This window comes from Pseudomonas sp. DF11 (assembly GCF_058148565.1).
Genome location: NZ_JBYVYN010000004.1, coordinates 345,295 through 402,965, shown reverse-complemented (window position 1 = coordinate 402,965; position 57,671 = coordinate 345,295). Strand labels below are relative to the sequence as shown.

Below are 57,671 nucleotides of genomic sequence, written 5' to 3'. Positions count from 1 at the left end.
GGCTCGCCCTGGCCACGGGCCGACGGCAGGGTGTGGGCCGGCACTGAATAGCTGCGCCCGGTGGAGTCGACGAACACCGCAAACTGGTTGGAACGCCCAGCCGCCAGCGCCTTGAAACTGTCCCCGGCCTTATAGGAAAGCCCCGCCGCGTCAATATCATGACCTTTGGCCGAGCGCACCCAGCCTTTTTCCGACAGTACAACGGTCACTTTCTCGTTCGGCAGCAGATCGTGCTCGCTCAATGCCTTGGCTTCGGCGCGCTCAACGATTGGCGAGCGACGATCATCGCCATAAGTCTCGGCATCCTTGAGCAGTTCGGTGCGCACCAGCTTCTTCAGCTTGGCTTCGCTGCCCAACAGGGCCAGCAGCTTGGCCTGCTCCTTGAGCAGCTCATCCTGCTCGGCGCGCAGCTTCATCTCTTCCAACCGCGCCAATTGCCGCAGGCGGGTGTCAAGGATGTATTCGGCCTGGATTTCGCTCAGGGCGAAGCGCTCGATCAGGCTGGCCTTGGGGTGCTCCTCGGTGCGGATGATGTGGATCACTTCGTCCAGGTTGAGGTAGGCGATCAGCAAACCGTCCAACAGGTGCAGGCGGCGCTCGACCTTGTCCAGGCGGAATTGCAGGCGCCGGCGCACGGTCTTGACCCGAAATTCCAGCCATTCCACCAGCAATGCTCGCAGGTTCTTCAACTGCGGCTTGCCGTCCAGGCCGATGATGTTGATGTTGACCCGGTAGCTGGACTCAAGATCAGTGCTGGCGAACAGGTGCTGCATCAGCGCGTCGTGGTCGACCCGGCTGTTGACCGGAATGATCACGATGCGGCAGGGGTTTTCGTGGTCGGATTCGTCACGCAGGTCAGCCACTTGCGGCGCTTTCGACGGTTTTGCCTGCATCATCGCCGCGATTTGCTCCAAGACCTTGGCCCCGGAGACTTGGTGCGGCAATGCCGTGACGATGATGTCGCCATCTTCGATGTGATACACGGCGCGCATGCGCACCGAGCCGCGACCGGTCTCGTAGATTTTCAGCAGGTCGGCGCGCGGCGTGATGATTTCCGCTTCGGTCGGGTAATCCGGGCCCTGGATGTGTTCGCAGAGCTGCTCCACCGTGGCTTTCGGCTCATCCAGCAGACGCACGCAGGCCGTGGCCACTTCCCGCAGGTTGTGGGGCGGTACGTCCGTGGCCATGCCCACGGCAATGCCGGTGGTGCCGTTGAGGAGGATATTCGGCAAACGTGCCGGCAACACCAAGGGTTCTTCGAGGGTACCGTCAAAATTCGGGCCCCAGTCCGCCGTACCTTGGCCCAGTTCGCTGAGTAGAACCTCGGAATAGCGCGACAGCCGCGCCTCGGTGTAACGCATGGCGGCGAAGGACTTGGGATCGTCCGGCGCACCCCAGTTACCCTGCCCGTCCACCAGCGTGTAGCGATAGCTGAACGGCTGGGCCATCAGCACCATGGCTTCATAGCAGGCCGAGTCACCGTGGGGGTGGAACTTACCGAGCACGTCACCGACGGTCCGCGCCGATTTCTTGTGCTTGGAATCGGCATCCAGCCCCAGCTCACTCATGGCATAGATGATCCGCCGCTGGACCGGCTTCAAACCGTCGCCAATGTGCGGCAAGGCGCGGTCCATGATCACGTACATGGAGTAATTGAGGTAGGCACTTTCGGTGAAGTCAGCCAGCGATCGGCGTTCTACGCCGTCTAAGCTGTCTGCAAGAATGTCGCTCATGCGGGCCTCATCAGTTCGTTGTCTGGCGCAGCAGCATGGTGCCGTCGCGCTGGGTAAATTCAAGTTTGTTCAGGGCGCTCATGCCCAGCAGCACTTGCGTGCCACCCAGGCCGGGCGCCACCAGGGCACGGACATCGCGCAAGACGATGTCACCCAATTGCAGCCGGTCGATGCGGGTGCGATAGCCCTCGCTCAAACCGTTGGCGGTACTCAATGTCACGTCGAAACCTTTTTCCAGCTTGAGGCGCTCGGTCAATTCCACTGGAATCGCCACGTCGGTGGCGCCCGTGTCGAGCATGAAATCCACCGGCTGGCCATTGATCTGGCCGCTGGCGACAAAATGCCCCTGCACATTGCCGACCAACTTCACCTCGATAAACCCTTCGCCTCTTTGCGAATACACCTGGACATTGGGGTTTTGCTGGCGCTGCTCCCATTGGGCAAAAAACCGCGTTGCCAGGAACAGTGCCGCGCACCAGGCCACTATCATCAATACCCGGCCGGCGCGCTTGCCCGGCGGCTGCTGACTCATGGCGAGGCGCCCCAACCACCGTCCGGTGCGGCGAAGCGCCAGATGATCGGCCGCGTTTCGCCGTCGGCACGGGCGCCATCGTTGTTGTCCAGGCCGATCCAAGCGCCCTCGGCGTCCACTACCAGCGCTTCGGCCAGGCCATAGGCCTGTGCGTAACGACGATTATCCTGCAACGCCTCGGCGGCGAACGACCAGCAGCGCTCCACCTGGGCGGTCTGCGGGTCACGCCGGCAGATCTGAAAGGCGTTGCGCTCCAGGGTAAACAGCTTGCCATTGAACAATGACAGGTCGGCGAAATCCCGCGGAACCGCCTTGGCCTTGAGGAACTGCGCCGGCTGCATCTCCAGCCCCGCTTCGCTCAGCAGTACGCAATTGCCATCGCAGTCCCACACCGTCTGCTGGCGCTTGATCAGCAACAGGCCGCGACTTTCGCGCTCGGCCGCCAGCCACAATTGATCGCCAGCCGGGTTGACCGCCAGGCCTTCGAACAGGGCATTGAAGTGCAGCAGCATGCCACTGGCACGGGCCTGGCGGATCAGTGTCGGGGCGATTTTCAACCACGACGCAGGTCCCGACGGCGGCACCTGCAACACCGCGGCATGGGACTCACTGACCACATAGCGATTGCCAGCACTGTCGCAACTGATGCCTTCGAAATCCAGCTCGCCACCGCGCAGGAACGACGCCGCCCAGGTCCGGGATTTCAAGCCCCAGGGAAAACCGCTGTCCGGCACCTCTGGCACCTCGATATCGACCACTTGCGCCGGCCAGACCGGTGCCTCGGAGGGCGCGAGACGGTAGATCCGATCATCGTCACGATCGGACACCGTCCACATTTCGCTGCCGCACAGGGCCAGCCCGGACAGATTGCCGCCGCGCATGCCCTCGACCGCGTGCTCGGACAACAACTTCAGTTCCGGCGCCGGCCCTGCGACCACAACCCCCGCCCACAGCAATAACGCCAGGGCGAAACCGTTGCGCATCAGGCCAGCACCTCAGCCAGGTCCCCTTTGGATTCGAGCCAGGACTTGCGATCACCGGCGCGCTTCTTCGCCAGCAGCATGTCCATCATTTCCGACGTCGCGTCGAAATCATCCAAGGTCAACTGCACCAGACGGCGGGTGTTCGGATCCATGGTGGTTTCGCGCAGTTGCGGCGGGTTCATTTCGCCCAGGCCCTTGAATCGGGTGACCTGCGGCTTGCCGCGTTTCTTCTCGGCCACCAGCCGGTCAAGAATGCCGTCGCGCTCGGCTTCGTCCAGGGCGTAGTAGATTTCCTTGCCCAAGTCGATCCGGTACAGCGGTGGCATCGCGACGTAGACGTGGCCGGCGTCCACCAGCGGACGGAAATGCTGGACGAACAAGGCGCAGAGCAACGTGGCGATGTGCAGGCCGTCGGAGTCGGCGTCGGCGAGGATGCAGATCTTGCCATAGCGCAGTTGGCTCATGTCCTCGGCGCCCGGATCGACACCGATGGCCACCGCGATGTTATGCACTTCCTGGCTGGCCAACACTTCGCTGCCGTCCACTTCCCAGGTGTTGAGGATCTTGCCCCGCAGCGGCAGGATCGCCTGGAACTCCTTGTCCCGCGCCTGCTTGGCCGAGCCACCGGCGGAATCACCTTCCACCAGGAACAGCTCGGAACGCATCGGGTCCTGCCCGGCGCAATCGGCGAGCTTGCCCGGCAACGCCGGCCCTTGGGTGATGCGCTTGCGCTCGACCTTCTTGCTGGCCTTGAGGCGACGGCCGGCGTTGTTGATCGCCAGTTCCGCCAGGGCCAAACCGGTTTCCGGGTTGGCGTTGAGCCACAGGCTGAACGCGTCCTTGACCACACCGGAAACAAACGCCGCCGCCTCGCGGGACGACAGGCGCTCCTTGGTCTGGCCGGAAAACTGCGGCTCCTGCATCTTCATCGACAATACGAAGGCAATGCGTTCCCAGACGTCTTCCGGCGCCAGCTTCACGCCACGGGGCAACAGGTTGCGGAACTCGCAGAACTCGCGCATCGCATCGAGCAAACCCTGGCGCAACCCGTTGACGTGGGTGCCGCCCTGGGCCGTGGGGATCAGGTTGACGTAGCTTTCCTGGACGCTTTCGCCACCCTCGGGCAGCCACAACAGCGCCCAGTCCACCGCTTCTTTATTACCGGCCAGGCTGCCGCAGAACGGCTCGTTGGGCAGGCGTTCGAAATCGTTGACCGCGTCCACCAGATAAGAACGCAGGCCGTCTTCGTAATGCCACTCGACTTTCTCACCGGTGGCCTTGTCCTCGAAACTGACCAACAGCCCCGGACACAACACCGCCTTGGCCTTGAGCACGTGCTTGAGGCGCGTGACGGAGAATTTCGGCGAATCGAAATACTTCGGATCCGGGGCGAAATACACGCTGGTGCCGGTGTTGCGCTTGCCGACGGTGCCGATCACTTCCAGCTCAGTGGCCTTGTAGCCATCGGCGAAGGTCATCTGGTATTCGTTGCCGTCACGCTTGACCCGCACCCGCACCTGGGTCGACAAGGCGTTGACCACGGAAATACCCACCCCGTGCAGACCGCCGGAGAACTGGTAGTTCTTGTTGGAAAACTTGCCGCCGGCGTGGAGCTTGGTGAGGATCAGCTCGACGCCCGACACACCCTCTTCAGGGTGAATGTCCACCGGCATGCCGCGACCGTCATCGCTGACTTCCAGCGAGTGATCGGCGTGCAGGATGACCTGCACCGACTTCGCATGCCCGGCCAAGGCTTCGTCGACACTGTTGTCGATGACTTCCTGGGCGAGGTGGTTCGGCCGACTGGTGTCGGTGTACATGCCGGGGCGCTTGCGCACCGGGTCGAGGCCCGAGAGGACTTCGATGGCGTCTGCGTTATAGGAGCTAGCGCTGGGAGTGGCCATGGGGTCTCGTCGTCAGTGTTCAATGAAAAAGGGGCGATGGCTCACAGCGACGTGAAGTCGATCGCCTGGTACAAATCGGCGCCAATGCCGGCAAAACTCAACAGCGCCGGCAACTGCTGGGCAAACCCTTGGAAACTGTGGTCGCCGCCGGCCTGGATGCGCAAGGCACAGGCGCGGTAATACTGCTGGGCGTGGCGATAATCCAGCGTTTCGTCACCGGTTTGCAACCATACCTGATACCGCTGCGGATCCTGGGGCGCCGGCACTTCCAGTTCGGCCAGGGCCGTGACGTGGTCGTGGGTCAACTCCCAGGTTTCGTCGGTGTACAAATTCTTCTGCGTGCCCAGGTAACCGTCAAACATCCGATGGGGGCTGACGGCAGGGTTGATCAACAGGCCCTTGAGGCCGTGGCGCTCGGCCAAGTGAGTGGCATAGTAGCCGCCGAGCGAGCTGCCGACCAGCAGCGGCCGCCCCAGTTGTGTAATCGCCTGTTCCAACTGACCGATGGCCTGGCGGGGGTGGTGGTGCAAGGCGGGCACCTGCAACTGGTCGCTCAGGCCCAGGCGTGCCATCACCTCGGTCAACTGGCAGGCCTTGGTCGATGCTGGGGCGCTGTTGAAGCCATGGATATAGAGGATTGAACCCGACATTGCCGACTCCCTGGGTGTTGGGCAAAGGCCGGAGTTTACAGGGAGTTTGTGGGGGTTTGGGGGATTTGACCGTGTTGTTGCCTCCTATGACCCGTCGATCACTGCACCTGTGGGAGCAAAGCTTGCTCGCGATGGCGGTCTGACAGCCGGCCAGGATTTTGTTGACCGGGTACATATCCATTGCTGCGGTAACGGCCACTTAGGGTTCCGCTCTTACAGCGGCTCACTTTTGAGAAGCGCAAAAGTAAGCAAAACGCTACATGCCCCACCACTCGGTGCCTCGCCTAGGCTCGGCATGCCCGCACTCCGGCATTGCTCCGTGGGCCGCCGCGAAGGGCCATCCATGGCCCAGCGCGGCTAACCCGGCATCCATGCCGGGTTGCCCACTGCGCAATGCCTGCGTTCGGCCATCGTGGTTAACGGGGCGCCAAAATCTACGTCCCCCGCGAGGCGGCCTGATAGCCGACCTGGTTTAGGGTGATCGCGTTTCTCCAGTGGGAATGAGCTTGCTCGCTTCTGCGCGCGGTGTGGTCAGGGTTGTGTATTGACGTTGTCCAGCATTCGATTCGCTAATAAAGCACCCAGCTCGATCAGTTGCTGAATGCCAAGGGCAACATGGCGTCGCGAGCCTTTCAGGTCGAAGGCAAGGTCGCTGACCATCGCATCGGCTGAGGCCAGGGTTTCGCTGAGGTTGGCCAGCAGGCTTTCGGTGTCGACGCCGTCCACGACGGTGAACAGTTGACCTGAGGGCTTTTTCTTTTTGGCTTGAGGTTTGGGATCAAGATAATGGTCGATGACGCGCTTGGCGGCTTCATCGAGTTTTTGGGGATCGAAACCGGCGTGGGCTGATGAGGGATCGGTTTCGGGGGGATTGGGGGTGGCTTTGAACATGGTGCAGCTCCTTGTTACGTAGTGGAACCGCCATTTCCCGTTTCCAGGCGAGAGGGTGGCAGCTATGCGCGGGCTGGAAAACCGGAGTAAGGAGCAAAAACCGGCAGACTCGAAGTCTCCCGCGCACAGCCGCCATAACGCAGAACTGCACACGCAAAAAAGCGTCGCAGTATCTCATGTAGCGCGCTGTTGCATCCTCACTTATCGGGTTTCCAGGCCCGACCGCTGAATTTTCAGCGACGGGAAAAGGTTAGCGACAGCCCTTCCCACCCGGCAACCGCCAGAGCTCGTCGGAAAAATCTACGGCAGCCCGGAGGATTGTCCGACCATTCCCACAATCCTGGCCGGCTGTCAGGCCGCCATCGCGAGCAAGCTCGCTCCCACACAGGTTTTTGGTCGTTTATAAGATCAGTGTCCACCGCCGATCCCTGTGGGAGCCGAGCTTGCTCGCGATGGCGGTGGGTCTGCTTGCATCAATGCTGAATGTAGCGCCGCCTTCGCGAGCAGGCTCGCTCCCACAATTGGACTGGGTACACCCGCAAGAGCAGGTCGGCTATAAGGCCGCCTCGCGAGCAAGCTTTGCTCCCACAGGTCCAGCTCAAACAAGTCTGATGGGTGTACACCCCCCGCAAGAGCCAGGCCGGCTATCAGGCCGCCTCGCGGTGGACGTAGATTTTGGCGCCCCGTTAACCACGATGGCCGAACGCAGGTATTGCGTAGTGGGCATCCCGGCATGGATGCCGGGTTAGCCGCGCTGGGCCATGGATGGCCCTTCGCGGCGGGCCCACGGAGCAATGCCGGAGTGAGGGCATGCCGAGCCTAGGCGAGGCACCGAGTGGTGGGGCAGGAGCGCTTTGGTTACTTTCGCGCTTTTCGAAAGTGACCCGCTGTAAGAGCGGAACCATAAGTGGCCGTTACCGCAGCAACGGATATGTACCCGGTCAACAAAATCCAGGCCGGCTGCAAGGCCGCCTCGTCCTCAATACCCATTGGACTCGTAATCCGGGGTGAACTCAAACCCAACCACCCGCTCAACCCCCGTCTCCAAACGCCCATCCGGCCAAAGCCGCAACCACCGATACCCCGGCGCCTGCGAGCCCACCGCAAAATCCTCACTCCCAGGCTCAAACTGAATACAGGTCGAAGGCGAAGCCAACAAACGAATCCCCTCGCGTACCTGATCAACCTCCTGATGCACATGCCCCCACAGCACAGCACGCACCTGAGGAAACCGATCCAACACCGCAAACAACGCCTCAGGATTACGCAACCCAATCGGCTCCATCCACGCACACCCAATCGAAACAGGATGATGATGCAAGCACACCAAGTGATGCCGCTCCGGCGCCTCGCTCAAGGCGTTGGCCAACAGAATCAACTGCTCCTCGGCCAAAAAACCCGGCACCGACCCCGGCACGGCGGAGTCCAGCATCGTCACCCGCCAATTGCCGATGTCCACCACCGGATCGAGCAACACGCTCTTGACCGCAGCCTTGAGCATCACCTGCGGCTCATCATGGTTACCAGGAATCCACCGCGCCGGCGCATCAAGACACGCCGTCAGTTGCCGAAACGCCTCGTAGGATTCCAGCGTCCCATCCTGGGACAAATCCCCAGTGGCAAGCATCAGATCGATATTGGGTTGCTGCTCGAGCACCAGGTCAATGACCGCTCGCAAGCTGTCACGGGTGTTCATGCCCAGCAACGAGGCATCGGCCTCGGCGAACAAATGGCTGTCAGACAGTTGGACCAGCAACGCCGCATCGGCAGTGGTCAAGCTGGATACGCTCGGCAAATCGCTCTCTCCCAGGCGCAATCACGCCGTTGCATGAAGCCGCAATTATGCTGGGGGACGATCGAAAGGGGAAACCCGCGAACCGGAACCGGTTCACAACTACCGAACGACTTCGAACTCGTGACCCAACGCCAGGCAATGACTCAGCCATTCACCCAGGAACAGATTCAACTGGGCCTTTTCGTCCGGCTGGTGCATTGACGCATTGGGGTAAGGATAGATGCCGCGAAAGCGTCGCGCATGTTCGGCGCTCACGACTTCGGCCATGCGCGCATCGTGATAGACCTGCACTTCCAGTTGCGGCACCGGCAACCAGGGCAGGCTGTGCTCCTGGCGCACCTGCAAGGTGGTGGTGTAGGGGCAGGTCTGCAGCACCTCGATGGCCAGCACGCCGAGCATCTGGTCGCCGTGGGTCACGGCGATGCGCCGCGGCGCCGGGTCGTTGCGCATGTCCGGCAACAAGCGCATCAGGCGGGCGTAGTTGGCCTCGCAGGCGGCCTGCAACCCCACCAGATCGACGCGATAGCGATCGCGCAGCTTGTTCAGGACCATAGCCCCCTCACTTCCTCGCGGTTCAAGGCCAGCCATTGCAGGGCGATGATGCTCGGTGCATTACAGATTTGTCCGTCACGCACAGCTTGCAGGGCATCCTCGAAGGACCAGACCTTGACGCGGATATCCTCGGCTTCTTCCGCCAGGCCATGCAGCCCGCCCGCCCCCGTGCTGTCGCAACGCCCCAGGTACAAATGGACGAATTCATCACTGCCGCCCGGCGATGGAAAATACTTGGTCATCGGCCAGAGCGCTGCGAAGACAAGTCCAGCTTCCTCCTGCGCTTCGCGATGAGCAACTTCTTCCGGTTGCTCGTCCTTGTCGATCAGGCCGGCCACCAGCTCCACCAGCCAAGGGTTGGTCGTCTTGCCTATGGCGCCCACGCGAAACTGCTCGATCAACACCACTTCATCGCGCTGCGGGTCGTAGGGCAGCACGCACACCGCATCATGACGTACGAACAGTTCACGACTGATCTCACGGCTCATGCCACCGGCAAATAACTCATGACGCAGGACGAGACGGTCGAGTTTGTAGAACCCCTGGAAGCAGCTCTCGCGCTTGACGATGTCCACAGTGTTCGGCGTGGCGTTGGTGAAGTCGGTCATGACAATCCTCGTGTGCAGTAGATCAATACGAGGTTCCAACCTCGGCTTCGCGCCATCCTAACGCGCCCGTACCCTTTGATGCAGCCCCTTTCCACTCATCGGGATAGACGGCAGAAGGTGAAAGAACTCTAATGAGCTTAGTGGCGAACTGATTGTCCTGCTGGCAGTCGAAGCGGGTAACTTTTCGCCTTTCCCTGTTTCATGAAGGACGCCCATGTCGCTTTTCAAAACTGCCTCCGTGGCCGCCATTGCCCTGACCCTGGGTGCCTGCCAAAGCCTGTTCCAACCCAACTACCGCGCCCCGCTGGAAACCACCCGCGATGCCTCGGAACAACTGCAACCCGGTTGCGCCAGCGCCGACTGCCCACTGGTAAACATCGACACCTTGCACTTCCCCACCGAACCGGTCCTGGACGGCATTATTGAAAAACGCCTGCTGGAACTGACCCGCGCCACCCCAGGCGCCCCCGTGGCCCCAACGCTGGCCGCCTATCGCGAGCAGTTTTTGCGCAGCGCCGCACCGCGTAACAGCAGCTATTTGCAAGCCAAGGTACGTGAGCAACATGACGGCCTGGTGATCATCGAACTGTCCAGCTACCTGGACACCGGCGGTGCCCACGGCACGCCAGGGCGCGGTTTCATCAACTATTCGCGCCAGCAACATAAGGTGCTGACGCTGTCGGACATGCTGCTGCCGGGCCAGGAAGAAGCGTTCTGGAAAGCCGCCCAGGTCGCTCACAACAGTTGGCTGATCAGCACCAAGCTGGATCAGGAACCCGACTTCCTGAAACAGTGGTCATTCCAGAAAACCCCACACGTGGCGTTGACCTATGGCGGGGTGATCCTCAAGTACGAAGTGAGCACCATTGCGCCCTACGCCCTGGGCCACATCGAATTGAAGATCGCTTACCCGCGCCTCAATGGCATCCTCAAGCCCGAGCTGTTTCCTGGCCGTAGCTGAAAGCCCGGCCCAGCAACAGCTGCAGCAACCCTGCCAGGATCAACGACGGCAGGGTTGCGCCGATGTCCGGGTAAAAATTGGCCAGTAGATGATAAGTGCTCACCCCACCCAGCCAGGCCAACAGTGCCGGCCAGCGCAACGCGGCTGACAACACCTGGCTGCTGCGTTTGCGCAGGATGAAGTGGTCCACCAGCACCACGCCGAACAGCGGCGCGAACACCGAACCGATCAGCAACAGGAAGTTCTGGTACTGCGCCAACGGCGCGAAGCAGGCGATCAACGTACAAATGACGCCAATCGCCAAGGCCAGGTGCTCGACCTTCAGCCCCGACAACATGCCACTGGACACCGCTGCCGAGTGAATGTCGGCGAAGGCGTTTTCCGACTCGTCCAGCAGAATCAGCAGCAACGGAATCCCCAGCCCGGCACCGGCCAGGGCCAGCAGCAGCGCATTGACTTCGCCGCTCGGCGCAAACGCCAGGGTGTAGGCAACGCCCAGGCTCATCAACCAGAAGTTACCAATGAAGAACCCCAGCGCGGTACCGCCGAAGACATTCTTGGCGCGTTTACCGAAGCGCGAATAGTCGGCGATCAGCGGCAGCCACGACAGCGGCATCGCAATGGCGATGTCAAACCCCACCGCCAGCGGCATCGAGCCGTCACCCGCCTGGGCCCACAACGCCGCCAGGTCAGCCTTGGCGAACAGGTTCCAGGTCAGCCAGATGCACGCCGCCAGCAACAGCCAGATGCCCCATTTACGCAGGACCTTGCGCACGAACGTCAGCGGTCCGCTCACCGCGAGCAGCGTCGCCAAGGCGCCAAAGAACAATGTCCACAACAGCGGATTCGCCCCCAGGCTACCTTCGCTGAAAGCCCGGGCGCCGAGCAGGCTGGCAGCGTCGCGCATGACGATGATTTCGAACGAGCCCCAGCCGACCAACTGCAGCAGGTTCAACACCGCCGGCACGCTCGCGCCCTTGCCGCCGAGGCTGAGCTTGAGAGCGGCCATGGCCGACAGGCCTGTGTCACTGCCGATCACCCCGACCGCCGCCAGCAGCAGGACGCCCACCAGCGTGCCGAGGAAAATCGCCAGCAGCGCACCACTCAGGCCCAGGCCCGGCGCGAGCAAGGCGCCGACCTGCAAGACCATCAGGCCGATGCCGAGGGAGAACCACAGGGAAAACAGGTCGCGGGCGCCGAAGACGCGTTTGTCCAGGGGCACGGCGGTGTCGGGGGAATAGGTGCTGGGTTGGATGTTCAAGGGTTGTTATCTCAGAGGAATATTTGTTGTTCTATCGATCGCTTTCGCGAGCAGGCTCGCTCCCACAGGGGACTTGCGGCGAACACGAGATGGGTGAACGACCGAGATCCATTGTGGGAGCGAGCCTGCTCGCGAAGGCGGCGGTGAAAACACCGCCGCCTTCGGCTCACATCACACTTTCTTGTAAAGCTGACTACCTTCCTTCTTGAACCGCTCGGCCTGTTCCGCCAAGCCCTGGGCGACATCGACATCCACCGCTTCAATGCGCTGGTTGGCCGCGTACTCGCGCACTTCCTGGGTGATTTTCATCGAGCAGAACTTCGGCCCGCACATCGAGCAGAAATGCGCGACCTTGGCCGAATCCTTCGGCAGGGTTTCGTCGTGGTACGAACGGGCGGTGTCCGGATCCAGGCCGAGGTTGAACTGGTCTTCCCAGCGGAACTCGAAGCGCGCCTTGCTCAAGGCGTTGTCGCGAATCTGCGCGCCCGGGTGACCTTTGGCCAGATCGGCCGCGTGGGCGGCGATCTTGTAGGTGATGATCCCGGTCTTCACGTCATCCTTGTTCGGCAGGCCCAGGTGCTCCTTCGGCGTCACGTAGCAGAGCATCGCGCAACCGAACCAGCCGATCATCGCCGCACCGATGCCGGAGGTGATGTGGTCGTAGCCCGGGGCGATGTCGGTGGTCAGTGGGCCGAGGGTGTAGAACGGCGCCTCGTCGCAGCACTCGAGCTGCTTGTCCATGTTCTCTTTGATCAACTGCATCGGCACGTGGCCCGGGCCTTCGATCATGCACTGCACGTCGTGCTTCCAGGCGATCTTGGTCAGCTCGCCGAGGGTTTCCAGCTCACCGAACTGCGCTTCGTCGTTGGCGTCGGCAATCGAGCCCGGACGCAGGCCATCGCCCAGCGAGAAGCTGACGTCGTAGGCCTTCATGATTTCGCAGATGTCTTCGAAGTGGGTGTAGAGGAAGTTCTCTTTGTGGTGCGCCAGGCACCACTTGGCCATGATCGAACCACCACGGCTGACGATGCCGGTGACGCGCTTGGCGGTCATTGGCACGTAGCGCAGCAGCACGCCGGCGTGAATGGTGAAGTAGTCGACGCCCTGCTCGGCCTGTTCGATCAGCGTGTCGCGGAACAGCTCCCAGGTCAGGTCTTCGGCCACGCCACCGACTTTTTCCAAAGCCTGATAGATCGGCACGGTGCCAATCGGTACCGGCGAGTTGCGGATGATCCATTCGCGGGTTTCATGGATGTGCTTGCCGGTGGACAGGTCCATGACCGTGTCCGAACCCCAGCGAATGCCCCAGGTCAGTTTCGCCACTTCTTCTTCGATGGACGAACCCAGCGCGCTGTTGCCGATGTTGCCGTTGATCTTCACCAGGAAGTTACGGCCGATGATCATCGGTTCCAGTTCGGTGTGGTTGATGTTGGCCGGGATGATCGCGCGACCACGGGCGATTTCGTCACGCACGAATTCCGGCGTGATGACTTTCGGCACGCTGGCGCCGAAGCTGTGGCCGGCGTGTTGCTGCTCCAGCAGGCCGGCGGCGCGGGCCACTTCCAGCTTCATGTTTTCGCGGATGGCGACGTATTCCATCTCGGCGGTGATGATGCCTTTGCGCGCGTAGTGCATCTGGCTGACGTTGGCGCCCGGCTTGGCACGGCGCGGGTTGTTCACGTGGGCGAAGCGCAGCTTGGTCAGCTCGGGGTCGGCCAGGCGTTCCTGGCCGAAGTTGGAGCTCAGACCGGCCAGGCGTTCGGTGTCGCCACGGGCTTCGATCCACGGCGAGCGCACATCGGCCAGGCCTTTGCGCACGTCGATGATCACGTTCGGGTCGGTGTAGGGGCCCGAAGTGTCATATACCACCACCGGCGCGTTGATTTCGCCGCCGAAGTCGGTGGGGGTCACGTCGAGGCTGATTTCGCGCATGGGCACGCGGATATCCGGGCGACTGCCCTGGACATAGATTTTTTGCGAGCGGGTAAAGGGCTGGACCGATTGCTCATCGACCTTGGCCGAGTCACTGAGGTTGGTCGCGTTTTTTGCTTTTGTCGTCATCACGGGCTCTCCAGACACACATCCAGGCGGTGGATTTTTGTCGGAGCGAACCTGTAGCGAATGGACGCGTCCCTGCACGAGAGTGCGGACGCTGTGCTTGCTGCTCGAGGATGCTCGAAGATCGAAAGTCGATGCTCGAACAACATCCCGGACGAAGCACAAGAGGACTCGCCGGGTGACGAGAAATCTTGTTCCCTACGCAGGCGTTAACCTGATCAGGTTCAACGGGATCCGAAATTATTCGATCTCAGCCTCATAGCAAGGCACCCCGACAAGAACCCGGCCAGTCTAGACACAACTACCGGAGAACGCCATCGCCAGGGCAAAAGGCGTGATGAATGGCGCATATACAGGATTGTTGCCGTGCCATCGCGCAACTACACTCGCTACGCCGCGCCTCTTGTGCGCACTCATCCGTGAAATAGGGATCGCCTCATGTTGCGCAAACTCTCACTGGCCCTAGCCGTGTCTTGTGCGTCCAATGGAATGGCCTGGGCTGCCGAAGCGCCCATCACCACCAAAACCGATCTGGTGAGCGTGTATCAGGAAGCGGTGGACAACAACGCCGACCTGGCCGCCGCCCGCGCCCAGTACGGCGCCCAGAAGGAAGTGGTGCCCCAGGCCCGCGCCGGGTTGCTGCCCAACCTCTCGGCCGGTGCCGACCTGAACAACACCCGTACCGAGCTCGACCAGCCTGCGATGACCGCCACCCGTAGTTCTACGGTCTATCAGGCGACGCTGTCCCAACCGATTTTCCGCGCCGACCGCTGGTTCCAGCTCCAGGCGGCAAAGTCCGTTGACGAACAAGCGTCGCTGCAACTGTCGGCCACTGAGCAGAACATGATCCTGCAAAGCGCCGAGAGCTATTTCAACGTGCTGCGCAGCCAGGACAACCTGGCCTCGACCAAGGCCGAGGAAGCCGCGTTCAAGCGCCAGCTCGACCAGTCCAACGAACGTTTCGACGTCGGCCTGTCGGACAAGACCGACGTGTTGCAATCCCAGGCCAGCTACGACACCGCCCGGGCCAACCGGATCCTCGCCCAGCGCCAGGTCGAGGACGCGTTCGAAGCGCTGATCACCCTGACCAACCGCCAGTACAACTCGCTCCAGGGCATCGTCCACACCCTGCCGATCCTGCCGCCGACGCCGAACGATGCCAAGGCCTGGGTCGATACGGCGGCCAAGCAGAACCTGAACCTGCTGGCCAGCAACTACGCCGTCGATGCCGCCGAGGACACCCTGCGCCAACGCAAGGCTGGCCATGCGCCGACCCTCGACGCGATAGCCCAGTACAGAAAAGGCGACAACGACGGCCTCGGTTTCACCAACCCGAGCCCCACCGGCCAGCGTTATGGCGGCGATGCCGAGCAACGCACTATCGGCTTGCAACTGAGCATCCCGATCTACAGCGGCGGGCTGACCAGCTCCCAGGTTCGCGAGTCCTACTCGCAGCTCACCCAGACCGAACAGCAACGCGAAGGCCTGCGCCGGCAGGTGGTGGAAAACGCCCGTAACCTGCACCGCGCGGTCAACACCGACGTGGAGCAGGTCCAGGCCCGACGCCAGTCGATCATCTCCAACCAGAGCGCGGTGGAAGCCACGGAGATCGGCTATCAGGTCGGCACACGCAACATCGTTGATGTGCTCGATGCCCAGCGCCAGCTATATACCTCGGTGCGCAACTACAACAACGCCCGCTACGACTACATCCTCGACAACCTGCGGCTCAAACAGGCCGCCGGCACGTTGAGCCCGGCGGACCTGCAGGACCTGTCACGCTACCTCAAGCCCGACTACAACCCGGACAGAGACTTCCTGCCACCGGACCTGGCCAAGGCGGCAGCGGAGCAATTGCGCTCGCGGCCGGCGCAGTGAACCATCGCCCTCACTAACGGCAGTTCATCTTTTGTGGCGAGGGGATTTATCCCCGCTGGGGTGCGAAGCAGCCCCAAAACCTGACAGCACGTTTTTGGGGGGCTTCGCCCCCAGCGGGGATAAATCCCCTCGCCACAGATAGATCACCCGCCATAGTGAAAGGCATTCAGCCGAGCAACCGCCCCAACCCCTCCAGCAACCGCTGCAACGCGCCCTGATTGCGGCGCATCACCGCAAGCCCCGCCTCGGCCATGCGCTGGGCATCGCGGGGCAGTTCGAACAGGCGCTGTACCGCCAGGGCCAAGCTTTGGGCATCGTCCACTTCCGCCAGGGCACCGGCGGCGCGCAGTTGCGCGGCGATTTCAAGGAAGTTGAACAGGTGCGGTCCACTGAGCACCGGTTTCGCCAGCGCCGCTGGCTCGAGCAGGTTGTGTCCGCCGTTGGGAACCAGGCTGCCACCGACAAAAGCGCTGTCGGCCAAGGCGTAGAGAAACAGCAGTTCGCCCATGGTGTCGCCCAGCAACACTGACGTCTGGGCGGTGACCGGTTGAGCGCTGGAGCGCCGGGCCGTGGCGAAGCCTTGGTTTTCACAGAGCTGATGCACGGCATCAAAACGTTCGGGATGCCGCGGCACCAGGATCAGCAACGCATCGGGATAACTGTCGAGCAGCCGACGGTGGGCGGCGAGCACCACTTCGTCCTCGCCTTCATGGGTACTGGCGGCGATCCACACCGGGCGCTCCGTCGCTTGCCACTGGCGGCGCAAGGCGCTGGCGTCTTCAAGCAGTTGCGGGTCGATGGTCAGGTCGAACTTGATGGAACCGGTGACTTCGACGGTTTCCGCCCGGGCGCCCAACTGGCGAAAACGCTCGGCTTCGGCTTCGGTCTGTACGGCGAACAGGCTCATCTCGGCGAGCATCGGTCGGGTCAACTTGGGAAACCGCGCATATCCCCGTGCCGAACGCTCCGACAGCCGCGCGTTGGCCAGGGCCACGGGAATGCCGCGCTTGGCGCATTGGTGGATGTGGTTGGGCCACAGCTCGGTTTCCATGATGACCGCCAGGGACGGTCGGACCCGGTCGAGAAAACGCTTGGCGGCGCAGGGCAAATCGTACGGCAAGTAGCAATGCTGGATACGCGGCTCGTTGGCGAACATGGCCTGGATCCGCTCCGAACCGGTGGGCGTCATGCAGGTAACCGTGATCGGCAGCTGTGGATAACGTTGCAGCAAGGCACGGATCATCGGCGCGGCGGCAATACTTTCGCCTACCGACACCGCATGGACCCAAATGCCTCCCGGCACCATGGCCGGCAAGCCCCAGGAAAAACGCTCACCGATACGCCGGGCATACGCCGGCGCCTTGCGCGCCCGCAACCACAGCCGAATCGCTACCAGTGGCAGCCCCAGATAAAACAATGCGCTATAGAGAGTTCTGTTCATGGCGGCGGAGTTTATCGGTTTTTCAGCCGATCGCCTGCAACTGCACGGCAAAACGTTCCGCCAGCCAACGGGCGGCTGGGCCCAGGGGTTCGTCGCGGCGCCAGACCAGTTCCACCACCAGGGCCGGAGGGGTCCATTCGCTGCTGAGTTCGATCATGTCGCCCAAGTACGCCGGGTATTGCACCACATGCCGGGGCAGCCAGGCCCAGCCCAGGCCACTCCTCAGCCATTCGGCCAGCACATAGAAACTGTCGGCCCGCCAGACCTGTGGGCTGGCCTGCTCGCTGCCGGGATAGACGCTGGACTGGGTCGCCATCAACAACTGGCGGTGCCGGGCCATTTCCCGGCAGGTCACATAACCATGGTTCGCCAGCGGGTGGCCCCGGCCACACACCGTGACCATCTCGACGCTGCCCAACACCCGGCGCTCCAGCGCCTCGGGGATCTGGTCGTGATAGAACAGCAAACCAAGGTCGGCGCGCCGCTCCACCAGTTTGCGCGCCACATCGCCCTGGGCGGCGCTGGCCAGTTGCACTTCGAGGGTGGGGAATTGCTCGGCCAAGGCCGCCAGGCTGTCGATGACCGGTTGATAGGGCATGGCTTCGTCCTGGGCCAGGCGCAGCGACGCTTCCTGTCCGCGCATCAAGGCCAGGGCCCGACCGTTGAGGCGCTCGCACTGACGCAGCACTTCCCTGGCTTCTTCGAGCAAGGCTTCGCCGGCGTCGGTGAGCCTGGGCTGCCGGCCACTGCTGCGCTCGAACAGACTCACCCCCAAGTCGTCTTCCAGCAAGGCAATCGCACTGCTGATAGCCGACTGCGCCTTGCGTTGGTCACGGGCCACGGCGGAAAACGAACGCTTCTCGGCGACTCCGACAAACAGCCGCAATTGCTCCAGGTTCCACTGAACGTTCATGGCTCAACCTATCTTGATTACAGATAGGTAATGACTTTACCGCATCTGAGCAATCCCTAGAATGGCCCCATCGAAAGATGCAACCGTCGAAGAGGAACTGCCCATGAACGCCTACTACTACCTGGCCATCGCCATTTGCGCCGAAGTCATTGCCACCGTTTCGATGAAAGCGATCAAGGGCTTGAGCACACCCTTGCCCTTGCTGCTGGTCATCGCCGGCTACGGCACTGCGTTCTGGATGCTAACGCTGGTGGTGCGCACGGTACCGGTGGGCGTGGCCTACGCGGTCTGGGCCGGACTGGGGATCGTCATGGTCAGCGTGGCGGCGCTGTTCATCTACGGGCAGAAACTGGACGTGCCGGCGATGCTGGGGATGGCGTTGATTGTGTTGGGGGTGGTGGTGATCCAGCTGTTTTCCAAGACCGCCGGGCACTGAAACACACCAATATTCCAGGATTGGAAACACATTTGTGGCGAGGGGATTTATCCCCGCTGGACTGCGTAGCAGTCCAAAAAACCTGGCAGCAAGGTGTGTCTGGCAGTTTGAATGGGGGTGCTTCGCACCCCAGCGGGGATAAATCCCCTCGCCACAGGTGTGACAGCAAAGGTAGCCAAACCCGACTCATCGAGTCTGTATACTGCGCCCTCGTCTTGAACACTGAGGTCGCTCATGTCATCCGTTATTTCCACCGACATTCTGATTGTCGGCGCCGGAGTCGCCGGCCTCTGGCTGAACGCGCGCTTGCGCCGCCAGGGTTTTTCGACCGTGCTGGTGGAAAGCGCCAGCCTCGGCGGCGGGCAGAGTGTCAAATCCCAGGGCATCATCCATGGCGGCGCCAAGTACGCCTTGCATGGCGCCCTGACCGGTGCCTCGGAAGCCATCGCCGACATGCCGCGCCGCTGGCGCGAAGCCCTGAAGGGTGAAGGTGAACTGGACCTGTCCGGTGTGCGCATGTTGTCCGATGCCCATTACCTCTGGTCCCCCGGCACTCTGGCCGGCAACCTCACCAGTTTCTTTGCCAGCAAGGCCGTGCGCGGGCGAGTCGATCAGGTCAAGGGCGAGCAACTGCCGCCGGCCCTGCAAGACAAACGCTTCAAGGGCAAGGTCTATCGCCTGGCCGAGCTGGTGGTGGACGTCCCCAGCCTGATCGCGCGCCTGGCGGATCTGGCCGGCGACAGCTTGCTGGCCGGGCAGCGCATCGAGCCACTGCGCGAAGCGGGTGAGCTGGTCGGACTGAAGATCGACGACCGCGAGATCCGTGCCCAGCGCATTATCCTCAGCGCTGGCGCGGGCACGGCTGACCTGCTCAAAGCCCTGGGCCTGGACAAACCGGCCATGCAGACTCGGCCGTTGCACATGGTTTTGGCCAAGGGGCCGAGCCTCAAGCCCCTTTATGCCCATTGCCTGGGCGGGGGACCGAAGCCGCGCGTCACCGTGACCACCCACCCGGCCGCCAATGGCCAATGGGTCTGGTACCTCGGGGGTGACCTCGCCGAAGGCGATGCCATCGCCCGCGAGCCCGCCGAGCAGATCGCCGCCGCCCAGAAAGAACTCGGCCAATTGTTGCCATGGATTGACCTGAGCACCGCCCAATGGGCCACGCTGCGGGTTGACCGCGCCGAACCGTTGCAGTCGGGCCTGACCCGCCCGGACAACGCCTTCCTCGCCGAGCAGGATCGCCTGCTGGTGGGTTGGCCGACCAAACTGGCCCTGGCCCCGGACTTCGCCGATCGAGTGGTCAATGCGCTGCAACGCGACGGCATCCAGCCAAGTCACCCGGCCCCACTGCCGGAGCTGCCGAAGCCTCCGATGGGCGTACCCGCCTGGGAGCAACTGCTGCCATGAGCCAAGCGACCCTGCATGACCTCTATCGCCCCCTGGGCCATGACGGCCCGCGGGTCTCCCCCTTGGGCCTGGGCACCGTCAAGCTGGGCCGCGACCAGGGCGTCAAATACCCCAACGGCTTTCGGATTCCCGATGACGACGAAGCGCGCATGTTGCTCAAGCTGGCGCGCGACCTGGGCATCAACCTGATCGACACCGCGCCGGCCTATGGCCGCAGCGAAGAACGCCTCGGCCCGCTACTGCGTGGCCAACGCCAGGATTGGGTGATTGTCAGCAAGGTCGGCGAAGAATTCAGCGATGGCCAGTCACGCCACGACTTCAGTGCCGCCCATACCCGCTTTTCGGTGGAACGCAGCCTCAAGCGCCTGGAAACCGACTATATCGACCTGGTGCTGGTGCATTCCGACGGCAACGACCTGGCGATCCTCAACGACAGCGAGGTCTACCCGACCCTGGCGGCGCTCAAGCGCGAGGGCAAGATCGGCGGCTTCGGTTTTTCCGGCAAGACCGTCGACGGCGGCTTGAAAGCTCTGGAGCAAGGCGATTGTGCGATGGTCACCTACAATCTGAACGAACGAAACGAAAAGGCGGTCATTGACTACGCCAACGAGCACGGCAAAGCGATCCTGGTGAAGAAAGCCCTGGCCAGCGGTCACGTCTGCCTGAGCCCCGGGGTAGACCCGGTTCGTGCCAGCTTCGAACTGTTGTTTGAGCATCCTGGGGTCGCCAGTGCTATTGTCGGCACCATCAATCCGCTGCACCTCGCCCATAACGTCGCGACCGTAGCCAAGGTCCTGCGTAAACACTGACGCCGCCCTACGCGGCCTTAAGGAAGGAGCCGACATGCCGCGTACGCTCATCAGAAAGAATCCAAGCAACTTCAAGACCCTGCCCCTGTTCGTCGAAGCGACACCCGAAGGCCTGACTTACCAGAGCGTCGGGATGCCGCTGAATTTCGCCCAGACCTTGCAGCGCCGCCGACCTGTAGCCGTGGCCGATTCCGAGCGTTTTTCCCTGGAGTTGGCGAACCTGGGCGTCTCGGTGCGCCTGACCCTGCATTGGCAGAACCGCGACTATTGGGTATTGGTGCGCCAGCGCCGGCAGGATCGCGGCGACGTGGTGCTCAAGCTGATTTCCGGCTATGTCCCGGCCCATGAGCTGAACCTGCCGCTGCTCACTGCCATCAGCGAAATTGCCGAGGAATGCCTGCTGGAAACCCCTGAAGGCTGGCTTGGCGGGCGTTTCAACGACACCTGGCTGCCGGCCCCCTACGCCACCGCCCTGCATTACCGCGAAGCCTTGCCGTTTCGGCTGACGCCACTGTCGGGCTCGGCCCGCCCGGTGCGGTGTGCCAACCTGCAACTGATCGAGCGACCCCGGGCCTACGTGCACCTGCCGACAGCATCGCTGCAACTGATCTATGACTTACGCCTGGATGTGCCCAAGGAAGCCAAGTCCTTGAGCCTGTTTCACGTCGATGAGCGTCTGGAGGGCGATCAACTGGTTGCGCGCCTGGACCGCAAGCGGCCCGACCTGTACCTGATGCCGCTGCAGGATGGGCAGCCCTTGCCTGAGCTGTACACCTTGAAAAAGGATCAGTTGTACCCGGCCAGCACCCGGGGGCTGTACCTGGCGGAAAGTTTCGCCCGACAGGACGGCTGGCTGGTGCGCGACGAGCGGATTCGCTGGAAGGACTGGCTGCGCCAGCAAGGGCTGACACCACCGGGCAAGGAGTCGGGCCTGACCCGACTCAAGGGCAAGGCCCGGCAGTTGCTCAAGAAGATCGTGCCACGCAAGGTGGCTCGTTAGTTGGGCCCGCTGCGTGAATACTCCAGAGACAGCATTGTGGCGGGGGGATTTATCCCCTTTGGGCTGCGAAGCAGCCTCAAAACCTGACATCACACTGTTTCAGGCCCTTTGAAGGGGGGGGCGCTTCGCACCCCAGCGGGGATAAATCCCCTCGCCACAAAAGCTCCCCAGCCACCGAAGTCGGCTCGACCGTGGGACAGCTCAGTTATTGCGGATCTTTTCCACAATCGCCGTCGTCGAGCTGTTTTCCACCAGCCCCAACACCTTCACCGTACCCCCGTAGGCCGTGACGATGTCCGCGCCCACGACCTGATCGATGCCGTAGTCACCGCCCTTGACCAGCACATCCGGCTTGACCTGGCGCAACAGGTTTTCCGGCGTGCCCTCGCTGAAGCTGATCACCCAGTCCACCGCACCCAGGCCGGCCAGGACCGCCATGCGCCGGTCGACGCTGTTGATCGGGCGGCCCGGTCCTTTGAGACGGCTTACGGACGCATCGTCGTTGACCGCGACGATCAGTCGATCACCTTGGGCCCTGGCCTGCTCCAGGTAGGTCACGTGGCCGGCGTGCAGGATGTCGAAGCACCCGTTGGTGAAGACGATTCTTTCGTTGTGGGCACGGGCGTCGTCAACGGCCAGCAGCAGTTGTTCCAGGCCCAGCACGCCCCGCTCGGAGCCTTCCTCGCGCTGGATGGCGCGGCGTAGCTCGGGAGCGCTGATGGCCGCCGTGCCGAGCTTGCCGACGACAATGCCCGCCGCCAGGTTCGCCAGGGCGACCGCATGGGGCAATTCCTCGCCGGCGGCGATCGCCGCGGCCAGGGTGGAAATCACGGTATCGCCGGCCCCAGTCACGTCGAACACTTCGCGGGCACGGGCCGGCAGGTGCAACGCGGGGTGATCAGGACGCAGCAGGGTCATGCCATGCTCGCCACGGGTCACCAGCAAGGCGCCGAGGTCGAGGTCTTGCATCAACTGCGCGCCTTTGCTCACCAGGTCGTGCTCATCGACACAACCACCGACGATGGTTTCGAACTCGCTGAGGTTCGGCGTGATCAGGCTCGCGCCACGGTAAATGGAAAAATCCTTGCCCTTGGGGTCGGCCACTACCGGAATACCACGGGCACGGGCGGCCTGGATCAGCACCTGGTGGTTTTTCAACGCGCCTTTGCCGTAGTCCGACAACACCAGGACCTTGATACCTTCGAGCAGGTTGTCGACCTCGGCACCAAGGGCCAGGGGATCAGTGGCGAACGGTTCTTCGAAGTCGATACGCAGCAGTTGCTGGTGACGACTCATGACCCGCAGCTTGACGATGGTCGGCTGGTGCGCGATGCGCTGGAATATCGCCCGCACACCCGCGCCCTTGAGGCTGTTGGTCAGGCTGTCGGCAGCCTCGTCGTCGCCGGTCACCCCCACCAGGGAGGCCGGCGCGCCGAGGGCGGCGATGTTCAGGGCAACGTTGGCGGCACCACCGGGGCGATCCTCGATGTGCTCGACCTTGACCACCGGTACCGGGGCCTCAGGGGAAATCCGTGAGGTACCGCCATGCCAGTAGCGGTCGAGCATGACATCGCCGACCACCAATACAGGGGCTTGATCGAATCGCGGCATGGACAACTTCATGGAGCATCCCACATACAAAATGAACAGGGCCGCGATATTAGCACAGGGTTGGCGAAGGCTTATCCATGGCAACAAGGCGACCCCAGGATGCGTGCTCGATCAAACCTGCAGCAACGCCGATAGCCGGGCACAGGCCTGGGCCAGTTCCACCTCGCTGGTATCGATCGCGCAGTCCGGCGCGAGTGGCGCCTCGTAGGGACTGTCGAGCCCGGTGAAGTTCTTGATCCGCCCGGCACGGGCTTCGCGGTACAACCCCTTGGGGTCACGCTGGGCACAGACGTCGAAAGGCGTACTCACATAGACCTCTACGAAGGTGCCTTGGGCAAACAACTGTCGGGCCGCTTCCCGGTCGGCGCGAAACGGTGAGATGGCCGCAACGATGACGATCAGGCCGGCGTCGACCATCAGGCGTGCCACCTCGGCGATGCGGCGGATATTTTCCTTGCGGGCCTCGGCATCCATGCCCAGGCCCCGGCACAGCCCCTGGCGCAGGTTGTCGCCATCGAGCAGGGCGGTGTGCAAACCCTGCTGGTTGAGTTGCACTTCCAAGGCATTGGCCAGTGTCGACTTGCCCGCCCCCGACAGCCCGGTCAGCCAGATGCAGCGTGGGCGCTGGGCCTTGATGGCGGCCCGATCCTCGGGCGTGAGCGCCTGCGCATAAGGACGAATCTGCACCTGTTGCATCGATACCTTTGACGTTTCATTCATAACCAAGCATCTCGTAGTCACGTTGGTACACCCGCCGCACCAGCCGACGGGTCCGTACCGAGCAAATATCCCGTACCGGCACCACGACGCGCTGACGGGTGCGGTTCACATGGGGCAACGTCGCGGCCAGCCCCAGGTACTCACACACCCGCTGATAGTCCCGCTCCAGGTATTCCTGATAACCGATGAAGTCCATCGCCAGGTGGCCGAGGGAGTCGGTGAGGAAATCTGTTTGCGCAGCGAAATGCAATTGCCGGGTGATGTTCTCCGGATGCAGCCAGCGGACGACAAAATCGTCGAAGTCGCGGTATTGGCCGACCAGTTTCTGAGCCGCATGGTCGCGCGGCCCCAACGTGTTGCCCCGCAGGAAAGCATAGGCCGAATATGCACGCTCCAGCGGATCACGGACAAAGGCAAACTTGAAACTGGCGGCGTACTGCTGCGCAAACTGCTCTTCGTACCAGTACAACGGCAGGTGGCCCGGGCTGTAGCCATCGAAAAGCCCCACGCAAATACTGCTGCCGGCGCATTTTGGCACATGGATGAACAGGCAGCCGCGCTGGGTGAAAGCTTCGGGGAAACGGCAATTGGCCGACATCGATTTGTTCACGACCTGTCGGTCGACAACCGACAGGCGCCCCAACAGAAAGGAGCGCTGCGACTTGGGCAGTAGCTTCCAGAGATAGCGTTGCAGCATTCAAGCACCCGCGCGCGAGGGATGGTCCCTCGATGACTAAGTTGGTCCAGGAAAAGTCCTGTGGCCAGACCTTAGCAGTCGCGAGTCGCGGATTTATTGTGGGTTGGTCAAGGCAGGTAAGGATTTCGATACAAACTTGTGGGAGCGAGCCTGCTCGCGATGGCGTCGGAACATTAGACATCGCCGCCCCGGAGACACCGCTATCGCGAGCAAGCTCGCACATTGGTACTGGCTGCACACAACATTTGTGTCCCACAGTTGATCGAAGCCGGCCGAGAAAAACGGCCGGCTGTCACAGCCTGGAATCCGGACTCAGGCGATATTCTCGGCGGGGGTGTCCAGCCCCATGGCATGAAGACGCGAGTAGTAGCCGTTCTGCGCCAGGAGCTCGCCATGGGTTCCCCGCTCGACGATACGGCCCTGGTCCATCACCAGGATCATGTCGGCTTTTTCGATGGTCGACAGACGATGGGCGATGACCAGGGTCGTACGGCCTTTCATGACCTGGTCCAGCGCGGCCTGGATATGCCGTTCGGATTCGGTGTCCAGCGCCGAGGTGGCCTCGTCGAGGATCAGCAGCGGCGCGTTCTTCAACAACGCCCGGGCAATGGCCAGGCGCTGGCGCTGGCCGCCGGACAGCAACACACCGTTTTCGCCCACCTCCGTGTCCAGGCCATCGGGCAACTGCTCGATGAAGTCCATGGCGTAGGCATCCCGGGCCGCTTTTTCAATGTCGGCCCGGGGCGCACCGGCCAGGTCACCGTAGGCGATATTGTTGGCCACCGTGTCATTGAACAGCGTGACATGCTGGGTCACCTGGGCGACATGACGACGCAGGTTACGCAGGCGGTAGTCTTCGATTTCCACGTCGTCGAGCAGAATCTGGCCGACCTCATGGTGATAGAAGCGCGGGATAAGGCTCGCCAGGGTCGATTTACCGCTACCTGAACGGCCCACCAATGCAATCATCTGCCCGGGTGCCGCCGTGAAGCTGATGTCCTTGAGCACCTCGCGATCAGCGTCGGGGTAGGTAAAGCTCAGGTTGCGCACATCGAGACGACCACTGACCCGCTCCTGCTCGACCGTCCCCCTGTCGACCTCCGGCTCGACATCCAGTTGCTCGAAGATGCTCTCGGCACCGGCCACGCCTTTCTGGATGGTGGAACTGACTTCCGAGAGTTGGCGAATCGGCTTGGGCAGCAGGCCGGCAGCCGTGATGTAGGCCACCAGGTCGCCGGCCGTCGCGTCGCCGCGCAGGAACAGCACCAGGAACATCAAGGCCGCCATGGCGGTGTAGATCACCAACTGCAGCATCGGCGTATAGACCGCGCCGGTTCGCGTCATGCGCAATTGCTTGTCGGTGTTGCCCTGGCTGGCGTTGGTAAAGCGCTGCTCTTCATAGGCCTCACCGCCGAAGCTGCGCACCACGCGGTAGCCCTGGATCGTCTCGGAGGCAACGTGAGTCACGTCGCCCATGGCCACCTGGATCTTTTTGCTCTGCTTGCGGAATTTCTTGCTGGTGCTGCTGACCATGACCGCGATCAGCGGCAGGATCGCCAGCATCACCAGGGTCAGCTTCCAGTTCATCCACACCAGGTAGGCGAAGAGGAACACCACGGAGAGACCTTCGCGGATCACCACCTTGATGGCATCGGTGGCAGCACCGGTGACCATGGTCACGTTGAAGGTGATGCGGGAAATCAGGTGTCCGGAATTGTGGGTGTCGAAATAACGATTGGGCAGCACCAGCAACTTCTTGAACAACTCGACCCGCAGGTCGTGCACCAGCCCCAGGGAAACCTTGGCCAGATAATAGTTGCCCAGGAACGACCCCAGGCCCTGCCAGGCAGCGATCAGCACGATCAGCAGCGGCACCGCCATCAGCAGCTTCAAGTCCTTGAGGTACGGCACGTTGGGAAAGAGCACCGCATCGGGGTTGCTCAAGCCATCGACGAAATATTTGAGAATCCCGGCCAGCATGGGCTGGGTCGAAGCAAATATCACGAAACCCACGATACTCAGCAGGAAAATGCCCGCGTAGGGTTTGACGTATCCCAGCAACCGAAAATAGATCTTCAGGCTGGAATCCTGTTCCGCTTTGGGCGGTGCGTCACTCATCGTCGGGCTCACTGGTTAGGAAGAACGCGGAATTTTATCACAGCCACCGCAATTGGCCCGCGCCCAGGTCAAAACGCTGGTCAGGCCAATCGGCAACCAGGTAATGAACCATTCGGCGCGGGGGGTTCCGGTCAGGCTCGCGGCATCGAACTGCATCGCCAGGAACGAAAACACCCACATACCAAGCACGCCCCGGCCCAGCAGGCTTTCGCGGGCACGCCAGGCTTCGCGCAACACGGCGAACCAGACAATGCACCACAACAGCAATCCCGGCAGCCCGAGCTGAATGGTGACGTGGCTGAACAGATTGTGGGCATGATCGAACGTCAGGCCGTGGCTGGTAATCCTGTAGTCGGCCGCCATGCCAAGACCGCCCCATGGGCGCTCGGCAATCATGTGCAGGCTCGACATGAAAATCTCGGGACGATAGGAAGCCCCGCGCGCCATGACCAGCGGCTCGAGCAGCCAGAAAGTCAGCATCGCCAACACCAGGGCGGTGGCGGCAATAATCCGGGTACGCTGGTCCCGACAGTAGATCGGCATGGCCAGGACGCTGAGCAGCAAGGCCAGTGCGGCGCCGCGACTCTGGCTCGCGACCACGAAGACCGACAACAACCCCAAAGCCACCGCCCAAAGCACTTGCAGCCCTATATGACGCGGGATCCAGTGCAGCATCCAGATAGCCGCCAATCCGATCACGTAACCGCCGAGAATCGGATGGGACAACTCCCCCAGTCCTTCCAGGCGTGCATCCCATTGATTGTGCGCATACCCGTAGAAATGGACGATGGCCATCAAGGCCGTCAGCGCGAGCCCCAGGCCACCCCATTGCATGATACGAATCACACGCTCGGGCTGGCCGTCGGCGAAAATCGGAAAAAACAATAGAAACGCCAGGATGTACAACAGTCGCTTGGCTTCACGGGCAGGCTCTGCCGCCTCGGCCCAGAACAGGGTGACCAACGCCCAGAGCATCAGCGCCAACAGCGTCGTATAGATCAGCCGCTGGGCGCTCCACAACTCTACCAGCCGATGACGGGCTGGCCAGGCGAAGACCATTACCGGCAACCAGAAAAATGCAACCAACCCTTGCTGATAGATTTTGTTGGTCGGCGCAAGGGCTATCGCCAGCAAAAACCATAACAAGCCAAAAGCCATCCAGCCCCGCGCCCAACGTGTTGCCTGCATCTATTGCTCCTAAACGGTATACCTGCCAAACCGGCATGGTGAAAACAACAACTTTTGGGCATCATGGCCCGCCACGGTACCGGTTCTTTCAACAAGGTTTTCCTACGATGCAATCCTCACGGCTTCCCCAAGCCGCTTTGAATCAATTGATTGAAGGCGCCAGCATTCTGGAGGCCGACAGCTACGGCCCAAAAGTCTATCTGTTGCAGGATGGGAATATCCTCAAGCTGTTTCGCCGCAAGCGGCTTTTTTCTTCGGCTCTTCTGAGACCTTATTCAACACGATTCATCAATAATGCGGCCCGCCTGCAGAAGCTCGGCGTACCGACCCTCGAAGTGCTGGCCTTCTACAAACTGCAAAAGCCCGGCGTGACCGCTGTACTGTATAGGCCTCTTCCTGGAAAAACCCTACGTCAATTATCGAATCAGGAAAACTTCAGCTGGCAGCATACCCTTCCTGCGCTGGTCGAGCTGATCCGAAGCCTGCACGCCAGTGGCATTTATTTCCGCTCGCTGCACCTGGGCAATATCGTCGTCACGCCTGAAAACAAACTGGGGTTGATTGATGTGGCCGACATGCGCTTCCTGCGCTCGCCTTTGCCACGCTACCTGGCACGCCGCAACCTGCAGCATTTCGCTCGTTATATTGCCCGGGAGAACCTGAACGGGAGCTTTCCGATGCAGGCATTGGAAAACGCCCTATTGGTTGCCTGATATCAACTGCCGGGCGGTCTGGCTGAAACTCGACCAAGCCTCGTCAGGCGCCAGCGCCTGATACTGGGCAGCAGCGACCGCTCCAGCTGAAACCTCTGCCGTCCGTCCGATCGCCTCGCTCCAGCGCCCTTCGTCGTTGAGTGGAGCGTACCAGCCGGTGTCGCCTAACTGCTCCCGAAAGACCGCAAGCTCGCTGGCCAGCACCGGGACGCCGGCCAGGACAGCTTCCTGGAGAATCAGCCCGAGGCCCTCGTCCAAGGACGGGATCAGCACCCAGTCAAACGCCTTGTAGAGCTTCGCGACATCTTCCAGATGCCCCGCCAGCAAGACCTTGTCGACCAGATCAGGCTGGGCGATCCGCGCTTGTAGCGACTCGCGCCTTGGCCCCTCGCCGACAATCACCAGGCGCCAGTCGGGATGTTTGGCCGCCACCCGGCCAAAAGCCTCCAGCAAACTGGCGAACCCCTTGCTATCCACCAGCCGACCTACGGCGCCAAAGACCCGCGCCTCCGAGCCAGGCAATCCCAACCGGGCGCGCGCCTCTTCGCGCGAGAGCAGTGCAGACTGGAAGACAGCCGGATCGAACGCGCTACGCAGCGAGGTGACCGGAATGCCTAACTCGTCCTGGAGTGACTTCGACAGGGTCTGGGAGACCGCCACCAGGCTCAAGCGTGAAGCCGGGAAACCACGCAACAGCTCGCGGCCCGCAGGATTGAGCCGTGTCGCGCCATGGAAAATCACCACCACGCGGATCTGCGGCAGATCCTTGAGAACCGGCAACAAGGTACGCGCCACGCCGACACCATCGAGCAACACCACACGGGCATCGCTGTCGAGGAATGCCTGGCGGAAACGGCTGTGCATCAAGGGTTTGAGCAAGCGCCACACGTGCCGCCCCTTGAGCCGGGCCGATGTCATATTCCACTCAAGCGCCGCCCCGAGATCAATCTGGCAGGCAGCCGCCGATCCCTGCAAGAGCCATGTCTTGACAGGCATCGCTGGCTCCATCCGCGAGAGAATCTGGTTATGAACCTTGTGTACCGAGGCGAACGGTGAACCGCCCGCCCACATGACATTGATAACGCTCATCAAGCAGCAAACCTTTTATCGCGGACCAGAATTCATGCGTCGTGGCATTCAGTAGTTGATAAGCCAGCCAATGCAGACTCCGAGCAAGAGAACCAAGGACAACTTGACCTGAGCCTTTCGCTGGCGCTCCACGGGTACTTCCACATGAACCCCGAATCCGGTGTGCAAAACAGCATCCCCTTCGAGCGCGACCGCCGTCAAGTTCAGTTGGGCATAGCGAAGCGACAAGGCTTTTTCACCGCCGAAACCGGCGAAGGGGGCGCAAAGCCGATACTCCTTCAACCGACGCAGGCCAGGGTTGAGCGAGAAGCTCTGCCATTCGGGCTTGTCTGAAATCAACGGGTAGCAAGGCACCCCGCCGATGACTTCACGCTTGCCCAGATGAATGTAAGGACTGTGCACGCGCAAGTCGTAGGCATAGTTGCGCAACCACACCTGAAGAACATCCGGTCGTTGCTCCAGGATCGTGCGCGAATCTTCCACGAAGGCCGGGCGATAGAACGCCCAGTCATCCTCACAGTGAAAGATGTAAGGCGTCTTGACGTGCCCGTACGCCAGGTCGATCGAAGCCAGTTGCCCCAGCTTCGGTCGATTGACGAAAGCCGTCGTGCGGTCCTTCCAGTGCGCGGGAATGATGGCATGTACGCCCTCGTCGCCGGCATCTTCGGTAATGAAGACCTCACGAATCGGCGCGGTATTGAAACGGTCGAAGCTCTCCAGGGTCTGCTTGAGCAGATCGAGCCGGCCGCAACTGGTTACCACCAGGGTAATGTCACTATCGTCGGAAAACTGCACTGAAATACCATTTGGTCAATCGCCATCTGAATGCCGATGGCTCAACGATTCCTGTCAAACGCCCAGCTTCAGACGCAATCTCTCCAGCAGATTCAACGAGGCACGAGGCCGCAGCGGCGGCTCCAGTGCTTCAACGATTTTCTGCCCGATGCGCGCGAAGCTGAACTGTTCAAGCGCCAGCTTCTGGCCGTTGTGCGCCACACTGCGCGCCAGCTCGGGGTCGGCGCGCAGCCGGGAAAGTTTTTCCTGGAGCTGTGGGATGTCACGGTACAACACCACGTTGTGCATGTCCTGCAACCCCAGCGCCCGCGCCTCCTCGACGCCCTGATCGAACGCCAGCAGCACACAACCGCAGGCCATGGCTTCGAAATTCTTGATCATGAATTCGCCCATGCCTACGTCGGCACTGACGAAAAAGCGGATACGGTTGAGGGTCTCGCAATATTCCTCGCCGGATTTGGTCCGGGTCACGACCAGCGGCTCAACCCGGCCCAACTCATCCAGCAGCGCCTTGCGACCGCTGTAGGCGACACTGTTGGTGCTGCCGACGAAGGCCAACTCGATATCCCGTTCACGGCCCCGATCCTGCAACAACGACTGATCGTAGCCCTTGGGCACGAAAACCGCATCGAAACCTTCGCCGCGCAGACGTTCAGTCACCATGAAGCCAGAACTGATCACCCGTACCCACGGCAAGCGACGGTAATGTGCACTGAACTTGCCGGTGTATTTGCACGGGATGTAATTCTGGTAGGCGTCGTGCTCGAGGATCACCAGGTTGGGGATCGTGCGGATGAAGCCGGCCTGGCGGATCTCCTGCTTGAAACGCAGGAAAAACACGATCCGGTCATAACGCGATACGTCCACGTGGCGACGGAAATATCCCCGCAGGTTGCGTTGTTCCTTGCTGTCGAGCCAGCGCAAGTCGCACTCGCAATGAGCGGCCACACCTTCGTAGAGTCGGTCCAGGATGGCCCGCTGTTCTTTCTGCACCAGAAACAGAACTTTCATCGTTTTCCTTGCGGCACCGAACGACTTGATAAATAACCGGAAGCTGATTTGCGCCGCAGCGCAAAGACGCCCCGCCTTGGGCCGTTACAACCGCCAGAACAGTTCATGGCGACGCACAGCCTTGCGAAAAAATTCGTTCTCGCCATACGCCGAGCCAGTACGTCCGGCCAGCAGGCGCTGGATGCCACGGCGCAGGCGACGCTTGAACGGCGCGCGCGGTTGCAGGTCATGCATCATGCCCAGCGCCATGGCCTTGTCGCGCTGCCCAGGCAAGGCCAGCGGCAGGCTGACAGGCTGCATCGGCAGGGCCGGCTCGAAACACGGCGGCAACGCAATGCCTGTGCCCGCATCCCCCATGGGCCAGCGATCATTGTCATGCAGATGATTGGCGTAGCCCAACAGCGTGGTCGGTTGCCACTCCAGGCCTTCGAGGGCTTGCAGGACGGCACGATGGGCGCAGAGATGATCGGGGTGCGGATCGAGGGTCGGATGCGGCAAGACAATGACTTCGGGACGCGCCTTGAGCAGCAGTTCGCGCAGGTCTGCCAGCAAGTTGTTCCAGGTCGGCGCGCCGTCGGCATCGCCCGGCAAGGTGAACGGGTTCAACTGGCGGAACAGGCGGGTATCGCTCAAGTCAGCCTCGCGAGAACCTTGTGGCTGGCTCGGCGAGGCTTGCATGGCCGCCAGTTGCAGGCAGAAATACCCCAACTGCACACAATGCGCTTCAGGCACCCCGGCCCAACGCGGGACGGCAATGCTGTCCCAGGCTCGCAAACGGCCCTTGAGCCGCGCGGCTTCGACGCGGTTCAGGCCCATTTGTTGATAATGCTCGGCTTCGATTTCACCAGCGGTCAACGTCACGATCCAGGCTTCATCGGCCTGGCTGTACAAACCATAGGCAGCCAGTTCCGCATCATCGGCGTGCGGGGCGATAACCATCACTCGCTGGCGCTGGACTTCTGGTGGCGTGAAAGACCACAGCGTCGGCTCGCCCAGCAAACGGCAATGGCGCCCGCGCAGGCGCAGCTCGCCCCGGGACAACGCCGGACCCTGCTCGCTGAGGTTGAGATAGCGCAGGCCGTTGACCCCACGTTCGAAAGTTTGCAGGTCCCTTTCGCCGCCCGACAATTCAACGAGCGGGTCGATGAAGCGTCCCAGCCAGGTGCTCTTGATCCGCAGCGCGAGGATCAGCGTCGCGCCATCGTCCAGAATCACGCCTTCATCCAACCGTAGCCGCCCGGCATTCAAATGCACCTTGGGTTGCTGGGTGAACGGCGGGAAGCTGTATTGGTAATCGTCCCGGGGCGAATAGAACAAGTGATCGGCGAACCACGCCTCGTGGGCGATCCAACCCAGCACCGCCAGTACCAGGGGCAGCCACCAGGCCACCGCGACACCCAGCGACACCAACACCACCAGGGCGAGTAACAACCCCACGCGCTTGTTGCGACGGTGGCGCCTGAGCAACTGTTGCTTGCGACTCATGGGTGGGTTCATACGGTAAACACCGGCACAGGGTTGCACCAACGGTCCTTGTATTCCCGGTCCGCCCGGCCGAATGAAAAACGCAACGGCTTGCCGGCGGCACGGGCATGTTCCCAGGCGCTTTGGGTGTTGAGGAAGCTCAACACGCTGCCGGGGCTGAATTCGCGAGTCTGCGGGTCGACGCCACCGTTGATGTACTCGACGCTGATCCACTCGGGCGCCTCGACGCGATACACCAATTGAATGGCAATCGGCGCATCGTTGAGAAAGATCACCGAGCCGATCAACCATTCGCGCAGCAACTCGATCACCTCGCCCATGCGCTCGGCACCGGTGGCCGCAAAGCCCCAGCGACGCAAGAACAGGTCACAGTAGATCGAGGCCAGCTCGGCGCTGGAAAACTCGCTGACCGGCCGCACCACCCCGCCCGCCTCCTCCAGCAAACGCAGTTCACGGCGCTGGTTGTAGCGAAACTTCTTGGACAGTTCTTCCGGCGTGCGGGCCATGGCCAGTTGTTCCTGCTGCAACTTCAAGCCGCTGAAGCGTCCCTCATTGAGGGCCGACAGGTAACGTCCACGATGCCGCAACGGTGCTTGTGCATCGGGCGCCGCCGGCAGGATCAGCTCGGCATTGCCCAGATCGAACAGGCCCTTCTTGCCGCTACGCTTGAGCACGTCCTTGGACAGCGCCAGGTCGCGGCCCCAGGTCGGTATGGCGGCCTTGAGCTCGCCATCCTGCTCGAACGCCAGATAACGCACGGGAATCCCGGCCAGGGCCGCCAGCCGCTCGACCACCAAAGGATGGGTCGCCACACTGCCGCCAAAACGCTGCCAGGCCTGGGCATAAATCGACGCATCGACAGCGGTCCAGCCGCGCTCGCGCCAGCCTTGGAATCGGTTGAACATCAGGCCCTCGGCGCCAGTTCGGTGACTTGTGGCAAACGCCAGAATGCCTCGCGTACGGCGCGATCCGAGAAGCGCTCGCGCAAGCGGTCGAGCATCAGCTCGGCGCATTGGCGACGCTGCAGATCGTCCATGGCCGCCAGGTGTTGCAGCCCTTGGGCCATGTGTTCGGCGTCGCCCAGCGGAAACAGGATCCCTACGTCCTCGACCACTTCCTTGGCGCCACCGCAGGCCGTGGCCAGCAACGGCACGCCGGCGGCCATGGCTTCGAGCAGCACCATGCCGAACGGTTCATGGTCGGAACTCAGGGCGAACACATCAAAAGCGCGGAAATAACGACGCGCCTCGGGCACCTGGCCGAGCAACAGCACGCGGTCGGCAATGCCCAGCTCCAGCGCCAGCGCCCGAAGCGCTTGCTCCAGGCGGCCCTTGCCAAGAATCGCCAGTTGGCTGTTGGCCGGCAGGTATGCCAGCGCCGCGGCAAAACCGCGCAACAACGTGGCTTGATCCTTGTCCGGGTGCAGGCGACCGACATTACCGACAATCCAGGCATGCGCGTCCAACCCCAGGGTATGCCGCGCCTCCTCCCGAGAGAGCAGGCTGGCCTGCGTGGCCTCAAGGTCGATACGGTTGTAGAGGGTCTGGATCCGCGTAGCCGGCCATTTCGGCAGGCAGCGGCGCATGTCATCACGCACCGCATCGGACACTCCGAGCAGGCTCAGGCGCTTGCGAAACACATGGGCGAACAGCCGGCGGGTACGCCGCTGGTAGTCACCAAAGGCATGGTGCACGCCGATCACCGGCAGGCGCGTGCCCAGCAGGGCGATGTAGATCGGCTTGAAGCGATGGGCAATGCAGAAACTGAAATTGCGTGAGGCGGCGATCTTGCGCAGATCGCTGATGGCGCCCAGCTTCAGGCCACGAATGGCACTGGAGCTGTACTCCATGAACAGCACCTCGTCCGAGGCACAGCCGGCGGCGACTTCAGCATCGGCCGCCCCGGTGAGGAACACCGTGGTCACGCGATAGCCAGTGCCCGCGAACAGGCTGGCGTACTGACGGGCGCAGTCGAGGAACGGCCCGTCATAACCGTGGCAGAACTGCAGCACATGTCGCTCAGCCGAGCGTGTCATAAGCGTCCACGCCGTCTTTGACCACCAGGATGTCTTCCATGATCAGGTACTGCAGGTCGGAGCCATAGAACATATTCAGCGCGTCGGTCGGCGAGCAGATCATCGGTTCGCCACGACGGTTGAGCGAAGTGTTCAGCGACACGCCGTTGCCGGTCAGGACTTCCAGGGCCTTCATCATGTCGTAGTAGCGCGGGTTGTATTCGCGCTTGAGCACCTGGGCCCGGGACGTGCCGTCTTCATGGACGACTTCCGGCACGCGGGTCTTCCACTCTTCAGCCACTTCGAAGGTGAAGGTCATGAACGGCGCCGGGTGGTCGACCTTGATCATCTGCGGCGCGACGGTGTCGAGCATCGACGGGCAGAAAGGCCTCCAGCGCTCGCGGAACTTGATCTGTTCGTTGATGCGATCGGCCACGCCGCTGGCGCTTGGGCAGCCAATGATCGAGCGACCGCCCAGGGCTCGCGGGCCGAACTCCATGCGCCCCTGGAACCAGGCCACCGGATTGCCGTCGACCATGATCTTGGCGATGCGCTCGGGGGTGTTGTCGATCTTGCGCCAGGCAGGCTTGCTCGGATGACGGGCGCACGCAGCGATCACGTCTTCGTTGCTGTAGGCCGGGCCGAGGTAGACATGCTCCATCTTCTCTACCGGCACACCACGGGCGTGGGACACATAAGCTGCCGCACCCACCGCGGTACCGGCGTCACCGGAAGCCGGTTGCACGAACAGTTCCTTGACGTCGTCACGGGCGATGATCTTCTGGTTCAGCTTGACGTTCAACGCGCAGCCGCCGGCGAAAGCCAGCTTGCCGGTTTCCTTGAGTACGTCGCCCAGGTAGTGATCGATCATTTGCAGCGCGAGCTTCTCGAACAGCGCCTGCATGCTGGCCGCGTAGTGAATGTACGGCTCGTCGGCGATGTCGCCTTCGCGTTTCGGGCCGAGCCACTCGATCAGCTTCGGCGAGAAGTAGAAGCCCTTGCCCTTCTCCTTATAGCGACGCAGGCCGATCACGTTGGCGTAGTCGGTGTTGATCACCAGCTCGCCGTTTTCGAACGAGGCCAGGCGCGAGAAATCGTACTTGCTGGCATCGCCGTAAGGCGCCATGCCCATGACCTTGAATTCACCGTCGAGCATTTCAAAACCGAGAAACTCGGTGATCGCGCCGTACAGGCCACCCAGGGAGTCCGGGTCGAAGAATTCCTTTATCTTGTGGATCTTGCCGTTTTCGCCGTAGCCAAAGAAGGTCGTGGCGTATTCGCCCTTGCCATCGATGCCCAGGATCGCGGTTTTTTCCTGGAAGCCCGAGCAGTGGTAGGCGCTGGAGGCGTGGGCCAGGTGGTGCTCGACCGGCTCGATCTTGATTTTTTTCGGATCGAAGCCCAGTTGCTCCAGGCACCAGACGATCTTGCGGCGATAGCGCTTGTAGCGACGGTTACCCATCAGGATCGCGTCGAGGGCGCGGTCCGGGGCGTACCAGTAACGCTTGGCGTAATGCCAGCGAGCCTCGCCGAACAGGCTGATCGGGGCGAAGGGAATCGCCACCACGTCAACGTCGGACGGCTTGATGCCAGCCTGCTCCAGGCAGAACTTCGCCGACTCGTAGGGCATGCGGTTCTTTGCATGTTTATCGCGTACGAAGCGTTCTTCCTCGGCCGCCGCGATCAGCTTGCCGTCAATGTACAGCGCTGCGGAAGGATCATGGCTAAGGGCGCCGGACAGGCCAAGAATCGTCAATGCCACAGGGGTCTAGCCTCTTATGTCTGCATACGGGCGACAAGCGCCGCGAAAATTGATGTGCCGCGCGCCAAGGGTGCGGGGCAGCTAAAGGGCGGGATTATAGCTTAAAAGCGGCCTTAAGCCTCTAGCGGTGAGTGGGGAGTCACCGACTGCATGTCCATTGACAGCTAATGGCAGCCAACATAGACTTCGCGCAAATGGACTGGGGGATCCTGGTCGGCGTCTAAGCCTCGGTGAGTTTCACCGGGGCTTTTCGCTTTCTGGAAGGGGGAATATTTTCAATCCCCAGTTTTCAAAACCCTCCCCGACCTTGTCACGCCCGCCGCTGCAATAGAATTTGCGCTTGAGCACATCAAAAGCCCGGTTTTCCTGCCCGGCTCGCAGGACACTCATGCCAATAGGTCTCGCAACGAGATCTGCCAACTGCAAGCCGGTAGAGTTAACTTGCTTAGTCGCGAAGACAATATCAAACGGAAGTTGAATCCCCATACGATTAGCACCGTCACACATACGACGAAACTCCAGCTCAAGCTCGTTATCTTCTTTTTTCCCTCTCCGCTCGACAACCACATGAGTCAACGCATCATGCTGGAACTTCTCCTTCAGAAACTCGTAAAGTGTTTCCAGACAGAAGCCTAAAGCAACGTGATAAGGATTATCCGCACCGCCTTGTCTATCACGTAGTCTCGCCTTATCTATAACGCAACTGATCAGAATAAAATTGCTCGCCTCGATGATGCTGGTCAGCTCATCCAAAAAGGCATGTTTGTGCTGCCTGGATACAAACAGGCTGGAAAAAGCACCTTTCTCTTTACGGATTTCCAGCTCATGCAGCCCAATTAGATCATGCCCCATATGATTGAACTTGAACTTCTGCAACGCGGGGATGACCTTCTCGCAGTAATGACGCTTATGAAAAACGCAAAAAGCCAGTACAAACATCGGATAGTTGGGATCCAGCGTCAGCATTCCATGATCGCCACTCTCATCCACATACACGATGAAATCACTGAATTTCCCACCCGGGATGACAGGCTTATCCTCGCTACCGTTTTTTTCCGCCTCAACTTCAAAAAGTGAAAACTGCTGCGCAGGCACTGGATGATCTGGCATAGCGTCACGATTCCTTATCAAGGCGTACTGAACACATAAAAACCAGAACACCTACATTTTGATCCGCTAAATGATATATCGCGTGAATTCAAACTGATGCCCCGACGTCTCTGGGCAACCGCTGGTCAATCACCCGATACAACGCACTCCCCTGCGGCCAATTGCGCATGAACCGCGCGCGATCCCGGGCGTAGGCCTGGGCGAAGCTGGCCTGGGTGCGGTGTTGGCACATGGAGTCGAGGTCGATCAGTGCCCATCGATCCTCCTGCCAGAACAGGTTGTGCCCCTTGAAGTCGCCGTGGCTGATGCGCTCGCGGATCAGGTCGGCGAATAGCCGGTCCAGGGCCAGCAATTCAGGCTCGGGCGCGTCACCGCTTTCCACATAGGGGGCGAAGCGTTCGATGATGTCGGGGCCCGACAAATACTCGGTCACCAGGTAAGCACCGCGGCGCAGCCACAGGAAACGCTTTTCCAGCAACGCCAGCGGCTTGGGCGTGGCAATGCCGAGGAAAGCCAGGCGATGGCCTTCGCGCCAGGAATGCCAGGCGCGGCTCGGGCGCCAGAAGCGCTTGAGCCAGTGGGCGAAGTTCTTGATGTTGTAGCGCTTGATCACCAAGGTACGACCGTTCGCCTCGACTTTACCGACGCTGGCCGCGCCGCCGGTCTTGTACAGATGGCCCTGGTCGAGCAACGCATCGGCCCGCTCCAGCACCGGCGTCATCGCCGCTTCTTCATCACGACGAATCGCCCGCAGGCCGAACGCCCCGCGCTGCACACTGAACAGGCTGCACTCACGCCCGACCTTTGCCAGGAAGTCCCTGAGACGCCAGGCTTGCACCTTGTCGATCTGCTTTTGCAACGCTTCCATGGGCAGCGCGTGTTCGGCGTTGCCCAGCAGGTAATACACCAGCAGCTCTTCATTGAACGGCTGGAGGGCCTTGGGAAGCTGGGCGAAAAATACCCCCAGGTTCTCCAGGACCTTCTGCCGCGACAACGGTTGCCCCGGGGTTTCAGCACGGATGCCAGCGCCGTCGATCAAATAGAGCTTGCCGTCGTGGCGCAGCAGATTGTCCAGGTGCAGATCTTCCTGCCACAGGCCTTTGCCGTGCAGTTGTGCGATGGCGCCGAGGGCTTCGGCCAGCACCGCCGTCTGCTCATCGGCCAGCAACGGCAGGTGTTCGACCTGTTTCCAGGCATCGCCCAGGCTCTCGGCGTCTTCGAGCAATTCGAACAACAACCAGCCGCCTTCACCCTCCTTCAGGCCATCGGCGAGCAATGACGGCGTGGTCAACCCTTGCTCGGCCAGCAAGCGCACGCCTTGCAGTTCCCGCTGGAAATGCCGGGCAGCCTTGCTGCCCACCAGTAATTTGGCCAGCACCGGCCGGCCACGCCAGACGCCCGCGCCGACGTAACGCTGCCCTGGCAATACCCGCAACAGCGAAAGCAGCTGCAATTGAGCCGGGCCAGCGGCGTCGGCCAATTCCAGGCTCAGTGGCAGGCTGGGGCTGCGGCCGGCGTTCTTCAATTCGGACAGATGCATCAACGGGCTTCCTTGTGGCTGCGCCGGGCGGTCAGGCGGGTCATCCAGCTGTCGACCAGCCCGCTGTCGAGCGGCTGGCCCAGGTAGGTAGACAGCAATTGGCGCACATCGGCATCGCTCCAGATTGCCGCGCGACGCAACAAGGGCTCCAGGTCCTTGACCCGATCCCTTTGGCCGAACAGCAACGGCCGGGTCTTTTCCAGGTCGATCAATTGCGCCTGGTAACCGCTGGCGGTGGCTTGCAGGAAGATGTGTTTCGGATAAAAGCAGCCGTGCACCTGATGCATGCCGTGCAGGCGCCGCGCCAACTGACCGCAGGCGTCGAGGATGGTGGTGCGCTGCGCCGCCGTCAGGCTCGACCAACGCTGCACCAGTGAATCCAGGTCATCCCAGCCGTCCAGGGCACGGGTCAGCAGGATCGCCCGTACCTCGCCGTTCACCTTGCGCTGGCCATAGAACACCGCTTGCAGGGCCGGTATCCCCAACCGGCGATAACGGCTGATGTTGCGAAACTCCCGGGAAAAACTCGGCTCGCCAAACGGGTGAGACCAGGTTCGGGTCAGGTAATTGCTCTGGCGCTTGAGGTAATACCCCCGCCCTTCCAGCTCCAGCCGGAACACGCTGCTCCAGCCGTCGCCCGAGGTATTGGGTTCGTCCACCGCGTCCAGTTGCCGCGCCCACAGGGCCTCGAAGCTGTCCAGGCCATGACGCTGCAACAACGCCCGGTCTTCAGCAGCCAGAAAATCAGTCATTCACGCCCCTCGAAAAATCTCACCACGTGACGGATGCGTTTCTTGTCGCACGCATCGAGCCGGTCGCGCTGACGGTATTGCAGATAAAAACGCAGGCGCTGCGTGGCCGACAAATGGTATTTGGCCACTTTATCCAGGCACGCCAAATCCTTGGTGATACGGTACTTGAGCCAGAAACCGCGCCAGAAGTCGCCGTTTGGACAGTCGATCAGAAACAGCCGCGAGTGATCGTCGATCAACAGGTTGCGCCACTTCAGATCGTTATGGGTGAAGCGATGGTCGTGCATGGTCCGCGTGTAGCCGGCCAGTTGCCGGCTCACGCCATCGACCCAGGCGCGATCCGCCAGGCGCGGGTCGTGCCGCTCGGCCAGGGCCGAGAGGTCTTCGGTATGCGGTAGTTCGCGGGTGATCAGCGCGCCACGGGCATAGGTCGCGCCGTTTCGCTCCAAGCCCCAGCCCACGACTTCGGCGGTGGGGATGCCCCATTTGGCGAAGCGCTTGAGGTTCTGCCACTCGGACTTGACCCGCGGCTTGCCCAGGTAGCGGCGCAAACCCTTGCCGGCGCCGACGTAGCGCTTGACGTAATAGTTCACGCCGCTGCGCTGCACCCGGATCACCTCTGACAACGGATCACGGGTCAAGCGCTCCCCTTGCAGGGCAAACACCGCGTCGAGACTACCAAAATCCTGCGCCAACTCGAGGTATTCCGGTTCCAGATTCCAACCCGACATCAGAGCGCGTCCCCGTACCGCTGCTTGCGGGCATACAGCTTGTTGGCCTTGCCTTCGAGCCACGCCAGCAACGCAGCCTCTTCGGCGAGGATCCGCCGCAGCGGCTGCTGGAAATAGCCCTTGAGGAAACGCAGCTTGTCGCGGCGGGTCAGGCCGATGTCCAGTGCCGAGAAATACAGCGCCGCCAGGTCCTTGTTGCGCCAGCGGGTGGTGATGGCGGGCCGGGTCTGGGCGCGGTGCAGGTCGATCACCGAGAGTTTGAAGTCCCCAGGCGTCACCGGCTTGTCGGTGTGCAGCAGGAAGTGGCAGATGTAGCAGTCGCGATGATTGACCCCGGCGCGGTGCATCATGCCGGTCATGCGCGCTACTTCGGCGATCAGGGCACGCTTGAGTGCCGGTTGCGGGGGCTGCTTGACCCAGTCGATGCTGAAATCTTCGAGGCTGACGGTCGGCGCCAGCTCCTCGGTGACGATGAAAGAGTGCTGGTCTGCCGGGTTGCGACCCTTCTCGCCGTAGGCGACAGCCGTCATGGTCGGTACGCCGACTTCCTGCAAACGCTGGATCGCCTTCCATTCCTGACCTGCGCCGAGTACCGGCAGCTTGGCGGTAAACAGGTTCTTGAAGATCTCGCCCCAACCGATGCCGCGGTGGATCTTCACGAAAAAGCCACGACCGTCCACCTCCGTGCGCAAGGTGCGCCGGGCTTCCAGTTCGCGATAGACCTCGCCCTTGAGCGCCTCGACTTCGGCGAACGCATCGCGCCCGGCCCAAAGGCTCTTGAACGGTTCGGCCAGCATCAACTTCATTGCGCGTGCTCCGCCAATATCACATCGGCCGCGTGCTGCGGCATGCTGTAGAGGTCAGCCGTCTCGGCGAAGGCCAGACCGTTGCGGCTCCAGGCCGCCCGGGCATCGGCGTCGCTCAACATTCGGCCCAGGTATTCGGTGAGCTGAGCTTGTTCGAACGGCTCGTCGAGCACCAGGCCACTGTCGGCCTCGGCGATGTAATGGGCGTACCCACACACCGCGCTGACCAGCACCGGCAACCCGGCCACCAGCGCTTCGAGCAGCACGGTGCCAGTGTTCTCGTTGTACGCCGGATGGATCAACAGGTCGGCGCCCAGCAGGAAACGCGGGATATCGCTGCGGCCCTTGAGGAACCGCACGTTGTCACCGAGCCCCAGCGCGGCGCTCTGCAGTTGGAATACCTTGGGGTCGTCTTGGCCGATTACAAACAGCCGGGTGCGTTTTCGCAATTCGGCCGGCAGCGCGGCCAGGGCCTTGAGGCTGCGATCCACGCCCTTGGTCTTGAACCCGGAGCCGATCTGCACCAGCAGCAGATCATCCTCGGCCAGCTCGAATTCGGCACGGAACGCGGCGCGGATCTCGTCGGCATCGGCGGGCCGACGGCGATCCTGGGCGATGCCCGGCGGCAGCAGGTGAAAGCGCTCCAGCGGCGTGCCGTAATGCTTGATGAACAGTGGCTGCTGGACTTCGGAGATCATCAGCACGTCAGTCTTGGCGTCCTTGGCGAACACCGCCCGCTCGTACTCGGCGAAATGCCGGTAGCGGCCCCAGCGCCGGTACAGCGAATTGCGCAGGTTCTGCGCCTTGTCTTCGAAGCAGCCGTCGGCGGCGTAGTACACGTCCAGGCCAGGCATTTTGTTGAAGCCGATCAAACGGTCCACCGGGCGCTTGGCCAGGTCGGCCTCCATCCACGCGCTGAGTTTCTCGTTGCGGCGATGATTGAACAGCGCCTTGACCGGCGCCACCAGCACCTCGAAGCCGGGCGGCACGTCACCCTCCCAGATCAGCGTGTAGACGCGGATCTGGTGACCCCGTCGCTGGCATTCCAGGGCGATGCGCATGAAGTCACGCTGCAGGCCGCCGAAGGGGAAGTACTTGTAAAGGACAAAAGCCAATTGCATCAGCGCGGCTCCTCAGCCAATAACGTGCTCAGGTGGCTGGCAACACGCTCGGGGTTCAGACGCGTGAAGCACAGGGGCTGCTCGCGTTTCAGGTCAAACCGCCGGGCATCTTCGGCGGTCGGCGGGTAAGTGCATTGTTTCTGCATGCACGGCGCGCAGGGGAAATCACTGGCGAGGTGAATCTGGCCCTTGCCGTAGGCGCCGGTCAGCACCGGATTGGTCGGACCGAGCAGCGAAATGGTCGGCACATCCAGGGCTGCCGCCAGATGACCGAGACCGGTGTCCACGGCCACGCAGGCCTGCGCGCCGGCAAGCACCTTGCCCATCCCGCCCAGGTTCAGTTTCGGCAGAACCAAGGCGTTGCGCAGCCCGCTGGCGATGCGTTCGGCCCGGGCCTTCTCGGCCGGGTTGCCCCACGGCAGTTTTACCACGACGCCGAACTGCCCCATGCGCTCGGTGAGCTGGCGCCAATAAAGTTCGGGCCAATGCTTGGACTCCCAGGTCGTGCCGTGCAGGAACACCACGTAGGGGTAGGGGCGTGGCAATTCCACCAATCGGTCGATGTCGAGGCCATAACTGCCCTGGGTTTGCGGCAAGTCATAGCCCAGCGCCAGAGCGAACAACTGGCGCACGCGCTCGACCGCATGTTGACCACGGGCCACCGCCAGGCGCCGGGAATAAAAGCGCGCCGCCAGGGGTTCGCGGGCCGAGTGCTTATCCAGGCCGGCGATCGGGGCCTTGACGTAGCGAGTCAGCCAGGCGCTTTTCAGCAGGCCTTGGGCGTCGATCACCAGGTCATACTTTTCGGCCCGCACGCCCTGCTTGAAGCGTCGCCATTCGCCGCTCTTGATGGTTTGCCAGAGGTTCTTGCGCCAGCGTCGGATCGCCACCGGAATGACCTTGTCCACGGCCGGGTGCCAAGTGGGGATTTCGGCGAAGCCTTCTTCCACCACCCAATCGAACTTGATGCCAGGAATCGCCCGCGCCGCGTCGGTCAGCGCCGGCAGGGTGTGGACCACATCCCCCAGCGAAGAGGTCTTGATCAGCAATACCCGCAAGTTACCGGACCTCCACGGGTGTGCCCTGCAAACGCTCCAGGGCCTCGTTCACCGACGTTGGCATAAGCTGGCGCAGGCAATTGTAATGACCGAAGCGGCAGGTGCGGTCGAAGCACGGGCTGCACTCGATGCCCAGGCGCACGACTTCGACCTTGTCGGCCAACGGTGGCGTGAAGCCTGGCGAAGTAGAGCCGTAGACCGCCACCAATGGCCGGTTCAGGGCGGCGGCCACGTGCATCAGGCCGGAGTCGTTGGACACCACCGAATCGGCGCAGGACAGCAGGTCGATGGCCTCGGCCAGGGAGGTGTCGCCGCTGAGGTTCACCGATTCTTCCCGAAGCCCCGGGATCAAGCGCGAGCGGATGTCCTCGCCCACCGGATGATCTTTTTTCGAGCCGAACAGCCAGACTTGCCAGCCTTCGCGAATCTTCGCCTCGGCAACCTGGGCGTAGTGCTCAGCCGGCCAGCGCTTGGACTCACCGAACTCGGCACCCGGACAGAGAGCCAGCACCGGACGATCCAGGCTCAGGCCGAACTTGGCCAGCGCCGCTTCACGGGTCACCGGGTCGATCGCAAGGCTCGGCCGCGGATAGGGTTTGGGCAACTCGGCCCCAGGCTCATAGGCCAGGGCCATGAAGCGCTCGATCATCAGCGGATAACGTTCTTTATCCAGTGTGCGCACGTCGTTGAGCAGGCCGTAGCGAAACTCGCCACGCCAGCCGGTGCGTTTGGGGATACGGGCGAAGAACGGCACCAGTGCCGATTTCAACGAATTGGGCAACAGGATCGCCTGGTCGTACTGGCCGGTCAGGGATTTGCCGATACGCCGACGGGTCGCCAGTTCCAACACGCCATGGCCGAGCGGGAAGCTCAAGGCCTTGCGCACCTCGGGCATGCGCTCAAGGATCGGCCGGCTCCACTCGGGGGCCAGGACGTCGATTTCGCACTGCGGATGACGCTGTTTCAGGCACTGGAACAGTGTCTGCGCCATCACCATGTCACCGACCCAACTGGGCCCAACGATCAGAATATTCATGTGCTTTCCAAAAACGATACAGGGAGGCCTACGCCTCCCCGCCTCGAGAATCACTGTGGCTTAGGTCGTTGCCTGTTGCCTTCAATCTACAACAACACACCACCCATCAACCGTGGGAGCGAGCCTGCTCGCGATGAGGCCGGTACATTCAACATCAATGTCGCCTGACACTCCGCTATCGCGAGCAGGCTCGCTCCCACAAGGGGCCTTCATCTGCTTCAAGTACGGTGCCGCACCACAAATCCATTGTGGGAGCGAGCTTGCTCGCGATGGGGCTATCACATCCAGCATCAATGTCGCCTGACACTCCGCCTTCGCGAGCAAGCCCGCTCCCACATTCGAATCTTCAGCTCAGGCCCAGCTCCCGCCAGATTCGCATCACCTGCCGGCGCTCATCCACGAACTGGTCGCCTGCAATCACCCCGGCTTCCTTCTGCAAAGCCTGGCGGTGCGCGGCGGAGCGGTAGGCTTTATAGGCCTCGCGCAACAGGGTGGCGTCTTCTACCGCCATCAACCCGGCCTCCTGCAACCCGTCCAGGATGCGGATGTTATCGGTGTAGCGCACCAGCGAAGGGTGTTCCTCGGACCACGCCAGGGCCGCGTATTGCACCATAAATTCAATATCGACGATACCTCCGGCATCCTGCTTGAGGTCGAAGGGCGCCGCGGCCTCGAAGGCATTCGGCGCGGTCCCGGCGGCGGTGGCCTTGCTACCAAGGTTGTCCCGCATCTTGGCGCGCATTTCGCTGACTTCCTGGCGCAGCATCGGCAAGTCACGCTTGCGTCCCAGCACCTGGGCGCGAACCTTCTCGAACGCCTGGCCGACATCCTGGCTCCCCACCAACACTCGGGCTCGCACCAGCGCCTGATGCTCCCAGGTCCAGGCTTCGTTCTCCTGATAACGGGCAAACGCCCCGAGGGAACTGACCAACAAGCCAGACGCCCCGGACGGCCGTAGGCGCATGTCCACTTCATACAGCTGCCCGGAGTTGGTCTGGGCGGTCAGCAGGTGGATGATCCGCTGGCCGAGCCGGGTGAAGAACTGCGCACCGTCGATGGGTTTCGGGCCATCGGTTTCCGCCTGTGGGTCGCCATCGTGGATGAACACCAGGTCCAGGTCGGAACCATGCCCCAGTTCCAGGCCGCCGACTTTCCCATAACCGACAATAATGAAGCCGGGATCGCACAGGCTGCCGTTGGTGCGCAACGGCACGCCATGCTTGGCCACCGTCTGGCGCCAGGCCAGCGCCAGCACTTGTTCGAGGATCGCCTCGGCCAGCCAGGTCAGGTAATCGCTGACTTTCATCAGCGGCAGGCTGCCGGCGATTTCCGAAGCAGCTACCCGCAGGCGATGCGCCAGCTTGAAATGCCGCAGCGCCTCCATTTGTTGTTCCAGATCATCCTCGGGGATGCGCGTCAGGCGCTCACGCAACTCCGCCGCCAACTCCGGCGCCAGGGGCGGCTTGAACAGGCGGCCCTCATTGAGCAACTCATCGAGCAACAATGGGAAACGGGTGATTTGCTCCGCAATCCACGGGCTCGCCGCGCACAACGTCAGCAAGCGCCGCAGGGCTCCGGGGTTTTCCGTCAGCAACACCAGATAGGCCGAACGGCGGGCGACAGCTTCTACTAATGGCAGCACCCGCTCCAGCACCAGGTCCGGATCGGCATGCTCCACGGCCTGGGCCAGCAGGCGTGGAATGAAGGCATCCAGACGCTCACGCCCCAGGCGCTGCATGGCCCGCAGTTGCGGGCTGCCGCGCAGGGCAGCCAGTGCCTTGAGGGCTTTGGGTGCATCGGCGAAGCCGCCTTCCTGCAACTGACGACACGCCGCCTCTTCATCCTGGCTGTCTTCCCACAATGGCAACCACTCGCCACCCACCACCACTTCGCTTTGCCCGCCCTCCTCTTCATCCGGGTCGGCGATGACCTGGCCGAAATGCCAGGCCACACGTCCGCGCCAGTACATCAATTGCTCGTGAAAGGCTGGCCAGTCGGCAAAACCCAGCATGAATGCAATGCGCGCCTGATCCTGCGGGCTGTCCGGCAACATCTGGGTCTGGCGGTCGGCGATGGCCTGGATCGCATGCTCGGTATAACGCAGGAACTCATATCCCTGACGCAACTCGTCGACCACCTTGGCCGGCAGATAGCCCTGGCCTTCCAGGGTGCCCAGCACTTTGAGCAACGGCCGCTGCTGCAAACTCAAGTCGCGACCACCGTGAATCAGCTGGAACGCCTGGGCAATGAACTCCACCTCACGAATGCCGCCCGAGCCCAGCTTGATGTTGTCGGCCATGCCCTTGCGCCGCACTTCCTGCTGGATCAGTTGCTTCATGGTGCGCAGCGCTTCGATGGCGGAAAAATCCAGGTAACGGCGATAGACGAACGGACGCAACATGTCGAGCAATTGCGTACCGGCCACCTGATCGCCCGCCACCACCCGCGCCTTGATCATGGCGTAGCGTTCCCAGTCGCGGCCCTGGTCCTGGTAATACTGCTCCAGGGCATTGAAGCTCAGTACCAGCGCGCCGGCCGAGCCGTAGGGGCGCAGGCGCATGTCGACGCGAAAGACGAAACCGTCGACGGTCATCGGGTCCAGGGCCTTGATCAGGCGCTGGCCAATGCGGATGAAAAACTCCTGGTTATCCAGCGGTCGCTTGACGCCAACGGTTTCGCCGCCCTCGGGGTAGGCGAAAATAAGGTCGATGTCCGACGACAGGTTCAGCTCCACGGCGCCAAGCTTGCCCATGCCCAGGATGACCATCTGCTGCGGCTGGCCGCTGCGTCGTCCGGTGGGTATGCCGAATTGCTGGCTGAGGCGCTGGTACAACCATTGATAGGCTTGGTCGATGCAGGCGTCGGCCATGTCCGAGAGGTCGCGACAGGTCTGGACCAGGTCGGCCTGGCGGGTCAGGTCGCGCCAGATGATCCGCACCTGCTGGCGGGTGCGCTGGCGGCGCAGGACGCGACCCAGCTCGTCTTCGGTTTCGGCGGCCTGCACGGCGGCAGCGATCTGCGCGCACATTTCACCGGGAGCCAGGCTGCGGTCCAGTTCGCCGCTGCGCACCAGCTCCAGCAGCATCGCCGGGTCACGGACACTCTGCTCGATGACAAAGTCGCTGGCGGCGGCAACACGGTCGAACGCCTCCCAACGTTGCGGGGTCCAGGCCGACAGCCCGTGATCGTCGTCGAGGGAGGCGACCGCCGCACGGAACGACTGCTTCGCCCGACTGACCAATGACTGGAGAATGGCCGGTACTTCGGCAAGCGAGGGCAGGCTCATGGTCTATCCTTGATCGGCGCGGGAGAGGCTGGATGTAGTGTTTTTTCAGAAGACACTACCTGATCGACTGTCGAACAAAGATGATAAATAGCTGAAAATCTGATTTTATTGGCAGCCGGCATCAAGTTTTTACCTGTTCGAGTTGGCTAAAGACCAACAGTAACGATTATTCTCACAACGAAACGAGGGGCCATAAGCCGCTCATGTGTAGTTTTACTACTCGTCTATACATTCGAAAGGCTGAAACGGCCAACGATTTGTAGTAAAACTACACGCCGCCGAAACAACCTTCGGCAATCCAAGAATTTATATCGTCTGCCCACAAGGCCAGTCGCAAACTCAGGCAACCGATTCTGGTAGCCTTTCCGCCCTGGAGCAAGCCATGCAAGACCTCGATCCCGTCGAAACCCAGGAATGGCTGGACGCCCTGGAATCGGTTCTCGACAAAGAAGGCGAAGACCGTGCTCATTATCTGATGACCCGTATGGGCGAACTCGCGACCCGCAGCGGCTCGCAACTGCCCTACGCCATCACCACGCCGTACCGCAACACGATCCCCGTAACCCACGAAGCACGCATGCCTGGCGACCTGTTCATGGAACGCCGCATTCGCTCGCTGGTACGTTGGAACGCGTTGGCCATGGTCATGCGTACCAACCTGAAAGATTCTGACCTGGGCGGTCACATCTCCAGCTTCGCCTCCAGCGCGACGCTGTATGACATCGGCTTTAACTACTTCTTCCAGGCCCCGACCGACGAACACGGCGGCGACCTGATCTACTTCCAGGGTCACGCATCGCCAGGCGTCTACGCCCGTGCGTTCATGGAAGGTCGCATCTCCGAAGACCAGATGAACAACTTCCGCCAGGAAGTGGACGGCAACGGCCTGTCCTCGTACCCGCACCCTTGGCTGATGCCAGACTTCTGGCAGTTCCCGACCGTATCCATGGGCCTGGGCCCGATCCAGGCGATCTACCAGGCGCGCTTCATGAAGTACCTGGAAGCCCGTGGCTTCATCCAGCCAGGCAAGCAGAAAGTCTGGTGCTTCATGGGTGATGGCGAGTGCGACGAGCCGGAATCCCTGGGCGCGATCTCCCTGGCCGGCCGCGAGAAGCTGGACAACCTGATCTTCGTCATCAACTGCAACCTGCAGCGCCTCGACGGCCCGGTTCGCGGCAACGGCAAGATCATCCAGGAACTCGAAGGCGTGTTCCGTGGCGCCCAATGGAACGTCAACAAAGTCATCTGGGGCCGTTTCTGGGACCCACTGCTGGCCAAGGACGTCGACGGCATCCTGCAACGCCGCATGGACGAAGTCATCGACGGCGAGTACCAGAACTACAAGGCCAAGGACGGCGCGTTCGTCCGCGAGCACTTCTTCAACACGCCTGAACTCAAGGCAATGGTTGCCGACTTGTCCGACGACGAGATCTGGAAACTCAACCGCGGCGGCCACGACCCGTACAAGGTCTACGCGGCGTACCACCAGGCGGTCAACCACAAAGAACAGCCGACCGTCATCCTGGCCAAGACCATCAAGGGTTATGGCACCGGTGCCGGCGAAGCGAAGAACACCGCGCACAACACCAAGAAGGTCGATGTCGACAGCCTGAAGTTGTTCCGCGACCGCTTCGACATTCCGGTCAAGGACAGCGAGCTGGAAAACCTGCCGTTCTTCAAGCCCGAAGAAGGCAGCGCCGAAGCCCGTTACCTGGCCGAGCGCCGTGCCGCGCTGGGTGGTTTCGTACCACAGCGCCGCGCCAAGAGCTTCAGCGTCCCGACCCCGCCACTGGAAACCCTCAAGGCAATCCTGGACGGCTCGGGCGACCGTGAAATCTCCACCACCATGGCCTTCGTGCGAATCCTCGCGCAACTGGTCAAGGACAAGGAAATCGGCCAGCGCATCGTCCCGATCATCCCGGATGAAGCCCGTACCTTCGGTATGGAAGGCATGTTCCGTCAGTTGGGCATCTACTCCTCCGTCGGCCAGCTCTACGAGCCAGTCGATAAAGACCAGGTGATGTTCTACCGCGAAGACAAGAAGGGCCAGATCCTCGAAGAAGGCATCAACGAAGCGGGTGCCATGAGCTCCTTCATTGCCGCCGGTACTTCGTACTCCAGCCACAACCAGCCGATGCTGCCGTTCTACATCTTCTACTCGATGTTCGGCTTCCAGCGCATCGGCGACCTGGCCTGGGCGGCCGGCGACAGCCGTACCCGTGGCTTCCTGATCGGCGGTACCGCCGGCCGGACCACCCTCAACGGCGAAGGCCTGCAGCACGAAGACGGCCACAGCCACATGCTGGCCGGGACCATCCCGAACTGCCGCACCTATGATCCGACCTATGGCTACGAGCTGGCGGTGATCATCCAGGACGGCATGAAGAAGATGACCGAAGAGCAACAGGACGTCTTCTACTACATCACCGTGATGAACGAGTCCTACCAGCAGCCAGCCATGCCGGCCGGTGTCGAGGCAGGTATCGTCAAGGGTATGTACCTGCTCGAGGAAGACACCCGCGAAGCGGCGCACCACGTCCAGCTGATGGGCTCCGGCACCATCCTGCGCGAAGTGCGTGAAGCAGCGAAGATCCTGCGTGAAGAGTTCAACGTCGGCGCCGACGTGTGGAGCGTTACCAGCTTCAACGAACTGCGTCGCGACGGCCTGGCTGTAGAGCGCAGCAACCGCCTGCACCCTGGCCAGAAGCCTAAGCTGAGCTATGTCGAAGAATGCCTGAACGGCCGTAAAGGTCCGGTCATCGCCTCTACCGACTACATGAAGCTGTTCGCCGAGCAGATCCGCCAGTGGGTTCCTTCCAAGGAATTCAAGGTGCTGGGCACCGACGGTTTCGGCCGTAGCGACAGCCGCAAGAAGCTGCGTCACTTCTTCGAAGTCGACCGTAAGTTCGTTGTGTTGGCAGCCCTGGAAGCCCTGGCTGACCGTGGCGATATCGAACCGAAAGTGGTGGCCGAGGCCATCGTCAAGTTCGGCATCGATCCGGAAAAACGCAACCCACTGGACTGCTGAGGAGAATTTTCGTGAGCGAACTCATTCGCGTACCTGACATCGGCAGCGGTGAAGGTGAAGTAATTGAACTGTTTGTGAAGGTCGGCGACCGTATCGAAGCCGACCAGAGCATCCTGACACTTGAATCGGACAAGGCCAGCATGGAAGTGCCTGCGCCGAAGGCCGGTGTGATCAAGAGCCTGAAAGTGAAGCTGGGCGATCGCCTGAAAGAAGGCGACGAGTTGCTGGAGCTGGAAGTCGAGGGCGCCGCTGCGGCGCCTGAAGCGGCCGCCCCCGCCACTGCCCCGACCGCGGCTGAAAAGCCTGCCGCCGCACCGGCTGCCGAAGCGGCTCCCGCTCCAGCGGCTGCGCCTGCCGCTGCCACGGTCCAGGACATCCATGTCCCGGACATCGGCTCGTCGGGCAAGGCCAAGATCATCGAAGTACTGGTCAAGGCTGGCGACACCGTCGAAGCCGACCAGTCGCTGATCACCCTGGAATCCGACAAGGCCAGCATGGAAATCCCATCGCCGGCCGCCGGTGTGGTGGAAAGCGTCGAGATCAAGCTGGACGACGAAGTCGGCACGGGTGACCTGATCCTGAAGCTGAAAGTCGCGGGCGCCTCGGCACCTGCCGCGCCAGCCCCGGCCGCGGCGCCTGCCGCCAAGGCTGAAGCAGCTCCAGCGCCAGCCGCCGCTCCTGCGGCCAAGGCCGAAGCGGCTCCTGCGCCTGTTGCCGCCGCGCCTGCGCCAAGCGGTGCCAAGGTGCATGCCGGTCCTGCGGTGCGTCAGTTGGCTCGTGAATTCGGCGTCGAGCTGTCTGCCGTTGGCCCGAGCGGTCCACACGGTCGCGTGCTGAAGGAAGATGTGCAGGCCTACGTCAAGGCCATGATGCAGAAGGCCAAGAACGCACCGGCCGAAGGCGCCACTGGCGGCGCGGGCATTCCGCCGATCCCGGCGGTGGACTTCAGCCGCTTCGGCGAAACCGAAGAAGTGGCCATGACTCGCCTGATGCAGATCGGCGCGTCGAGCCTGCACCGCAGCTGGCTGAACATTCCCCACGTGACTCAGTTCGACCAGGCCGACATCACCGAGTTGGAAGCCTTCCGCGTCGCCCAGAAAGCCGTGGCGGAAAAGGCCGGCGTCAAGCTGACCGTGCTGCCACTGTTGCTCAAGGCCTGTGCGCACCTGCTCAAGGAACTGCCGGATTTCAACAGCTCCCTGGCACCAAGCGGCAAAGCAGTGATCCGCAAGAAATACGTACACATCGGCTTTGCCGTCGACACCCCGGAAGGCCTGCTGGTACCGGTCATCCGCAACGTCGACCAGAAGAGCCTGCTGCAACTGGCTGGCGAAGCCGCTGCCCTGGCCGAAAAGGCCCGGAACAAGAAGCTCACCGCCGACGACATGCAGGGCGCCTGCTTCACCATCTCCAGCCTCGGCCACATTGGCGGCACCGGCTTCACGCCGATCGTCAATGCGCCGGAAGTGGCGATCCTGGGTGTTTCCAAGGCCACCATCCAGCCTGTCTGGGACGGTAAAGCCTTCCAGCCGAAGCTGATGCTGCCACTGTCGCTGTCCTACGATCACCGTGTGATCAACGGCGCCGCCGCCGCACGCTTCACCAAGCGTCTGAGCGACCTGCTGGGCGACATCCGTACCATCCTGCTGTAACACCGGGCGGCCCTCCCTTTGCGGAGGGCCATCCGGACCGCTGTTTTCCGAGCGCCACGCTCGTACCTCAACCCCGCCCGTTTGGCGGGGCTTTTTTTGCCTGCCATTCAAGCCAGTCAGTAGGCCGGGCGCTTCTGTGGGAGCGAGCCTGCTCGCGATAGCGGTATGCCAGACATCCCAGCACTTTTCCTACCCCGCAAGTTTTAAATGACTACGCCCCCTATTAGTCATTACCCACAACCTGCGCCCCCTTCCCTCGCGATATTTATGGCGCGCCGCGCTTTAGCATCGAACCGCCAAGGCAACTTGATGCTTGCCCCACCGATTAAAACTTCGAATGGATTCGAATATGTTCAAACCTACCGTCGGCCCCATCGTCGGCCACACAACAACGGATCACGCCCGGATATTCCTGCGAGGCGATCGCGACAACAACCTGGTATTCGCCGGAATTCGCCACAGGCGCCAAGGTGATGCCCGCTGGTCGAAAGGGCATTTCGTCCAACTGCAGGCCTACCGCGACATGTCCGATGTCATCGTGTTGAAAGGCCTGCAACCCGACACCGCCTACGAATACCAGGCCGGCTGGTTCAGCCCCCTGAGCCCCACCCATACAGTGGAAACCGTCCAGGAACTGCCGCTGCAATGGCCCCGCATCACCTACTGCTTCCGAACGCCGGCCAGCAGAACCAACGCGCCGCGCGCTTACATCGTGGGCTCTTGTCGCTACTTGCGAATCGCCGCTGGCACCCCGTTGCTACCCGGGCTTGGGGACCGCACCTTTGCCGGCATCAATCGCATCGTGGCGCAGGCCAACCCACCGATCAGCGCAGTGTTAATGACCGGCGACCAGGTTTATCTCGATGACCTCAACATCATCGGCCCGGACCGAATCTATAAGAACATTCTCTTCAGATACCGCACAGTATTTACCCAGCCGCACATCAGGAAGCTAATGTCTGGCATCCCTACCTACATGATCCTCGACGACCATGAAATCGAAGACAACTGGCCCGCCAGGAAGACCGTCAACGACGACGTTCTGTACGCAAATGCCATGGGCGCTTATGGGCTTTATCAGGCCAGTCATGGGCCCGCCCATGAACTGTCGAGCGACGGAACATTGAACAAGTCGTTAATGCACTACTGGTACACCCTCACCCACGGCGATATCGCATGGTTCGTCACCGACAGCCGGACGCAACGCAATCTGTCGGCGGATAACCGGCGCATCCTCGACGAGGAACAGGAACAGTCTTTGCTCCAATGGCTCATCAACAGCCCCGCCCGGGTCAAACTTATCGTGACCAGCGTCATGTTCTTCCCTGACAGCAAGCACAATGACGGCGATGCCTGGCAGGCCTTTCCGGAACAACGCCTGCGCCTGCTGGAAACCATTCGCCGCCATCGGATCAAAAACGTGGTTTTCGTCTCGGGCGATGTCCACGGCTCCATGACCAGCCGCCTGCGTCACAGCGAGGATCCTGATTTCGAGGTCAACACTGTGGTTTCCTCACCTTTCTACAACAGCAAATTGCTGCCTTTTGCTAAAGCCTCGGATTTTATTTTCCACAGGCCCATGGCCCGCACCAAAAGCGGTCAGTACCGCTATGAACTGACCAGCGAAGTGGTGAGCCAAGACAACTTCGCCCGCCTGCATGTCACGGCGCAGAGCCTTCAAGTCACCTTCCACGATCGGGATGGCAACCCTTTGCAGAGCGTCGATATCCCACTGCAATGACAGGCACTGGTACCTTCCATGTCCTCTGATCGGTCGGCGACTGGAGAAATCCCCTCGTCGGCCGATAAAAGGTTTATAGCACTTGGCCTTCATCTCTCTTGTCAGCCAGTGCCGCAATGATGCAACCTTGCGCCAATCCGTAATAACGAGGGCGTCAGCCCGGCGCGATCAGCATTTTCGAAGCGAGTTTCCCCATGAAAAGCCAACCCGATGCCGCCAGCCGTATGGCGGCCGAGGTAGTGACGCAGTTACCGGTGCCCTCGCGGCTCGGTATGCTGCGTTTCGAACGGCTGAATGAAGCAAGCTGGGCGCTGTTGTTCCTCGACCCCAACTGCGAGCGATACTTCGGCCTGCCGGCGGTAGAGCTGTGCTCGCTGGTCAGTGCGCCCTATGCCAGCCTGATGGAACCCGAAGCGCGCTATCAGTTGCATGACACCATCCAGCAGCAACTGGCCCAGGCCTCGCATTACCAGATCCGCTACACGCTACACACCGCCAAAGGCCCGATGAACGTGCTGGAAACCGGTGAAGCCTATAAGCAACATAATCGTCATCTGCTGCGCGGTTTCCTGCTGGCGGTGGACAATTTGCTGCAAGGCGAACCCTCCGTGCCGGCCCTGGACCTGGAAACCCAGAATTCACGCCTGCAGATCGCCCTGGAACTGAACCAGCGCGCCCAGCAGGAACAGCTCCAGCATCTGGACCGGGTACGTGCTCAACAAGACCTGATCCTGCTGCTGACCCGCCAACGCTACAGTGCCAACAACTCCCTGCTCGAAGCGGCCGAACTCATTACCCGCAGCGCCTGCGACATCTACCAGATCGACTGCGCCAGTATCTGGAACCTCGACGACGGCAAATTGGTGCCGATCTCTGCCTACAACCGCGCTTCCCAGGAGTACTTCCTGCCGGCGGTGATCGACGCCAACGACTTTCCCGACTACATGGAAGCGTTGCAGACCTGCCGCGCCATCGACGCTCACAATGCGATGCGTGACCCGCGCACCCGGGAAATGGCCGAGAGCCTGCGCGCCCGTGACGTCAATGCCATTCTCGACGCCAGCATTCGTATCGACGGCCAGGTGGTCGGCGTACTGTGCCTGGAACAGGTCGGCGTCACCCGGGCCTGGCAATCGGACGAAATCGCCTTCGCCGGCGAACTGGCCGACCAGTTCGCCCAGGTCATCAACAACCACAATCGACGAACCGCGACCAGCGCCCTGCATTTGTTCCAGCGCGCCGTGGAACAGAGCGCCAATGCGTTCCTGCTGGTCAATTGCGACGGTGTGGTGGAGTACGTCAACCCAAGCTTCACCGCGATCACCCAATACACCACCGAGGAAGTCCACGGCCAACGCCTTTCGGAACTGCCGGCCCTGGAGAACCTCAGCGAACTGCTGTTCGACGCGCCATCGGCGCTGGCCCAGAGCAACAGTTGGCAGGGCGAATTCAAGAGCCGGCGCAAGAACCTGGAACCCTACTGGGGGCAGTTGTCGATTTCCAAGGTCTATGGCGATAACCGCGAACTGACCCACTACATCGGCATCTACGAAGACATCACCCAGACCAAACTGGCCCAGCAGCGCATCGAGCGCCTGGCCTACACCGACAACCTGACCAACCTGGGCAACCGTCCGGCGTTCATCCGCAACCTCGATGAGCGCTTCGCCCGGGACAGTGATTCACCCATCAGCCTGCTGCTGGTGGACATCGACAACTTCAAGCGCATCAACGACAGCCTCGGCCACCAGACCGGTGACAAACTGCTGATCAGCCTGGCTCGGCGCCTGCGCAACAGCCTGAGCCCCAGCGGCAGCCTGGCGCGATTCGCCAGTAACGAATTCGCGGTCCTGCTGGACGACACTGACCTAGAAGCCGGGCAGCAGATCGCCAGCCAATTGCTGATGACCCTCGACAAACCCATGTTCGTCGACAACCAACTGATCAGCGTGACCGGCTCCGTGGGCCTGGCCTGCGCTCCGCTGCACGGCCGCGACCCACAGACTCTGATGCGCAACGCCGGCCTTGCCCTGCACAAGGCCAAGGCCAACGGCAAACATCAGGTCCAGGTGTTCACCGAAGCACTGAATGCCGAGGCCAGCTACAAGCTGTTCGTGGAAAACAACCTGCGCCGCGCCTTGACGCAGAACGAACTGGACGTGTTCTACCAACCCAAGTTGTGCCTGCGCAGCGGCCGTCTGCTGGGCATGGAGGCGTTGCTGCGCTGGAACCATCCGGAAAAGGGCATGATCCGCCCGGACCAGTTCATCAGCGTGGCCGAAGAAACCGGGCTGATCATCCCTATCGGTAAATGGATCGCCCGCCAGGCCTGCCGCATGAGCAAGCAATTGACCGCCGCCGGCCTGGGCAACCTGCAAGTGGCGATCAACCTGTCACCCAAGCAGTTCTCCGACCCGGACCTGGTCGCCTCCATCGCCAGTATCCTCAAGGAGGAACAACTGCCGGCCCGGCTTCTGGAACTGGAACTGACCGAAGGCCTGTTGCTGGAAGCCACCGAAGACACCCACTTGCAGCTCGACCAGCTCAAGCGTCTGGGGCTGACCCTGGCCATGGACGACTTCGGCACCGGCTACTCGTCCCTGAGCTACCTGAAGAAATTCCCGATCGACATCATCAAGATCGATCGCAGCTTCATCCATGAGATCCCGGACAACCAGGACGATATGGAAATCACCTCGGCGGTGATCGCCATGGCCCACAACCTGAAACTCAAGGTCGTGGCCGAAGGCATCGAAACCGCCCAGCAACTGGCGTTTCTAAGGCGTCATCGC

Annotated in this window: 45 protein-coding genes and 1 riboswitch (2 of these 46 only partly in view); of the genes, 11 read left to right on the top strand and 34 right to left on the bottom strand. The window is 61.8% G+C overall.

All coding sequences use genetic code 11. The annotated features are described in order from the left end of the window. The 9 genes from parC to AC30D9_RS15235 form a co-directional block, all read right to left on the bottom strand. A protein-coding gene (gene parC, locus AC30D9_RS15275) for a DNA topoisomerase IV subunit A (RefSeq protein ID WP_490144331.1) crosses the window boundary here: on the bottom strand, positions 1–1,733 show its 5' portion. 532 nt of this gene lie to the left of the window's left edge; only the first 1,733 of its 2,265 coding nucleotides appear in the window; it begins with the start codon at positions 1,731–1,733; its stop codon lies beyond the left edge, outside the window. 10 nt (positions 1,734–1,743) lie between these two features. Further along, on the bottom strand, positions 1,744–2,265 hold the full coding sequence (locus AC30D9_RS15270; protein WP_490144330.1) for a retropepsin-like aspartic protease family protein: 522 nt from the start codon (positions 2,263–2,265) through the stop codon (positions 1,744–1,746). Next, positions 2,262–3,248, bottom strand: a complete 987-nt coding sequence (locus AC30D9_RS15265; RefSeq protein WP_490144329.1) for an esterase-like activity of phytase family protein — start codon at positions 3,246–3,248, stop codon at positions 2,262–2,264. Before AC30D9_RS15265 ends, AC30D9_RS15270 begins: the two co-directional genes overlap by 4 nt. After that, a complete protein-coding gene (parE, locus tag AC30D9_RS15260; RefSeq protein WP_134922615.1) occupies positions 3,248–5,152 on the bottom strand; it encodes a DNA topoisomerase IV subunit B in 1,905 nt (634 codons plus the stop codon). The genes AC30D9_RS15265 and parE overlap by 1 nt, the downstream gene beginning before the upstream one ends. A 41-nt stretch (positions 5,153–5,193) precedes the next feature. Further along, positions 5,194–5,802 (bottom strand): YqiA/YcfP family alpha/beta fold hydrolase, encoded by a 609-nt coding sequence (locus AC30D9_RS15255; RefSeq protein ID WP_490144328.1) that lies wholly within the window; start codon positions 5,800–5,802, stop codon positions 5,194–5,196. Between the two features lie 531 nt (positions 5,803–6,333). Beyond that, positions 6,334–6,693, bottom strand: a complete 360-nt coding sequence (locus AC30D9_RS15250) for a DUF6124 family protein (RefSeq protein ID WP_490144327.1) — start codon at positions 6,691–6,693, stop codon at positions 6,334–6,336. 979 nt (positions 6,694–7,672) lie between these two features. After that, complete coding sequence (gene cpdA / locus AC30D9_RS15245) at positions 7,673–8,488, bottom strand: 3',5'-cyclic-AMP phosphodiesterase (RefSeq protein WP_490144326.1); 816 nt, start codon at positions 8,486–8,488, stop codon at positions 7,673–7,675. A 99-nt stretch (positions 8,489–8,587) separates the two neighbouring features. Beyond that, positions 8,588–9,040: a DUF1249 domain-containing protein gene (locus AC30D9_RS15240; RefSeq protein ID WP_307573771.1), complete on the bottom strand. Its 453-nt coding sequence runs from the start codon at positions 9,038–9,040 to the stop codon at positions 8,588–8,590. Then, a complete protein-coding gene (locus AC30D9_RS15235; protein ID WP_134922612.1) occupies positions 9,031–9,648 on the bottom strand; it encodes an NUDIX domain-containing protein in 618 nt (205 codons plus the stop codon). Before AC30D9_RS15235 ends, AC30D9_RS15240 begins: the two co-directional genes overlap by 10 nt. A 214-nt stretch (positions 9,649–9,862) precedes the next feature. Here AC30D9_RS15235 and AC30D9_RS15230 point away from each other — a divergent pair, with 214 nt between their 5' ends. Beyond that, on the top strand, positions 9,863–10,609 hold the full coding sequence (locus tag AC30D9_RS15230; RefSeq protein WP_134922611.1) for a DUF3298 domain-containing protein: 747 nt from the start codon (positions 9,863–9,865) through the stop codon (positions 10,607–10,609). Here AC30D9_RS15230 and cytX read toward each other — a convergent pair. Together cytX and thiC are read right to left on the bottom strand one after the other, a co-directional pair. Then, entirely contained in the window at positions 10,578–11,870 is a 1,293-nt protein-coding gene (gene cytX / locus AC30D9_RS15225; protein WP_307573767.1) for a putative hydroxymethylpyrimidine transporter CytX, read from the bottom strand. The genes AC30D9_RS15230 and cytX overlap by 32 nt on opposite strands. Before the next feature lie 171 nt (positions 11,871–12,041). Next, the gene (thiC, locus tag AC30D9_RS15220) at positions 12,042–13,931 is read right to left on the bottom strand and encodes a phosphomethylpyrimidine synthase ThiC (protein WP_134922609.1); all 1,890 of its coding nucleotides are present in this window, start codon (positions 13,929–13,931) and stop codon (positions 12,042–12,044) included. Between the two features lie 175 nt (positions 13,932–14,106). Continuing rightward, positions 14,107–14,212, bottom strand: a riboswitch (TPP riboswitch). Between the two features lie 154 nt (positions 14,213–14,366). Between thiC and AC30D9_RS15215 the strand changes: the two genes are divergently transcribed. Then, the gene (locus AC30D9_RS15215) at positions 14,367–15,806 is read left to right on the top strand and encodes a TolC family outer membrane protein (RefSeq protein ID WP_490144325.1); all 1,440 of its coding nucleotides are present in this window, start codon (positions 14,367–14,369) and stop codon (positions 15,804–15,806) included. Between the two features lie 166 nt (positions 15,807–15,972). On the opposite strand, the gene waaA is transcribed toward AC30D9_RS15215, so the two are convergent. Both waaA and AC30D9_RS15205 read right to left on the bottom strand, forming a co-directional pair. After that, on the bottom strand, positions 15,973–17,247 hold the full coding sequence (waaA, locus tag AC30D9_RS15210; protein ID WP_490144324.1) for a lipid IV(A) 3-deoxy-D-manno-octulosonic acid transferase: 1,275 nt from the start codon (positions 17,245–17,247) through the stop codon (positions 15,973–15,975). A gap of 22 nt (positions 17,248–17,269) precedes the next feature. Next, positions 17,270–18,160, bottom strand: coding sequence for a LysR family transcriptional regulator (locus AC30D9_RS15205; protein ID WP_134922606.1), 891 nt, complete (start codon positions 18,158–18,160; stop codon positions 17,270–17,272). 103 nt (positions 18,161–18,263) lie between these two features. On the opposite strand from AC30D9_RS15205, the gene AC30D9_RS15200 reads away from it, so the two are divergent. The 4 genes from AC30D9_RS15200 to AC30D9_RS15185 all read left to right on the top strand — a co-directional run bounded on the left by AC30D9_RS15200 (position 18,264) and on the right by AC30D9_RS15185 (position 21,815). Continuing rightward, a complete protein-coding gene (locus tag AC30D9_RS15200; RefSeq protein WP_109752132.1) occupies positions 18,264–18,596 on the top strand; it encodes a DMT family transporter in 333 nt (110 codons plus the stop codon). A gap of 234 nt (positions 18,597–18,830) precedes the next feature. After that, positions 18,831–20,006 carry an NAD(P)/FAD-dependent oxidoreductase gene (locus AC30D9_RS15195; protein ID WP_490144323.1) on the top strand — a complete coding sequence of 392 codons (1,176 nt, stop codon included), beginning with the start codon at positions 18,831–18,833 and terminating at the stop codon, positions 20,004–20,006. Continuing rightward, complete coding sequence (locus AC30D9_RS15190; protein ID WP_134922604.1) at positions 20,003–20,815, top strand: aldo/keto reductase; 813 nt, start codon at positions 20,003–20,005, stop codon at positions 20,813–20,815. Before AC30D9_RS15195 ends, AC30D9_RS15190 begins: the two co-directional genes overlap by 4 nt. A gap of 34 nt (positions 20,816–20,849) precedes the next feature. Next, on the top strand, positions 20,850–21,815 hold the full coding sequence (locus AC30D9_RS15185; RefSeq protein WP_134922603.1) for a metal ABC transporter ATPase: 966 nt from the start codon (positions 20,850–20,852) through the stop codon (positions 21,813–21,815). A gap of 201 nt (positions 21,816–22,016) precedes the next feature. Here AC30D9_RS15185 and hldE read toward each other — a convergent pair whose 3' ends face one another. From hldE to AC30D9_RS15160, 5 genes are all read right to left on the bottom strand, one after another. Continuing rightward, positions 22,017–23,438 carry a bifunctional D-glycero-beta-D-manno-heptose-7-phosphate kinase/D-glycero-beta-D-manno-heptose 1-phosphate adenylyltransferase HldE gene (gene hldE, locus AC30D9_RS15180; protein WP_109752363.1) on the bottom strand — a complete coding sequence of 474 codons (1,422 nt, stop codon included), beginning with the start codon at positions 23,436–23,438 and terminating at the stop codon, positions 22,017–22,019. 99 nt (positions 23,439–23,537) lie between these two features. Then, on the bottom strand, positions 23,538–24,146 hold the full coding sequence (cysC, locus tag AC30D9_RS15175; protein WP_134922601.1) for an adenylyl-sulfate kinase: 609 nt from the start codon (positions 24,144–24,146) through the stop codon (positions 23,538–23,540). After that, complete coding sequence (locus AC30D9_RS15170; RefSeq protein ID WP_134922600.1) at positions 24,139–24,843, bottom strand: sulfotransferase family 2 domain-containing protein; 705 nt, start codon at positions 24,841–24,843, stop codon at positions 24,139–24,141. The genes cysC and AC30D9_RS15170 overlap by 8 nt, the downstream gene beginning before the upstream one ends. Before the next feature lie 312 nt (positions 24,844–25,155). Next, on the bottom strand, positions 25,156–26,961 hold the full coding sequence (gene msbA / locus AC30D9_RS15165; RefSeq protein WP_490144322.1) for a lipid A export permease/ATP-binding protein MsbA: 1,806 nt from the start codon (positions 26,959–26,961) through the stop codon (positions 25,156–25,158). 15 nt (positions 26,962–26,976) lie between these two features. Next, positions 26,977–28,149 (bottom strand): O-antigen ligase family protein, encoded by a 1,173-nt coding sequence (locus AC30D9_RS15160; protein WP_307573749.1) that lies wholly within the window; start codon positions 28,147–28,149, stop codon positions 26,977–26,979. Between the two features lie 107 nt (positions 28,150–28,256). On the opposite strand from AC30D9_RS15160, the gene AC30D9_RS15155 reads away from it, so the two are divergent. After that, the gene (locus AC30D9_RS15155) at positions 28,257–28,862 is read left to right on the top strand and encodes a BUD32 family EKC/KEOPS complex subunit (protein ID WP_307573747.1); all 606 of its coding nucleotides are present in this window, start codon (positions 28,257–28,259) and stop codon (positions 28,860–28,862) included. Here the strand turns inward: AC30D9_RS15155 and AC30D9_RS15150 are convergent. The 16 genes from AC30D9_RS15150 to glnE form a co-directional block, all read right to left on the bottom strand. Further along, on the bottom strand, positions 28,848–29,951 hold the full coding sequence (locus AC30D9_RS15150) for a glycosyltransferase (RefSeq protein WP_307573745.1): 1,104 nt from the start codon (positions 29,949–29,951) through the stop codon (positions 28,848–28,850). The two genes, AC30D9_RS15155 and AC30D9_RS15150, sit on opposite strands and share 15 nt — an antisense overlap. A 48-nt stretch (positions 29,952–29,999) precedes the next feature. Beyond that, positions 30,000–30,746, bottom strand: a complete 747-nt coding sequence (locus AC30D9_RS15145; RefSeq protein WP_490144321.1) for a glycosyltransferase family 2 protein — start codon at positions 30,744–30,746, stop codon at positions 30,000–30,002. A 54-nt stretch (positions 30,747–30,800) separates the two neighbouring features. Further along, positions 30,801–31,757: a glycosyltransferase family protein gene (locus AC30D9_RS15140; RefSeq protein WP_134922595.1), complete on the bottom strand. Its 957-nt coding sequence runs from the start codon at positions 31,755–31,757 to the stop codon at positions 30,801–30,803. Positions 31,758–31,841: 84 nt separating this feature from the next. After that, entirely contained in the window at positions 31,842–33,242 is a 1,401-nt protein-coding gene (locus AC30D9_RS15135) for a PIG-L deacetylase family protein (protein ID WP_490144320.1), read from the bottom strand. 8 nt (positions 33,243–33,250) lie between these two features. After that, entirely contained in the window at positions 33,251–34,147 is an 897-nt protein-coding gene (locus AC30D9_RS15130; protein ID WP_490144319.1) for an antimicrobial resistance protein Mig-14, read from the bottom strand. After that, positions 34,147–35,277, bottom strand: coding sequence for a glycosyltransferase (locus AC30D9_RS15125; protein WP_134922592.1), 1,131 nt, complete (start codon positions 35,275–35,277; stop codon positions 34,147–34,149). The genes AC30D9_RS15130 and AC30D9_RS15125 overlap by 1 nt, the downstream gene beginning before the upstream one ends. Next, positions 35,261–37,018, bottom strand: a complete 1,758-nt coding sequence (locus AC30D9_RS15120) for a carbamoyltransferase family protein (RefSeq protein ID WP_109752114.1) — start codon at positions 37,016–37,018, stop codon at positions 35,261–35,263. Before AC30D9_RS15120 ends, AC30D9_RS15125 begins: the two co-directional genes overlap by 17 nt. Before the next feature lie 237 nt (positions 37,019–37,255). Further along, positions 37,256–38,128, bottom strand: a complete 873-nt coding sequence (locus AC30D9_RS15115; protein ID WP_307573739.1) for a DUF3800 domain-containing protein — start codon at positions 38,126–38,128, stop codon at positions 37,256–37,258. 88 nt (positions 38,129–38,216) lie between these two features. After that, on the bottom strand, positions 38,217–39,668 hold the full coding sequence (locus AC30D9_RS15110) for a lipopolysaccharide kinase InaA family protein (protein WP_490144318.1): 1,452 nt from the start codon (positions 39,666–39,668) through the stop codon (positions 38,217–38,219). Next, a complete protein-coding gene (locus AC30D9_RS15105) occupies positions 39,668–40,420 on the bottom strand; it encodes a lipopolysaccharide kinase InaA family protein (RefSeq protein ID WP_490144317.1) in 753 nt (250 codons plus the stop codon). Before AC30D9_RS15105 ends, AC30D9_RS15110 begins: the two co-directional genes overlap by 1 nt. Continuing rightward, the gene (locus tag AC30D9_RS15100; protein ID WP_490144316.1) at positions 40,417–41,151 is read right to left on the bottom strand and encodes a lipopolysaccharide kinase InaA family protein; all 735 of its coding nucleotides are present in this window, start codon (positions 41,149–41,151) and stop codon (positions 40,417–40,419) included. The genes AC30D9_RS15105 and AC30D9_RS15100 overlap by 4 nt, the downstream gene beginning before the upstream one ends. Then, a complete protein-coding gene (rfaP, locus tag AC30D9_RS15095) occupies positions 41,151–41,957 on the bottom strand; it encodes a lipopolysaccharide core heptose(I) kinase RfaP (RefSeq protein ID WP_134922588.1) in 807 nt (268 codons plus the stop codon). Before rfaP ends, AC30D9_RS15100 begins: the two co-directional genes overlap by 1 nt. Next, positions 41,954–43,078: a glycosyltransferase family 4 protein gene (locus AC30D9_RS15090; protein WP_134922587.1), complete on the bottom strand. Its 1,125-nt coding sequence runs from the start codon at positions 43,076–43,078 to the stop codon at positions 41,954–41,956. Before AC30D9_RS15090 ends, rfaP begins: the two co-directional genes overlap by 4 nt. Beyond that, positions 43,078–44,136, bottom strand: coding sequence for a lipopolysaccharide heptosyltransferase I (waaC, locus tag AC30D9_RS15085; protein WP_490144315.1), 1,059 nt, complete (start codon positions 44,134–44,136; stop codon positions 43,078–43,080). Before waaC ends, AC30D9_RS15090 begins: the two co-directional genes overlap by 1 nt. Position 44,137: 1 nt before the next feature. Beyond that, positions 44,138–45,172: a lipopolysaccharide heptosyltransferase II gene (gene waaF, locus AC30D9_RS15080; RefSeq protein ID WP_490144314.1), complete on the bottom strand. Its 1,035-nt coding sequence runs from the start codon at positions 45,170–45,172 to the stop codon at positions 44,138–44,140. A gap of 346 nt (positions 45,173–45,518) precedes the next feature. Continuing rightward, on the bottom strand, positions 45,519–48,458 hold the full coding sequence (gene glnE, locus AC30D9_RS15075; RefSeq protein WP_490144313.1) for a bifunctional [glutamate--ammonia ligase]-adenylyl-L-tyrosine phosphorylase/[glutamate--ammonia-ligase] adenylyltransferase: 2,940 nt from the start codon (positions 48,456–48,458) through the stop codon (positions 45,519–45,521). Positions 48,459–48,840: 382 nt separating this feature from the next. Here glnE and aceE point away from each other — a divergent pair, with 382 nt between their 5' ends. The 4 genes from aceE to AC30D9_RS15055 all read left to right on the top strand — a co-directional run. Further along, on the top strand, positions 48,841–51,486 hold the full coding sequence (aceE, locus tag AC30D9_RS15070) for a pyruvate dehydrogenase (acetyl-transferring), homodimeric type (RefSeq protein WP_134922583.1): 2,646 nt from the start codon (positions 48,841–48,843) through the stop codon (positions 51,484–51,486). Positions 51,487–51,497: 11 nt separating this feature from the next. Then, positions 51,498–53,138, top strand: coding sequence for a dihydrolipoyllysine-residue acetyltransferase (gene aceF / locus AC30D9_RS15065; RefSeq protein WP_490144312.1), 1,641 nt, complete (start codon positions 51,498–51,500; stop codon positions 53,136–53,138). 349 nt (positions 53,139–53,487) lie between these two features. Continuing rightward, positions 53,488–54,879, top strand: a complete 1,392-nt coding sequence (locus AC30D9_RS15060) for an alkaline phosphatase D family protein (protein ID WP_490144311.1) — start codon at positions 53,488–53,490, stop codon at positions 54,877–54,879. Between the two features lie 194 nt (positions 54,880–55,073). Then, positions 55,074–57,671, top strand: partial view of a putative bifunctional diguanylate cyclase/phosphodiesterase gene (locus tag AC30D9_RS15055; RefSeq protein WP_134922580.1) — the 5' portion only. 96 nt of this gene lie beyond the right edge of the window; only the first 2,598 of its 2,694 coding nucleotides appear in the window; its start codon is at positions 55,074–55,076; its stop codon lies off the right edge, out of view.

What these genes read in the sequence shown, in the direction of transcription:
- parE (WP_134922615.1), bottom strand. Translation starts at nt 5,152, where the DNA reads ATGGCCACTCCCAGCGCTAGCTCCTATAACGCAGACGCCATCGAAGTC.
- AC30D9_RS15155 (WP_307573747.1), top strand. Translation starts at nt 28,257, where the DNA reads ATGCAATCCTCACGGCTTCCCCAAGCCGCTTTGAATCAATTGATTGAA.
- AC30D9_RS15150 (WP_307573745.1), bottom strand. Translation starts at nt 29,951, where the DNA reads ATGAGCGTTATCAATGTCATGTGGGCGGGCGGTTCACCGTTCGCCTCG.
- msbA (WP_490144322.1), bottom strand. Translation starts at nt 26,961, where the DNA reads ATGAGTGACGCACCGCCCAAAGCGGAACAGGATTCCAGCCTGAAGATC.
- hldE (WP_109752363.1), bottom strand. Translation starts at nt 23,438, where the DNA reads ATGAAGTTGTCCATGCCGCGATTCGATCAAGCCCCTGTATTGGTGGTC.
- AC30D9_RS15200 (WP_109752132.1), top strand. Translation starts at nt 18,264, where the DNA reads ATGAACGCCTACTACTACCTGGCCATCGCCATTTGCGCCGAAGTCATT.
- AC30D9_RS15140 (WP_134922595.1), bottom strand. Translation starts at nt 31,757, where the DNA reads ATGAAAGTTCTGTTTCTGGTGCAGAAAGAACAGCGGGCCATCCTGGAC.
- AC30D9_RS15100 (WP_490144316.1), bottom strand. Translation starts at nt 41,151, where the DNA reads ATGTCGGGTTGGAATCTGGAACCGGAATACCTCGAGTTGGCGCAGGAT.
- AC30D9_RS15190 (WP_134922604.1), top strand. Translation starts at nt 20,003, where the DNA reads ATGAGCCAAGCGACCCTGCATGACCTCTATCGCCCCCTGGGCCATGAC.
- waaF (WP_490144314.1), bottom strand. Translation starts at nt 45,172, where the DNA reads ATGAATATTCTGATCGTTGGGCCCAGTTGGGTCGGTGACATGGTGATG.
- AC30D9_RS15185 (WP_134922603.1), top strand. Translation starts at nt 20,850, where the DNA reads ATGCCGCGTACGCTCATCAGAAAGAATCCAAGCAACTTCAAGACCCTG.
- waaA (WP_490144324.1), bottom strand. Translation starts at nt 17,247, where the DNA reads ATGAACAGAACTCTCTATAGCGCATTGTTTTATCTGGGGCTGCCACTG.
- AC30D9_RS15265 (WP_490144329.1), bottom strand. Translation starts at nt 3,248, where the DNA reads ATGCGCAACGGTTTCGCCCTGGCGTTATTGCTGTGGGCGGGGGTTGTG.
- AC30D9_RS15195 (WP_490144323.1), top strand. Translation starts at nt 18,831, where the DNA reads ATGTCATCCGTTATTTCCACCGACATTCTGATTGTCGGCGCCGGAGTC.
- AC30D9_RS15250 (WP_490144327.1), bottom strand. Translation starts at nt 6,693, where the DNA reads ATGTTCAAAGCCACCCCCAATCCCCCCGAAACCGATCCCTCATCAGCC.
- AC30D9_RS15125 (WP_134922592.1), bottom strand. Translation starts at nt 35,277, where the DNA reads ATGACACGCTCGGCTGAGCGACATGTGCTGCAGTTCTGCCACGGTTAT.
- AC30D9_RS15060 (WP_490144311.1), top strand. Translation starts at nt 53,488, where the DNA reads ATGTTCAAACCTACCGTCGGCCCCATCGTCGGCCACACAACAACGGAT.
- cysC (WP_134922601.1), bottom strand. Translation starts at nt 24,146, where the DNA reads ATGAATGAAACGTCAAAGGTATCGATGCAACAGGTGCAGATTCGTCCT.
- AC30D9_RS15270 (WP_490144330.1), bottom strand. Translation starts at nt 2,265, where the DNA reads ATGAGTCAGCAGCCGCCGGGCAAGCGCGCCGGCCGGGTATTGATGATA.
- AC30D9_RS15110 (WP_490144318.1), bottom strand. Translation starts at nt 39,668, where the DNA reads ATGCATCTGTCCGAATTGAAGAACGCCGGCCGCAGCCCCAGCCTGCCA.
- AC30D9_RS15170 (WP_134922600.1), bottom strand. Translation starts at nt 24,843, where the DNA reads ATGCTGCAACGCTATCTCTGGAAGCTACTGCCCAAGTCGCAGCGCTCC.
- glnE (WP_490144313.1), bottom strand. Translation starts at nt 48,458, where the DNA reads ATGAGCCTGCCCTCGCTTGCCGAAGTACCGGCCATTCTCCAGTCATTG.
- AC30D9_RS15205 (WP_134922606.1), bottom strand. Translation starts at nt 18,160, where the DNA reads ATGAACGTTCAGTGGAACCTGGAGCAATTGCGGCTGTTTGTCGGAGTC.
- aceE (WP_134922583.1), top strand. Translation starts at nt 48,841, where the DNA reads ATGCAAGACCTCGATCCCGTCGAAACCCAGGAATGGCTGGACGCCCTG.
- AC30D9_RS15240 (WP_307573771.1), bottom strand. Translation starts at nt 9,040, where the DNA reads ATGGTCCTGAACAAGCTGCGCGATCGCTATCGCGTCGATCTGGTGGGG.
- AC30D9_RS15215 (WP_490144325.1), top strand. Translation starts at nt 14,367, where the DNA reads ATGTTGCGCAAACTCTCACTGGCCCTAGCCGTGTCTTGTGCGTCCAAT.
- rfaP (WP_134922588.1), bottom strand. Translation starts at nt 41,957, where the DNA reads ATGAAGTTGATGCTGGCCGAACCGTTCAAGAGCCTTTGGGCCGGGCGC.
- AC30D9_RS15115 (WP_307573739.1), bottom strand. Translation starts at nt 38,128, where the DNA reads ATGCCAGATCATCCAGTGCCTGCGCAGCAGTTTTCACTTTTTGAAGTT.
- AC30D9_RS15235 (WP_134922612.1), bottom strand. Translation starts at nt 9,648, where the DNA reads ATGACCGACTTCACCAACGCCACGCCGAACACTGTGGACATCGTCAAG.
- thiC (WP_134922609.1), bottom strand. Translation starts at nt 13,931, where the DNA reads ATGACGACAAAAGCAAAAAACGCGACCAACCTCAGTGACTCGGCCAAG.
- AC30D9_RS15255 (WP_490144328.1), bottom strand. Translation starts at nt 5,802, where the DNA reads ATGTCGGGTTCAATCCTCTATATCCATGGCTTCAACAGCGCCCCAGCA.
- AC30D9_RS15135 (WP_490144320.1), bottom strand. Translation starts at nt 33,242, where the DNA reads ATGAGTCGCAAGCAACAGTTGCTCAGGCGCCACCGTCGCAACAAGCGC.
- AC30D9_RS15130 (WP_490144319.1), bottom strand. Translation starts at nt 34,147, where the DNA reads ATGTTCAACCGATTCCAAGGCTGGCGCGAGCGCGGCTGGACCGCTGTC.
- AC30D9_RS15160 (WP_307573749.1), bottom strand. Translation starts at nt 28,149, where the DNA reads ATGCAGGCAACACGTTGGGCGCGGGGCTGGATGGCTTTTGGCTTGTTA.
- AC30D9_RS15090 (WP_134922587.1), bottom strand. Translation starts at nt 43,078, where the DNA reads ATGCAATTGGCTTTTGTCCTTTACAAGTACTTCCCCTTCGGCGGCCTG.
- AC30D9_RS15105 (WP_490144317.1), bottom strand. Translation starts at nt 40,420, where the DNA reads ATGACTGATTTTCTGGCTGCTGAAGACCGGGCGTTGTTGCAGCGTCAT.
- AC30D9_RS15230 (WP_134922611.1), top strand. Translation starts at nt 9,863, where the DNA reads ATGTCGCTTTTCAAAACTGCCTCCGTGGCCGCCATTGCCCTGACCCTG.